This is a genomic window from Thalassospira sp. (assembly GCF_048059015.1).
GTDB lineage: Bacteria > Pseudomonadota > Alphaproteobacteria > Rhodospirillales > Thalassospiraceae > Thalassospira.
Genome location: NZ_JBLLNT010000004.1, coordinates 77,501 through 135,171, shown reverse-complemented (window position 1 = coordinate 135,171; position 57,671 = coordinate 77,501). Strand labels below are relative to the sequence as shown.

Sequence of the window (57,671 nt, the reverse complement as noted above, 5' to 3'; positions counted from 1 at the left end):
TCGCGAAGGCGTTGAGAAAATCGCATCTGACATCGGCCTTAAAACCGAGTTGGAGCAGATCTTCTATTACGCGCCAGTGCCGTTTGATGAATCATGTGTCGATGCGGTGCGCAAGGGTGCGGAACTTGGCGGTTTCTCGGCGCGTGAAATCGTATCAGGTGCCGGGCATGATGCGTGTTATCTTGCGCAAGTGTGCCCGACCGCGATGATCTTCATCCCGTGTGTTGATGGTATTTCGCATAACGAAATCGAAGAAGTGCACAAACACTGGTCGGATGCAGGTGGACAGGTTCTGCTGCATGCGGTTCTGGCCAAGGCCGATGAAACGGTGATGCAGAAATCAGACTGATTTCGACCACCTCAAAAACGTCCTCCCGTGGCTGACCATGCAGCCACCCAGAGTGGGGCGGGTTAATCCCGCCCCGCTTTTTTATGTCCGGTCTTAAGCCGGAACCGGATGGATGACCTTGGTAAAGGGTTCATCCTGTCCTTCGACAATCCAGTGCGCCCAATAGCGGTCCTGTCCGGTTCGATCATCGGGCTCAAGACACAGGAAGTTACGCGCGCCAACGAATTTGACGTCGGTTCCGGGCAGTGCCGCCATGCGTGACTGAATGCCGGGATCGATTTCCTTGTCGTTATCCAGCAAATGACGGAGCGCAAACAGCACCATCTTGTTGGGAGCCGGATGAACAATGGCTGATGAAATCAGCTGATTGATCACGCGCGTGCGGCCCGGATATTCCATGCGGTCATTTTGCAGCAGTCCGAATGCCGCGACATGGACATCGCCCGACAGGATCGTGATCCGCATGCCTTTGGCCTGAAAATCAAACAGACGATGTACCATGCGGGTGCGTTCGCCCTTATGGCTTCGGCTGCTCCAATGATCTTGCAGATCATCTTCCAGTTCCTGCTGCCCCGGCACAACGCCAAGCAAGCTTTCAAGCAGATTGAAGTCGGGATAGACCACCGGGATGCTCGACATGACAAACAGATGTTTGATGCCTGACAGGTTCGAGACCCAGTCATACAGCTGCTTCCAATGCGCGTTTGACAGAACCTGTCGCTGGCTTCGTTCCGATCGCATATCCAGACAGAGGATCGCGGTGCTGCCAACAACATGGCCCATCGAAAAGCCGTGATCCGGTGCCAGATAGACATCGGGCTTCACACCACCTGGTTTGATGTGTTGTTGAAACACACTAAAGGCGTCGGTCGCAATTTTACCAATACCCTGAAACACATCACAGTTCTGCCGGGCAGGCGGGTAAGAACCCCAACCATCGAAAATGTCATGGTCATCCCAGATGGTAATTGACGGGATGCTTGCCATCATCGCCCTGATTTCCGGCTGCGCCCAGCGTTCGGTGTAAAGGGTGAAATAGAACGCTTCGACTTGGTTTTGCATCACTTTGGTAAAGGATGCCTTGTTCGCGGCATCGTTGGATTTGTTGTTCCATGCCTTGATCGATGGCACAACTTCCCAGATTGAATCGGCATAGACCTGATCCCCGCCAAGCAACATCAGATGGATCGGTTTGGCTTGATGGCGATCAGCCATTTCCAGCCACATCTGATTTTTGACCTCAACACCCTTCATGACCTTTTGCGATGAAAAGCCATTGCAGGATGCATAGGACATGTTCGGTGCATCATTTTGGCCGGGCAGGTGGATGTCGTGATAGATACCGTCTTCAACGCTATAGGTCAGCGTGGATGGATCGGCCGCCAAAGGGGCGTCGAAGGTAAAGCAATGCGCAAATTTGTTGCCGTTTTGCCAGAGCAGTCTGTGGGTGGGCTGCGATACGGTTGCGCCGTTGGTAAAGAAGATGCCGCTTGGCTGTGCGCTGTCTGTGACAACCAGTGCACTTAGTTTCCAGCGATTGGTCGCCTTGTCATATCCTTTGAACGACAAAACCGGCCCCATAAGGATTTTCATCGATCCGCCCCATTATTATGTGTTGCTAAATTTGGGTTTTATTTTGCTCGTTGGCGGCAACTTTAAATCGAAAAAGGTCATGGGGAAAGAGGCGGCGTTCCGCGGGCCTGTTTGCCAGAACACCTTTGAACAGAAGGGCAGGCTTGCGTGTTTAGCTGCCGCTTTCAGCCGGGGTATTTGCAAGATGGTTTTGCGTCCATCGTTCAAGGGTTCCGTCTTGATCAAGCTTTTCGATCAGAAGGTTGATGTTTTTGATGTGGCGTACGCAGGAACTGCCACGCGAAAACATCAGATGGACTTCATTGCGCACAATTGGTGGTTCGGCGGGGATGATGGTGCCAAGCAACTTGTCGCGATAGATATTGGCCATGCCATCATACAGCCCCAGCATGACGTAATCAGCTCGCCCATTGAGAAGCACATTAAAAATGTGGTTCCCGGTCGGGGAATACATCATGTCCAGGCGCTGTTCAGCAAACTTGTCGATATGATCGCCATAGCTACCCCCTTGAGGGCGCGCACCGCGATAGCCGATCAGGTCATGCAGGCCAGTCACCTTAAACAGATTGTCGCGATGCTGAAAAATCATCACATCGTCATGGGCGAAGGGGCGTGAATAGATAAAGGTACGGTCGCGCTCGGCGGTGAAATAGGCACCGGCAATTACATCAAGCTCGTTATTGGCGAGCATTTGCAGGGACCGGTTCCAGGGAATATCAAGCTGAAGTTCAAGCTGGATGTCATGCTGTTTGGCATACGCGCGCAGCACATCAATTCCCAGGCCACTATGGCGGCCATTATCTTCGATATAGGTGATGGGTTCCCAGCCATCTGCGCCACCGACGGATATGGTGTGACAGCCAGACAGCGCATGGTCGCGGTCTGTTGTGGTCGGAGCTGTGTCATTGGCGATCGCGGGTTTTGCGATCAATACGCTAAGGCCGCCAGCCACAAAGGCAGCAAAAAGCATCCCGGCGGCGCGTAGCCAAGCTTTGGGGCACGCCATATCAGCCTCTGTCTTGGGAAATCTGTCTGCTATTACAGATTTGTCGACATTAGAAGGCTTGCAACTATTCGAAAGTGGTGGATGTGCGAACTTTCACGAGAAAATTCGTTAGTTCAACCCAACACCTTTCAGGATAATCCGCACAACGTTTTCCTTGGCCTCGGCAAACTGTTCTTCGCTGAGCGGTTTGTCACCGTTGAAAATTTCGATCTGGCGGCCAAAGTCGGCGTAATGCTGGGTGGTGGCAAAGATCATATACATCAGCGAATAGGGCTCGACATTGTCCATCTTGCCCTCGGCGATCCAGCCCTTGATCACGACAACGCGGCTATCAAGCCAGTTCTTGACCGTGGTGGAGATATAATCAGACGAGAATTTCGCACCACGAATGATTTCATGCGCCCAAAGACGCGAACCATAGGGGCGCGCGCGTGACAGATCCATCTTGGCTTCGATATAGCCGCGCAGGATAACCGCCGGGTCGGCACTGTTATCAAACGTCATTGCCGCTTCAAGCCAGTGATCACAGACATCTTCCATGATCCGGCGATAAAGCGCCTCTTTGGTGCTGAAATAGTAATGCACATTGGCCTTGGGCACTTTGGCGATTTCAGCGATCCGGGCGGTTGTTGCACCCTTAAAGCCGTAATCGGCGAAAACCCGTTCGGCGGCAGCTAAAATCTGCCCTTCATTTTCCTGACGGATGGCGGCCTTATGAGCCCCGTTTACTGCGGGTTTCGCGCCAAATTGACTATCCTGTTTCGAGCCGCTTTTTACTGAGGTCATTCACGCTCTCTGATTTGTGTCATTTATCTTGACCGTTTGGTCAGGTTAAAATAACCTCTACCTTAAATATGCAAAAGAAACTTTTTTATGCGCGTCATTCTTGACCATGGTCAAGAGTTGGTTTTGTCCGAAATATCGAACAGCACCGATGAAAGATAAACACAAAATAGACGCCGTAAACAAAAAACAGGGTCGCTTAAATGGTGTTTGACGGTCGAATATTCGAAACAATTCCCCGGTGGTGTTAAAGCTCTAGTGCATGGGCATGTCTCATGCTAACGATTTTTGCGTGCTCGCTAATCGGGCCGTCCCAAACTCGGAATGTGCGACATATTGGTCACTTGGCCAAATCGATCTGACGATACGGGACGATGAATGTTAGATGCCGGAACTGCGGTGCCCGCCACCCGAACCGGTATCAGGGAAGCAATAAAAAAGGTACGGGAGACCTTTTATGACAGCCACCACGAAAATCAGCCGTCCAAACGACCTTTCGGCGTTCTGGATGCCGTTCACGGCAAACCGCCAGTTCAAGCAGACCCCGCGTATGCTGGTTGCTGCTGAAGGCATGATCTATAAAACCGACGACAACCGCGATATTCTGGATGGGACCGCAGGCCTTTGGTGCTGTAACGCCGGTCACAAGCGTCCGAAAATCGTTGAGGCCGTCAAGGCACAGATGGACGAGCTGGATTATGCCCCGGCCTTCCAGATGGGCCACCCCAAGGCGTTCGAGCTTGCCAGCCGTCTCGCACAGCTTATGCCGGGCAACCTTAATCACATTTTCTATACCAACTCCGGTTCTGAATCGGTCGAGACCGCGCTTAAGATCGCGCTCGCCTATCACCGTGCACGCGGCGATGGTCAGCGTACCCGCCTGATTGGCCGCGAGCGCGGTTATCATGGCGTGAACTTTGGCGGTATTTCCGTCGGTGGTATTTCGGGCAACCGTAAAACCTTTGGCCAGATGCTGGGCGGTGTTGACCATATGCGTCACACCTATCTGCCGGAAGAAAACGGTGTTACCCGTGGGATGCCGGAACATGGCGCGTTCCTGGCTGATGATCTTGAGCGCATCTGCGCGCTGCATGATCCGTCAACCATCGCTGCCGTGATTGTCGAGCCGGTTGCTGGTTCGACCGGTGTTCTGATCCCGCCGAAGGGTTATCTGGAACGCCTGCGCGAGATCTGCACCAAGCATGGCATCTTGCTGATCTTTGATGAGGTTATCACCGGTTTTGGTCGCCTTGGCGCACCGTTCGCAGTTGATTACTTTGGCGTTCAGCCGGACCTTGTTACGACCGCAAAGGGCCTGACCAACGGGACCATCCCGATGGGTGCGGTGTTTGCGACCGATGACATTCATGATGCCTTCATGAACGGCCCGGAAAACATGATCGAGCTGTTCCACGGCTATACCTATTCCGGTAGCCCGGTTGCCTGTGCGGCAGCGCTTGCGACCCTTGAGACCTATGAAGAAGAAGGTCTTTACACCAAGGGGCAGGATCTGGGCCAGTATTGGGAAGACGCGGTTCACAGCCTGATTGATCTGCCGCTGGTCAAGGATGTTCGTAACCTTGGTCTGATTGGCGCGATCGAACTTCAGCCAATTGAAGGATTCCCGACCAAGCGTGCATTCAGTGCGTTCCTCAAGGCATTTGAGAAAGGCATTCTGATCCGCACGACGGGTGATATCATTGCGTTGTCGCCGCCGCTGATCATTGAAAAATCACATATTGATCAGCTGTTTGGCACGCTGCGCGAAGTGCTTAAAGAGATCGATTAAGATCAGGATTTCGTTCCCTGCCGGGTTATGCCAGCAGGGAACAACTGGCTTGCTGAACTGACAAAAAAACATACGGTTCTGCAACGCCATGGAGGAAACATCTGTTTCGCGATTTTTCTGATCGCGTCCCGTCTGGGAATGGACCCGAATAAAAACAAACAGGGTTCTTGGGGCGCGAAAGGGCATAAGTCCGTCAGACCACAGAAGTGGCAAGGACATAAAATATCAGATCAAGGAGGTATCTCGGATGTCGATGCTGAGAGGTGGCCTGATTCAAATGAGCCTTAAGGGTTCAACCGATCAGTCCCCCGAAGAAATCCGCAAGGCCATGATCGAGGCGCATCTGCCCTATATCGAAGAGGCGGGCAAAAAAGGTGTGCAGGTCCTGTGTTTTCAGGAAGTATTCACCCAGCCGTATTTCTGTCCCAGCCAGGACAAGAAATGGTACGCCGCGGCGGAAAAAATCCCCGATGGCCCGACAACACAGCTGATGTGTGAACTTGCAGCCAAATACAAGATGGTGATCGTTGTTCCGATCTATGAGGAAGACATCACTGGTGTGTATTACAACACCGCTGCCGTGATCGATGCCGATGGTACCTATCTTGGGAAATACCGCAAAACCCACATCCCCCATGTCGCCGGTTTCTGGGAGAAATTCTTCTTCAAGCCGGGCGCATCGAACTGGCCGGTCTTTGAGACGCAATATTGCAAGCTTGGCGTCTATATCTGTTATGACCGCCACTTCCCCGAAGGCTGGCGCGCACTGGCATTGAACGGTGCGGAATATATCGTCAACCCGTCGGCAACGGTGGCTGGTGTTTCCGAATATATCTGGAAACTTGAACAGCCTGCATCGGCGGTTGCCAATGGGTGCTTCATTGGTGCGATCAATCGGGTCGGCCGCGAACAGCCATGGGATATTGGCGAGTTTTATGGTCAGAGCTATTTCGTCAATCCGCGCGGCGAAATCGAAGCACAGGCATCGCGTGATAATGATGAATTGCTGGTGCATGACATGGACATGTCGATGGTCCGTGAAATCCGCAATAACTGGCAATTCTTCCGCGACCGTCGTCCTTCGACCTATACACGCCTGACGGACGGAAACTGAATTCATGATACCGGCGAGCGGGGTAAACCTGCTCGTCGTTTTGCTTTGACCGACCTAAGCGGGCCATGATCCCGCGATCCCGGCAATGACCGGGCAGGGCCAAACGGCACCTGATCAAATGTTGGCAAGGTTCAGGGCAACGTCCCTGAGGGAGGCTTCCGTAAAGTTCTGCCAGAAATCTCTTTTTCTGGTGATGAGAGACATACGATCAGGGGATACCCCATGACGCTAAAACAAGTCGTCAATAATGTTGCTGAGATGCCCGCATCAAAAAACGCAGTTGTTGACATCAAAAAGCTATCGCTGACGTTTCAAACGGCAGACGGTCCGGTTTACGCGCTTTCTGACGTTGATCTGACGATCAATGAAGGCGATTTTGTTTCCTTTATCGGCCCGTCGGGCTGCGGGAAGACCACGCTTTTGCGCGTGATTGCCGATCTTGAGCGCGCCACAGGCGGCGATATTTCAATCAATGGCGTTTCGCCGCAGCAGGCCCGCGAACAGCGCGCTTATGGCTATGTGTTTCAGGCACCTGCCTTGTTGCCGTGGCGCTCGATTGAACGCAACGTGACCCTGCCGCTGGAGATTATGGAAATCTCCAAGGAAGAACGCATCAAGCGTGCCCATGACGCGCTGAAACTTGTTGAGCTCAACGGGTTTGAAAAGAAATTCCCATGGCAGCTGTCGGGTGGCATGCAGCAGCGTGCGTCGATTGCCCGTGCGCTGTCGTTTGATGCCGATCTGTTGTTGATGGATGAGCCGTTTGGTGCCTTGGACGAGATTGTCCGTGATCACCTCAATGAACAGCTTTTGAAGCTTTGGGCGCGCACCAACAAGACGGTTGCCTTTGTGACCCACTCGATCCCCGAAGCGGTGTATCTGTCGACCAAGATTGTCGTCATGTCACCGCGCCCGGGCCGCATCATTGATGTGATCGAAACCGATTTCCCGAAAGACCGTGGTCTTGATATCCGCGAGACGCCGGAATTCCTTGAAATCGCGCATCGTGTTCGTGAAGGACTGCGTGCGGGGCATAGCAATGACGAGTAATTCTGCCGCCATGACCGGGTCCCTTGCCGGACCGTCGATCTGGTCGCGCATGATGTCGGGGCAAGCTGGCCCGGTCTGCGTGGTTCTGATCGCGCTTTTCGTGGTCTGGTATGTCGGTGCAGTTTTCATGAATGCGCCGATCCAGATTGATAAATATGAACGTGCCGGTCAGACCTGGACCACAGGCCAGCTGATCGAAGACACTTTGGCACAGGAACGCCCGATCCTGCCGGCCCCGCATCAGGTGTTTGAGGAGATGTATAAAACCATCTTCGCCATCAAGATCACCTCAAAGCGGTCGCTGGTATATCATAGCTGGGTGACGCTTTCCTCCACCTTGCTTGGTTTTGGGATCGGCGCGCTGTTGGGCATTGTTCTGGCGGTTGGCATTGTCCATGTCATGACGCTTGAGAAAAGCCTGATGCCATGGGTGATTTCATCGCAAACCATTCCGATCCTTGCCATTGCGCCAATGATCATTGTTGTTCTGGGCGCGATTGGCATCAAGGGTTTGGTGCCAAAGGCAGTCATTTCGACCTATCTTTGCTTCTTCCCGGTCACGATCAGCATGGTCAAAGGTCTACGCTCGCCGCAAACCATCCAGCTTGATCTGATGCGGACCTATAATGCCTCGAAATGGCAGACCTTCTGGCAACTTCGTTTGCCGTCCGCCATGCCCTATCTGTTTGCCAGCCTGAAGGTCGCGATTGCGATCAGTCTGGTGGGCGCGATTGTTGGTGAATTGCCAACCGGTGCGCAGGCAGGCCTTGGTGCGCGTTTGCTGGCCGGGTCCTATTACGGGCAAACCATTCAAATCTGGTCAGCGCTTCTGACCGCGGCCTTTGTCGCGGCCATGATGGTGGTGATTGTTGGCTGGTGTGAGCGCAGGGTTCTTGCCCGGATGGGGGTAAAGCCATGACCGAGATGAAGCTTGATAAATTCTGTCTGGTCGCGGCGATTACGGCCCTTCTGGCTTTGATCTTCCCGCTTGCGGGCATTGATGCCGATACCGGCAAGCAAGTTGCCTTTGTTGGCGATATTCCCGGTCTTGCCATTGCCATGGCGCTTTGCGTGATTTCCGGGGCTGCTTTTACCTGGCTTGGTGTGCGCTCCGTGATCAGTGCAATCGTCATTCTGGCTGTTGCCGTCTTTGGCGCCTGGCAGGCGACCAGCACCCTTTATGATTACGGGGTTGCGGGGTATGCCGGGACCGGATTCTGGTTGTTCATCATTTCGCTTTGGGCATTTGTCTGGCGCGGGATTGATGTGATTGCCAATTACAAAAGCCTTGAGACCGCCAAACAGCAAACCGCAAACATCATTGTGCCGGTCGCCTTTGGTGTGTGGCTTCTGTTTGTCTGGGAAGTGGTCGTATCGGGCTTTGGCGTGCCACAGGTTCTGTTGCCGCCGCCCAGCATGATCGGTGCGCGGTTTGTGACATCAACCGACATCATGGCAGCTGATTTCCATCAGACCTTTATCAAGGCGGTTCTGAGCGGCTATGTGCTGGGCTGTGGATCGGCCTTTATCATGGCGATTGCGGTTGATCGTGTGCCGTTCCTCAAGCGGGGTCTTTTGCCGCTGGGCAATATGGTCTCGGCCCTTCCGATCATTGGTGTCGCGCCGATCATGGTGATGTGGTTTGGCTTTGACTGGCAGTCAAAGGCGGCTGTCATTGTGATCATGACCTTCTTCCCGATGCTGGTGAACACCGTGACCGGGCTTAATGCCGCAGGCAAGCTTGAGAAGGATCTGATGGCGACCTATGCGTCAGGCTATTGGTCGACCCTTTTCCGGTTGCGTTTGCCAGCCGCCATGCCGTTTATTTTCAACGCGCTTAAAATCAATTCCACGCTTGCGCTGATCGGCGCAATCGTTGCCGAGTTCTTCGGCACCCCGATTGTTGGTATGGGCTTCCGCATCTCGACCGAGGTGGGACGCATGAATATCGACATGGTTTGGGCAGAGATCGCTTTGGCGGCCCTTGCGGGTACCGCCTTCTATGGAGCCGTGGCTTATATCGAAAGAAAAGCGACGTCATGGCATCCATCTTTTCGGGTACGTCGCCATTAAAGGCACAATCAAAGACGGCCCACCGGGAGGACTTGACTACAACCTGAGGAGACATCGACGAATGAAGAAATTGTTTGCGACTGCATTAGGGTTGAGTTTCGGTCTGACATCGCTCTCGGCGATGGCAGCAGACGAAGTAACCCTGCAGCTTAAATGGGTCACACAGGCCCAGTTTGCCGGTTACTATGTGGCACTCGATAAAGGTTTCTACGAGGAAGCCGATCTTGATGTGACCATCAATCCGGGTGGTCCGGATATTGCCCCGCCGCAGGTGATTGCCGGTGGTGGTGCAGACGTGATCATTGACTGGATGCCATCAGCCCTTGCATCGCGCGAAAAGGGTGTGCCGCTGGTCAATATCGCACAGCCATTTGCCAAATCGGGCATGATGCTGACCTGTCGTAAGGAAACCGGGATTGAAAGCCCGGAAGACTTCCCGGGTCGTACCCTTGGTGTCTGGTTCTTTGGTAACGAATATCCGTTCCTGAGCTGGATGTCGAAACTGGGCATCCCGACCGATGGTGGTGATGCTGGTGTGACCGTCCTGAAACAGGGCTTTAACGTTGATCCGCTGCTTCAGAAGCAGGCCGATTGCGTATCGACCATGACCTATAACGAATATTGGCAGGTCATTGATGCCGGTCTTTCCGAAGATGAGCTCAAGGTCTTCAAATACGAAGACCAGGGTGTCGCGACCCTTGAAGACGGCCTTTATGTTCTTGAAGACAACCTCAAGGATGAGGCCTTTGTCGACAAGATGGCGCGCTTTGTCGATGCCAGCATGAAGGGTTGGATGTGGGCAAAGGAAAACCCGGAAGAAGCCGCAATGATCGTTCTTGATAACGACCTGACCGGTGCACAGACCGAAAAACATCAGGTCCGCATGATGAGCGAAATCGCCAAGCTGCTGGGTGATGGCCCGGCCCTTGATGAAGCGGCTTACGAGCGCACCGTTGACAGCCTTCTGTCTGGTGGTTCCGATCCGGTGATCACCAAAAAACCGGAAGGTGCATGGACCTCGGCTGTGACCGACAAGGCGTCGATGTAATCCGATCTTGACTGTCTGGCGGTGACTTTGGTCCCGCCAGACAGATTTACCTCCCGAATAAATGCGAATTCAGAAGTCCCGATTTTGGTCGGGGAACGGGTGAAATGCCGGGATGGCCCGCAACTTTTCAGCCCTCAGACAGACAAGGAGCCACCCATGTCCATGGTTATTCGTGGCGGAACGATCGTTACCGCCGATCTGACTTACAAATCCGATATCCTGATCGAAGACGGCAAGATCGCCGCGATTGGCGATAATCTGACCGGGGACAAGGTGATTGACGCCGACGGCTGCTATGTGATGCCCGGCGGGATCGATCCGCACACCCATATGGAAATGCCTTTCATGGGCACCTATTCCGAAGACGATTTTGAAAGCGGCACCAAGGCGGCAGTTGCCGGTGGCACGACCATGGTGGTCGATTTCTGCCTTCCTGCCCCGAACCAGTCGCTGCTTGAAGCGCTTCAGGCCTGGGATAACAAATCCTCCAAAGCCGTTTGTGATTATTCCTTCCACATGGCCATCACCTGGTGGAGCGAGCAGGTCTTTGACGAGATGAAAATCGTTGTCGAGGAAAAAGGCATCAACACCTTCAAGCACTTCATGGCCTATAAGGGTGCTTTGATGGTTGATGATGACGAGATGTTCGCGTCCTTCTCGCGCTGTGCTGATCTGGGCGCGATGCCGCTTGTTCATGCCGAAAATGGCGACGTGGTCGCAACCCTTCAGCAGAAATTGCTGGCCGAGGGCAATAACGGTCCGGAAGCCCATGCATATTCCCGTCCTGTTGATGTTGAGGGTGAAGCATGCAACCGTGCGATCATGATTGCCGATATGGCCAAGGTGCCGCTTTATATCGTTCACGTATCGTGCGAACCGGCCCATGAAGCTATCCGCCGTGCGCGTGCCAATGGCAAGCGCGTCTTTGGCGAACCGCTGATCCAGCACCTGATCCTTGATGACAGCGAATATAAAAACACCGATTGGGACCATGCCGCACGTCGCGTCATGTCCCCGCCGTTCCGCAGCAAAGAACATCAGGATGGCCTTTGGAATGGTCTGGCGTCGGGCAGCCTGCAGGTTGTTGCGACCGACCATTGCGCGTTTACGACCGAACAGAAACGCATGGGCGTTGGCGATTTCACCAAAATCCCGAACGGTACGGGCGGTCTTGAAGACCGCATGCCGCTTCTTTGGACCTATGGTGTTGGCACCGGTCGTCTGACCCCGAACGAATTCGTAGCCGCCACTTCGACCAACATTGCCAAGATCCTCAATATCTATCCGCGCAAGGGTGCGATCCTTGTCGGGGCAGATGCCGACCTTGTTGTCTGGGATCCGAAGGCATCAAAAACCATCACGGCAGAACATCAGCAATCCTCGATCGATTACAACGTGTTCGAAGGTATCGAGGTGACCGGTCTTCCGCGTTACACGATCAGCCGTGGCCGGATTGCTGCCGAAGAAGGTGTGGTTATTGCAAAATGCGGCGACGGCGAATTCATTGCCCGCGAACCTTATCCGGCGGTGAACAAAGCCCTTTCCAAATGGAAAGAAATCACATCCCCGCGCAAGGTTGAACGCAGCGGTATTCCGGCTGGCGTTTGATCGACCCGATATGTACCTGACCTTGAAATGCCGTCCTTCGGGGCGGCATTTCTTGTTTCAGGTGCCGGTTTGCCCGTGAAAGGCGCGGACCGAATTGATGAAGGCACGAAGGGCGGATGGCAGGTAGGTGCGTTTGGGATAGTAAATCCAGAACTGGCCGTAATCGGGCATCCAGTCTTCAAGGATCGGGACAATCTCGCCGCGCTCGATGGCATCATCGGCACTGCCTTGCATCTTCTGGCCAATGCCGATCCCGTTCCTGACCGCATCAAGCATCATCTGCGTTGAGCTTACGGTCAGATTGCCGTTATTTGCCAAAACGAAATGGTTCTCGCCATCAGTGAAGTCCCATGGTGCAAGCTTGCCGCCGGGAAACAGCAGATTGATGCAGTTATGATTGGCCAGATCATTCGGGTTCATGGGCGTGCCATGGCGTTTGAGGTAATCCGGGCTTGCGATCACCATCGGGCGGATCGAAGGGCCAAGGCGAATGGCGGTCATGCCTGGTGCCAGTGTTTCTTCAAACCGGATACCGGCATCAAATCCCCCGGCGACGATATCGACGAAACCATCATTTTCAATGATCTCAAGGCGAACATTGGGATTATCGCGACAAAAACCGGCGATGGCCGGGGCAAGCACCACACGCGCGGCATTGGCCGGAACATTAAGCCGCAATGTGCCGGTCGGGCCGGATCGATAATCATCAAGACTTTGCAACGCACCGCTCATCTCGCGCATGGCCGGACTGACCCGATCATAAAGTGCGCGGCCCGCATCAGTTGGCGCGACACTGCGCGTGGTGCGGTTTAACAACCGGACTTGCAGGCTGTCTTCAAGGTTTTTGATGCGGTGGCTGAGTGCAGAGGGTGTCACGCGCAATTGCTTGGCAGCGGCGCGAAAGCTGCCCAGTTCGATAATGGCGCAGAAGGCCGCCAGATCGCTGATGTTCTCATTCATCATTGATGAAAATATTTCAGTAAATAATTCAGTATTGCGTAGATTGTTTCACCATAGCTCAGGTCATAGGCTGTCGTCATTCAGTTTCGCGGAAGATCCGCACAAAGCATGGAGTTTGGATGATGTTTGGGAAATCAACGATCTGGTTGGGCGCAATGGCGCTGTGCGCCGGGCTATTGGGTGGGGCTTCTGCCCATGCCGATGACGCAAAGCGCATTCTGGTGTTTGGCAATTCAAACAGCTGGGGCTGGAAGGCAAAACTGGAGGCGTTCCCTGTTGAACGGTTTGGCGATGACGAACGGTGGGCCGGCGTCATGGCAACCGCCCTTGGCGAAGACTATACCGTGATTGTTGATGGGCTGAACGGCCGCACGACCGATCTGGATTTCGGTGAGGATCTGGGCGCGTTGGCGGCCGAAGACTTCAATGGTGCCAAGGACCTGCCGGAGGTTCTGGCCAAGAACCTGCCGCTTGATCTGGTCGTCGTGATGCTGGGCACCAATGACGCGCAGGCGCAGTTTGATCGTAATGCCGATCAGGTGGCGCAAGGAGCGATGCATTTGGTGGATATCGTGCGCAACATCAATGGCGGGGTTTTGACCACTTATGGCACGCCAAAGGTGCTGTTGGTGACACCGCCGCCGATGGGTGACATTTCCAAAACCCCGCTTTCAGCCAACATGGCGGGTGGTGTTGAAATCTCCCAACAATTTGCCGATGCATTTAATCGTGCGGCCAAGCTTGCCAATGTGCCGGTCTTTGATGCGGGAAGTGTCATTGGTACCAGCGGTGTCGATGGCATTCATTTCACCGCCGAGGAACACGCCATCCTTGGCAAGGCCGTTGCAAAACAAATCGAGGCAGGTGTGCTGGTCAATTGATCGAGACTACTTCGAACGAAAACAGGGCAGCCATTGGCTGCCCTGTTTTGCTTCGAGATCAAATCCAAACTCAGGCGGGGCTGAACAGTTTCAGCAAGATGATCCCGCCAAGGATCATGCAGATCGCGATCAGGCGTCCGATGCTGGCGGCTTCTCCCAGCATGACGATGCCAAAGATAACCGCACCAACCGCGCCAATGCCGGTCCAGATGGCGTATGCCGTGCCGAGTGGAATGGTGCGCATGGCAAGGGCCAAAAGCCAGAAGCTGCCTGCCATGGTGACAAGGGTAAAGATGGTGGGAACGGGTTTGGTGAAACCTTCGGAATATTTCAGGCCAGATGCCCAGCAAACTTCCAAAACACCGGCAATGATCAATGCAATCCAGGCCATGGTCGGCCTCCTTTTAAAGGGGCCGTCCCCATACGTCCTATAACGATCACCGGTCGTCCGGCAATCGGGCGGCAAGCCGCGATGTGTGATGCGAATTCTAGCCAATGCGATGTCATGCAACAATGTCAAAATGACGTATCTGCGTGCTCTGAGCGCCGATCAGATATGCCTTGGTGGCAAGGCTTCTGATGCGCGGGAATGCCAACTGCGCTATGATGGATCATTATCTGATCTGCCCCCGAATTTCCAAGGTCCGATCCCATGTCTGAAGCACCCCGTGATCCGCAAAAGCCATCTGTGCCGACCCTTGGTCTTGTTCTGGCCGGGGGGGAGGGCAAACGCATGGGCGGGGATAAGCCATTTCGCGAGATCGCCGGAAAACCCCTGATCGAGCTTGCGGTTATGCGGGCCGCACGGCAATGCGATCAGGTGATGATTTCATCAAATGACGATGCCGGTGCATTCGCCAATTTTGGTGTGCCCGTTATCGGTGATTTGCCCGAAGCCGGGCAGGGGCCATTGGGCGGCGTTTTGGGCGGGCTTAATGCCTTGCCAGACGGCATCGATTGGCTTGTCACCTATCCGGTGGATTGCCCGGTGGTGCCGGGCCGCATGGCCATCGAGTTGATTGACGCAGCACTGAAAAAGGGTGCCAAGGCCGCCTATGTCAATCACGCAGGACGCGATCATTATCTGTCTTCGGCTTGGCACCGGAATGCAGCACCTGTGATTGCCAAATTACTGGCAGACGGGAAGCGCCGCGTACGCGGGCCGCTTGATGCGCTAAACGCCGCAGAGCTTTTCTATGACGAACGATCAGATCAGCCGGGCCTGTTTGCCAATGCAAACACGGTTGATGAACTTGCATCAATCAATGCGATCTTAAGCGCGCAACGTGCTTCAGATGCTTAGTAATTTATCTTCTCATTAGCATGGTCTCGTCTGAGAAACTCCGATTGTTAATGCGGTTTTGATATTTAAGCGAAAGGCACTTTTCCAATTTTCTACTTTAGAGAGTATCAAAGTGCTTGAGAAACAGATAATGAATGCTACTGTTTGCCTTAGTGGTTTCTAATAGAGCTTACAGCTGAGGTGATGGTGTGGCAGTTGGCGAGAGCGGACAGAAGATAAAGGGAAGCAATCCAAAGATTGCAATCGAGTGGAGCCAGTTGGTCTCAGGGGTTGCCGAGGTGGCGGTTCGTGGGTTCGCTACTTTTTTTGGCGCAAACGAGGGTGTCAATACAATCGCAGCTGCCGTTTCTACCACCCTAAGTTCATTTAAGGTCGAGGTCGGTGACGCTGAGCGTGCTCGAGCTCTTGTATTTGTTTCTCTAGCTTGGGCAATAGAGCAAATTTCCGCAGATCTGTCTGAGGAAGAGCAGGGACAAGCATTGAAAGAGACACGGAATCTCCTGAAGGGAACCTCTGAAAAGATCGAGAAAGGCGATTACTCAATCAATAGCTCATTCTTTCACAAACCTGTCTCGTTACCGTTATATCAAGAAATAAGAACATCTATTGTTGAGCTTCTCGCACACGTACGAAGAGATATCGAACCCGACCCCACGGTGCTGGGGGCAAAACTGGACGCAGCTTTCAATCAAGGAGTTTATGAAGTTCTCCGCGATAGTGGTGGAAGTTTTGACCCCTTGAAGGATGGGCTCGATAACCCAGCCGCTTCAGCAAATGCTATGGAACGAGAGTGGGAACAGTACAGAGCGCAATTGAGATATGCATTTAATGTCGCTCCGGTATTTGGTCAAAGAGATACTCGTATCTCGTTATCGCAACTCTACGTCCCGTTGCGCGGTTGTTGGACTGAGGTCAGCTCCTCAAACGAGATACTCAACAATATTGTCGACCTTGAGCGATCGACATTAGATTGGATTTCTGAGCGTGACATCAGGCGACCAATAAGACTTATTTATGGTGGACCAGGATCTGGTAAGTCGAGCTTTGGCAGAAGGCTTGCATCAGTACTCGCGGATCATGAGGACATTCGACCAATTTTTGTGCCGCTTGAGCATGTTGACCTCTCTAATGAACTAGTGGATGAGGTATCTCGTCTATTGGTAGCGGAAGCTAAAGTGTTCAGCTCGTCGCCAATCGACTACAGGCAGGCTGACGTTAACCGGCCATTCTGCCTCATCTTTGATGGTCTTGATGAACTAGCAATGCCGGGGTTGGCTGCCGATAACCTTGCCAGAGAGGTATTAGAAGAAGTTGATAAGGTTCTCAAAGCTCTCGGTGTGCCCAATGCATGTGGCGCAATGGCAGTAATAACTGGCAGGGAGCCGATCGTTAAGATCACAAAAGACAGGTTAAAAAAGAAAATTGCTGAGCAAGATGCAGTTGAAGTATTGGGTTTTCTTCCGCTTCAGGGAAATGGAAGCGAGCCTGAGGACCCGCTGTACCAAGATCAACGACCGGTATGGTGGAAGCGTTACGCAATTGCGACTGGACAATCAGAGGAAGTGCCAGAGGCGTTGCAGTCGAGTAACTTAGAGGAACTCAGTGCGGAACCACTATTGTGCTATCTCTTGGCAATGTCGGGTTATACGAATGACAATTGGGAAGATGCTGCGATAAACCCGAACCGTGTTTATGACAAACTATTCCGCGATATCTATCAGCGTCTTTGGGGAGGGGGGGCAGTTGGTGTTCAAGCTGAGCTCGACGAGGATCAATATGATCGTTTAATGGAGGCGATTGCCATAGCTGCATGGTGGTCCGGTGAAAGTCGAGTTGCTTCAGAAAAGGACTTTCTCAACGTACTTACCGTCTTGAATGCCCAGTCCGTGTGGGAAGAGTTTTGTAATGATCAAAAGGAAGATTACAAGAATTTAGCGTTAACATTTTATTTAAGAACATCAGACAACGGCGGAAAGGGGTTTGAGTTTAGTCATCGTAGTTTTGGCGAATATTTGGTCGCACGTGCGTTGTGGCGAGCTGTCGAAGAGATATTATGTGAGTTTAAACCACAGTTCTATAGTGATGCACTGCAAAGGTGGGCTAGGTTAACGAGTTTCTCACCGGTCACAAGAGAGATATTGATTTTCCTGAGGCGGCACGTTCTCTTGGCATGGGAAGGGAAATATGAGGAAGAAAAACAGAAAATATTAGCAGATTTAATGACAATTTCTATTCATGATGGGGTGATGGTGCCTGTATCTGATGGAGATACTTGGAGATCACTTGAAAAGAAGCAGAGAAATTCAGAGATTTCTTTGATGGCATGCTATAGTGCTGCAACACTTGCAGTTCCGGCTGAAGAGCCTTTTGCTCTTATCGATTGGAGAGGAAACCAATTCGCAGCGCGAAGCCTTGTTGAGCGTATGGTGTTTGGAGGAGGGCTTCGGATCGACAGTGGTTTGCAAATGCTGAAAGGCATTGACTTTCTTGGTAAAGATAAGACCGCACCTTGGATGGTCGGTACGTTTATGTATGAAGCTGACCTTTCTTATGCGAACCTTTCTGGAGGAGTACTTGGTGATACAGATTTTTCGGGAGGACTGTTGATCCGAGCAAACTTGTCAAAGACTATTCTTAATTTTTCAAACTTTAACCACTCAGTATTGATGCACGCAGATCTCTCCGGTTCGCAAATAGCATATGCTCAACTCCAAGGAGCCGATCTGTATCGTGCGAATATGGAAAACTGTGACCTAGAGCAAGCAAACCTAACAGATGGTATTTTGCGGTCCGCTAACCTCAAGAACGCGGTGATTCAGGGTGCGGACCTCTCCGAGGCAATCCTTGTGGATGCTAATCTGGAGGGAGCTAACTTGTCCCAAGCAAACCTAAAAATAGCCAACCTAGAGAGCGCTAGACTTGTGGGTGCCAACTTAGACGAAGCCAACCTAAAAGACGCTAATCTAAAAAATTCAAACCTTGAAGGGGCCTCACTACAAGGGGCTGACCTAAGAAATGCCAATCTTGAAGGGGCTAATTTACAAGGAGCTGATCTAGATAATGCCAATCTTGAAGGGGCTAATTTACAGGGAGCTAACCTAGATAATGCCAATCTTGAAAGGGCTTTACTAGGCGCAGAAAGCAGATAACAGAACTTACATGGAAAACTAGCTTCGATAAATTTGAATTAAGGCTATCTGACAGCGCACGCCTGCCAGGGTTGCCAGGGTTTGTATTCTTCAAAGAAGCTGGCAAGGAACTGGTCAACTTTTTCACGGTTGGCCGCGCGGTCTTCGGCATCAAGATCCTTGTCGAATTTCGAGCAATTGTCTTCGACCGCATCGCCAATTGATTTCCAATCGACATCTTCGTTATGGCCCGGAAGGCCGGTGGCAATCGCGCACCAGCCAACGGCTTCGGCCGTGTCGTCAACCGATTTGGCTTCTTCGGCCAAATAGGCTGCTGCGCGCATTTCACCGCGCTGGGCCGCAGCGCGCAGATATTGATACCGGCCGCTATCAGATTTGGTGAAACGGTTGGCCAAAAGGGTGGCCGCACGCGGATCGCCAAGTTCCCATGCCTTTTCCAAAAGCTCTTTGGCCTGATCAGCATTGCCCTGATCCATCGCATCAAGGGCCAGCCACAGCATGGCCTGGGTTTGATCCTTGTCCGCTGCCTGCTGATAAAGACCACGGATCAGATCGCGGGGCGCCTTATCGGCTTCAAGCTTGCGCGCCATGATGATGCTGGCGTCAGGTTGAAGGTTGCCAGCGGCCTTTTTCATCATGTCCCAACCGGCATCTTCATTGGCGGTTACACCAGCCCCGTTGATCGTCTGACAGGACAGAAGATACTGGGCTGTGGTGTCACCATTTTCCGCAAGCGGGGCAAAGATCGAAGCCGACTTTTCAAACTCCCCATGGCGATAGGCCGAGATGCCGTCATCAAGGGCAGAAGCGGCATGCGCGCTTGATGACGTGCCAAATGCAAGGCACGCAGCAACGCCGATTGCTGGCATGGCGACCATGGATTTAAGGGCCGAAATACGGGGCGAATTTGACGGGCGGACGATCATGTTTTTCATATCAACAGGTCTATCATTTTGCTGCGAAGAGGGGGCAAAAAAATGCCGGGACTGATTGGACAATTCGGGGCGAAAGCCCGCTCAGTCCCGGCGAGGTGCGCTCATCGCAGGGAGGAGGTTGTTTCTTCTGTTTGCTCGGACCGGATATTGCTCAGGAACTCACGTACACGATTGCCAAGGTCATCAGATTGACTGCGCAGGCGATCGGTTGCCTCGCGCAGGCCATCAACGGCCTGAAGGTTGTCATCAGCTGCCGTACTAACCTGTGCGATCGTGCCATTCATTTCGCCAGCAGCGGTTGCTGATTGCTCGACATTGCTGGCGATTTCGGCAACGAATTCCTGTTGTTCGCTGACCGCATCGGACATTTCACCAACGGTTTCATGAATGCCGGTAATGCTGTCACGAATGCCTGCGATTGCCTGAACGGCAATGCCGGTTGTCGACTGGATTTCATTGATCCGTTCGGCAATGCGATCAGTCGCAGACCCGGTCTGATTGGCAAGGTTTTTGACTTCTTGCGCCACCACGGCAAAGCCTTTGCCTGCTTCGCCCGCACGGGCGGCCTCAATCGTTGCGTTGAGTGCGAGAAGGTTGGTCTGGGCGGCAATATCCTGAATAAGGCTCAAAATCTCGCCGATTTCCTGCGCGCCGGTTTCAAGTTCATGCATGGTCGCGTTGGTGCGCTGGGCGGCTTCAACCGCGCTGGTGGCAGCGCCAACCGATTTCTGTGCACGGTGGCCGGTATCGCGAACGCGTTCTGAGAGCGACTGGGCCGCATCAGACACGGACGCCATATTGATCGAGATTTCCTCGGACGCGCCGGCAACACCGGTGGCGTTGGTTGAGGCGACCTGGGCACGATCACGGACCTGATTGGATGTGGTCTGGATGTTTTCCGCTTCGCGGGCGACACCCTCGGCCACCTGCATGATCGATGCTTCGAATGCATCCGCCAGATCAAGCATGTCGCGACGGCGTTTGGCTTCGGCATGTTCGCGTTCACGGGCAACTTTTTCCTCGGCCTGCTGGGCGGCAAGGCTGGTTTCGCGGAATTGTCCAAGGATTTCAGCCATGCGGCCAATTTCATCGCGGCCGGTGTCTTTGACCTCGGTCGACAGATCACCATTGGCGACTTTGCGCATGCCATCAATCACATGCAGCAAACGTTTGATCAGGTTGCCACGGACATAGAAGATCAGGATCGCCAGCGAAATCACCAGAACAGCCGCGCCAATGATGGCAATCAGACGCTGATCACGGTCTACCTGCGACAGGGCATCGGTGGCATTGGCATCAACCGCGTCACGCTTGGCATCAACCATAAGCGAGATGGATTTTGACAGGGCCTCGGCCGTGGCAAGGGTCGCATCAAGGGTTTGCTCGGTCTGATACTGGTTGTCCCATTCGGTTTCACGCAGATCAAACACGCTATCCCCGCCGGTGCCATAGGCCAGAAGCGCCTTGGCCAATTCACGAATGCGGTTGCCATCATCATTATCGGGCAGGTCTTCAAGCGCGTCGGTAATGCGAAGCTCAGCCCAGCTCCATTGATTGCGGACTTCGTCCATTGCCTCGCCTTCGGGGACGGCAATGGCAGCAGTCAGCATGCCAAAGGCAAGGTTCACATTCGCGCGGATTTCGGAAATCAGTTTGGAAAAGCCGATGGTTTCTTCAAGCTTGGCGGCGGCATCGGTGTTGCCATTGGCAACGCGCGAAATGCCACGATCAACGTCAATATCAACGACCTCGACCAGCGGGCTTATGAATTCGGACAGATCGCCATAGGCAAAGACCATATCAAGGGTCAGATCACCGCGCTGCTTTTCGATATCAAGGCGCTGGGTGGTCAGTTGATGAAGCTTTTCACGGCGTGCGACAATGTCATCAAGCTGGGCTGTCAGGGTTGCAACTGCATCGACCAGTTCGGGTTCGGTCGCAGCCGTTTCCGTCGTTGCGTCGCCTTCTGCCATGTCACTTGCTTGCGCGCCGTCTTCGGCAGCGTCGAGGTCAGCGTTGGCAGACAGATCAATCATCACCGGTTCGGGATTGGCATCGGCAATCTCGGTCAGGCGGGTGCGCGCATCGGCGATCAACTGATCAAGACGTGCTTCGGTTTCAGCAAGCTCGTCCGCATTACGCGACGCTGCCAGAACCGGGGCCTGTGCAGCCAATCCGACACCGTTCATCGCCAGTTCCATCTGACGGATGATGGAAGGCAGGCTGTCGGTGGTGATGTCAGCGACAAGATCGCGACTATTGCCAAAAGAGACCCAGGATACGGCCGATGAAATGCCGGCCAGAACCAGAATTAAGGCAAAAGAAGCCATGAGCCGACCTTGAATGCCAAGGCCAGCGCGTCGTTTTTTGATGGCGGTATTCACTGTTTCCTCCCTGTCTGGCCCGCTGGTTATCTTATGTTTGGGCAGACATTCCCTTGTGGGACATGCGCATCCGTTTTTCGGATGTCTGGGCTTTTTGTGGGCTTAATGACCTAATGAAACAGACTGCAAATATATCAAATTCGTTCTGAAAATCGGGCGGGACGGCCGGGGATGAAAACATCCCCGGCACCCCCAGTGGGCCTTTACTTGACGCGGCCCTCACGCCATGCAGCGATCAGATCGTCATATTTAACGGTCTCACCCTGCGGCTTCTCGTTGGCGAGTTTCGCCTTCGGTGCGCCCGGCTGGTCGAACCAGTACTGGGCATCACGTTCTTCGTTCAGTTTCGGTGCGCATTCGCCACCAATACCTGCACGTTCCAGACGCTGCAGAACACGGTCCATGGAGTTCGCGAGGTTGTCCATGGCTTCCTGCGGGGTCCGTTCGCCGGTTACAGCTTCGGCAACGTTCTGCCACCAGAGCTGAGCCAGTTTCGGGTAATCCGGAACGTTGGTGCCGGTCGGGGTCCAAGCAACACGTGCCGGGGAACGATAGAACTCAACCAGACCACCGAGTTTCGGTGCTGCTTCAGTCATTTCCGGCGTGTCGAGGTCCGACTGACGGATCGGGGTCAGGCCGGTAAGGGTCTTTTTCAGCGAGACCGACTTGGAGGTCACGAACTGAGCATAGAGCCAAGCGGCTTTGCGACGCTCAAGCGGGGTCGATTTCATGAGGGTCCAGGAACCGGTATCCTGATAACCAAGCTTCATGCCTTCTTCCCAGTACGGGCCGTGCGGCGACGGTGCCATACGCCATTTCGGCGTGCCGTCTTCGTTCACAACCGGAAGACCTTCTTTGGCCATATCCGCGGTAAACGCGGTGTACCAGAAGATCTGCTGAGCAATCTGGCCCTGTGCCGGAACCGGACCAGCTTCGCCAAAGGTCATGCCAGCAGCTTCTGCCGGAGCATAAGCCTTGAGCCAGTCAATGTATTTGGTCAGTGCGTAAACAGCCGCCGGGCCGTTTGCAGCACCACCACGGGTCACGCTCGAACCAGCCGGTGCGCAACCTTCAACACGGATACCCCATTCGTCGACCGGAAGGCCGTTCGGGATGCCCTTGTCGCCAGCGCCAGCCATCGACAGCCACGCATCGGTGAAGCGCCAACCCAGCGACGGGTCTTTTTTACCGTAGTCCATGTGACCATAGACCTGCTTGCCGTCGATTTCTTTCACGTCATTGGTGAAGAATTCTGCGATGTCTTCATATGCCGACCAGTTGACCGGAACACCAAGATCATAGCCGTATTTGTCTTTGAACTGCTTCTGCAGGTCTTCACGCTGGAACCAGTCGTAACGGAACCAGTAAAGGTTCGCGAACTGCTGGTCAGGAAGCTGATAAAGCTTGCCATCCGGACCGGTGGTGAAGGAAAGACCGATGAAGTCTTCCAGATCCAGGGTCGGGGAGGTGACGTCTGCACCTTCGCCAGCCATGAAGTCAGACAGCGGTACAACTGCGTCATAGCGCGAGTGGGTACCGATCAGGTCCGAGTCATTGATGTAAGCGTCATAGATGTTACGGTTCGACTGCATTTGGGTCTGCAGTTTCTCGATGACATCGCCTTCGCCGATCAGGTCGTGGGTCAGGTTGATCCCGGTGATTTCCGAGAATGCCTTTGCCAGAACTTTGGACTCATATTCGTGCGTGGTGATGGTTTCAGACACCACGTTGATGTCCATGCCGCGGAACGGTTCAGCTGCTTTGATGAACCACTCAAGTTCGGCCATCTGGGCATCTTTGTTCAGGCTCGACGGCTGGAATTCGCTGTCGATCCATTTTTTCGCTGCATCGGTGTACTGATCTGCCATTGCCGGGTTCGCCAGCACAGCCAGACCAAGGGCGACTGCTACGGCACTGCCTTTAACAACGCTCGATGCACCTTTGGCTTTAACGATCATGTCGTTTTCTCCCTGGTCGTCTTCCTTTTTGCTCATCCGGTAAACCCGGTCATCAACGGTGGGGGAAGACGGCAACCCACCGTGATGAATGCAGAAGGAACGGCACCGTTGTAGGACACGGTACCGTTCCGAATTCTTAGCCCCAGCGCATCACAATGATGAGCCATGCAAGGGCGATGATGGAGCCAATCCAAAGGGCGACATCGGTAAATGCCAACCAACCCAAGTGGATATAGGCTGCACCAAGCAAGCTGATGAACAAGCGATCACCACGTGTGGTCACCAGCGGCAAGAAGCCGCGCCGTGGAACGGTTGGTGAAACCGCTTGCCAAATTCCCATCCCGATCAACATCAGGATGATGCAGCTGAAAAACGCTGCGGTAATCGGGGTCCAGGCCATCCATGCCATGTTGAAATTCCTCCTGTTTTCCGATTACACGCGACCCATGGCGAAACCTTTGGCGATGTAGTTACGAACGAACCAAATCACCAAGGCACCCGGGACGATTGTCAAAACGCCAGCTGCGGCAAGAACACCCCAATCCAGACCAGACGCCGAAACGGTACGGGTCATGGTTGCTGCGATCGGCTTTGCTTCGACCGAGGTCAAGGTGCGGGCCAGAAGCAGCTCAACCCAGCTGAACATGAAGCAGAAGAAGGCTGTCACACCGATGCCTGAACGGATCAGCGGCAGGAAGATCGTGGCAAAGAAGCGCGGGAACGAATAACCGTCGATATAGGCGGTTTCATCGATTTCCTTTGGAATGCCAGACATAAAGCCTTCAAGGATCCAGACAGCCAGCGGCACGTTAAACAAGCAGTGTGCAAGGGCCACAGCGATATGGGTGTCAAACAGGCCGACACTTGAATAAAGCTGGAAGAACGGCAGCAAGAATACGGCCGGTGGTGCCATACGGTTGGTCAGAAGCCAGAAGAACAGATGCTTGTCGCCAGTGAAGTTGAAGCGCGAGAAGGCATAAGCCGCCGGAAGCGCAACCACGAGCGAGATCACAACGTTGATCCCGACATAAATCATCGAGTTGATATAGCCGGTATACCAAGCCGGATCGGTCAAGATCGTCGCATAGTTGGCCAATGTCGGGTTATCCGGGAACAGGGTCATAGCGCCCAGGATTTCCGTATTGGTCTTGATCGACATGTTGAACAGCCAATAGATCGGCAGCAACAGGAACAGAATGTAAAGAAGAAGTCCGATATGTCGTTTCTGGAACTGCATTTTATTGTTCCCCCTGCTTTCCGGCGTTCATCACGACGGTATAGAAAACCCAGCAAACCAGCAGAATGATCAGGAAGTAGACCAGCGAGAAGGCTGCTGCCGGACCAAGGTCAAACTGACCAACTGCCATCCGTGTGAGGAACTGGCTGAGGAAGGTGGTTGCGTTACCCGGACCACCACCCGTGAGGACGAACGGTTCGGTATAGATCATGAAGCTGTCCATGAAGCGCAGCAGAACACCAATCACGAGAACCGACTGCATTTTCGGAAGCTGAATAAAGCGGAAGATGGCCCAGCGCGACGCACCGTCAATCTTTGCGGCCTGATAGTAGGCATCCGGGATCGAACGAAGACCGGCATAGCACAGCAGAACAATCAGGCTGGTCCAGTGCCAAACGTCCATGACAAGAACGGTCAGCCAGGCATCCATCGGGTTCTGGGCGTAGTTGTAATCAATGCCCATCAGGTTGATGACGTAACCACCCAGACCAATGTCTGCACGGCCAAAGATCTGCCAGATGGTGCCAACCACGTTCCAAGGAATAAGCAGCGGCAGGGCAAGCAGAACCATTGATGCCGATACACCCCAGCCTTTGCGCGGCAGGGTCAGGGCAACAGCAATGCCCAGCGGAATTTCGATGAACAGAACGCTCATGGTGTAGACGATCTGACGGATCAGCGCGTCATGCAGGCGGCTGTCTGCCAGAACCTGTTCAAACCATTCTGTCCCGACAAAGAAGCGGGTCTGCGGATCGAAAATGTCCTGAACCGAATAGTTCACAACCGTCATCAGCGGGATGATCGCGCTGATGGCGACAATAAAGAAGACCGGCAGGACGAGGAACCAGGCCTTGTTGTTGGTAATCTTGTTCATTTCCTCATCCCCCCTTACGCGACCAGCTGACTGTCGGCGTAAAGCTTGGTCCATTCAGGTGCGAAGCGCAGAATACCGGACTGGCCGATTACCTGTTCGTCTTCGCCAAGCTTTACTTTGACTTCAGATGACCCGAAACGGGTGGTTGCGATCTTGTATTGGCCAAGGTCTTCGACCTTGATGATATTGACTTCGACACCGTCGCCCTTGGTGGCGTTTCCGGTTTCAAGCGTCAGGAATTCCGGACGGATGCCCAGTTCGATCTTGCCACTTTGTTTGGAAATCGCTTCAAGGTGACGATCCGAAAGACCAATGCGCTGACCATCAATCCAGGCTGCACCATCATCGATGTTGCAATCCATGATGTTCATGCCAGGACTTCCGATGAAGTAACCGACAAAGGTATGTGCCGGATTTTCAAACAGTTCCTGCGGGGTGCCCAGCTGCACGACCTTGCCGCCATACATGACAACGACCTTGTCTGCAAACGTCAGAGCTTCGACCTGGTCATGGGTGACATACACCATGGTCGGACGCAGTTTGTTGTGAATTTCTTTAAGCTTGCGGCGCAGAACCCATTTGAGATGCGGGTCAATAACGGTCAGCGGTTCGTCAAACAGGATGGCCGAGACATCGTCACGCACCAGACCACGCCCAAGCGAGATCGTCTGTTTTTCATCCGCACCCAGGCCGCGTGCCTTTTGCTTGAGCTTGCCGGTCAGATCGAGCATCCCGGCGATTTCACGCACACGCGCATCAACGCGCTTTTCGTCAACACCGCGGTTGCGCAGCGGGAAAGCTAGGTTGTCATAGACAGTCATGGTGTCATAGATGACCGGGAACTGGAAAACCTGTGCAATGTTGCGCTCTTCCGGTGCCAGATTGGTGACATCCTTGCCATCAAACAGGACCTGACCATGGGACGGGGTCAGAAGGCCGGAAATGATGTTCAGAAGGGTGGTCTTGCCACAGCCCGACGGGCCGAGAAGCGCATAGGCGCCGCCATCTTCCCAAACATGCTCCATCCGACGCAGGGCATAATCTTCGTCCGTTTTCGGATCGGGGAAGTAGGAATGCGCAAGGCTTTTAAGATCAATACGTGCCATTTTGTTTCTCTACCCTCACGCCGCTTTGCCGTTTGAAATTTCGACCGGCGGGGCGGCCACGAGCGCACCGTTCGCATCAAAGGCAAACAGGCGGGTCGGATCGACATAGAAAGAAGTGGCCTCACCCAGACGCGGGTTGTGAACACCTTCTTCCTGGATCACCCAGGACACATCGTTGAAATGCACATGGACAAAGGTTTCAGAACCGGTGATTTCGGCCAGTTCGACCTGACCCTGCATGGCGATCGTGTCATCCCCGGTCGGATCAACCGACAGATGGTTTGCACGAATGCCAAGGGTATAAGTGCCATTGGCCAGATTTGCGAGGTGACCTTTAAGTGGAACTTGATGGCCGCTTTTCATAAAGATCGCGCCTTCGCGCACTTCGGCTTCAACCAGGTTGATCGGCGGGTCCGAGAAGATCAGACCGGTCTCGACCGATGCCGGGTTGTGATAAACCTTGGTGGTCGGGCCAAACTGGGTCACGCGACCTTCATGCATCACCGCACATTTACCACCCAGAAGCAGGGCTTCCATCGGTTCGGTGGTGGCATAGACAACAATGGTGTCACGCTCGGCCAGGATGTTTGGAATTTCTTCGCGCAGCTCTTCACGCAGTTTGTAGTCAAGGTTCACAAGCGGCTCGTCAAGCAGCAGCAATTTGCAATCCTTGACCATGGCGCGCGCCATGGCGGTACGCTGCTGCTGGCCACCCGAAAGTTCCTGGGGCAGGCGATCAAGCAAATGTTCGATATGCATCAGCGCTGCGGTTTCGCGAACGCGCTTTTCGATCTCGGCTTTATCTACACCCTGAAGCTTCAGCGGGGATGCGATATTGTCAAAGACATTCATAGAAGGGTAGTTGATGAACTGCTGATAGACCATCGCGACATTGCGCTTCTGCACAGCCATGCCGGTCACATCAACATTATCAACAAGGATACGGCCGCTGGTGGGCGGTTCAAGCCCGGCCATGATACGCATCAGGGTCGTCTTACCGGCCAGGGTCCGTCCGAGAAGGACGTTGAATGATCCCGGTTCCAGCGTCATCGACACATCGTCGATGTGGGACTCCCCTCCCACAGTCTTGGTTATGTTTTCAAGCGTAAGGGTCATTTTCCAGTATTTCCTTCGCCCGTTTTCACGGTGTTTTTTGATTTCGGTTCGGTTTTGAACCATTGGACAATGGCGTTACGCGTCTCTTCTGATAAATGCAGCCCCAGTTTGGAGCGGCGCCACAAGACGTCTTCTGCCGATTTGGCCCATTCGTGGTCTACCAGATAGCGCAATTCGCACTCATATACGTCATCCCCTAAATGCTGCCCAAGCCCTTTAAGATCAGAGGCCTCGCCAACGAGATTAAGGGTCAGTGTGCCGTAGTTTTGCACGTAACGGTAGATTTGAGCGTCCGGAATCCAAGGAAACTTCTTGTGCATCGCGGTAAGGTAACGCTCGAAATCGGCATCGGGGATGTCACCACCGGGCAGCGGCTTGTTGGCTGTCCAGCGGGTGTCATCGCGCCCAAGCAGGGGGCAAAGCTTGCTCATCGCGGATTCTGCAAGCTTGCGATAGGTCGTGATCTTGCCGCCATAGATATTTAGAAGCGGCGCACCATGATCGCCCTGATCAATCTCAAGAACATAGTCACGGGTGACCTTTGATGCGTCGTCGCTGCCATCGCCATAAAGCGGGCGGACACCGGAATAGGCCCAGACCACATCATCGGTCGTGATTTTCTTCTCGAAATAGGTGTTGGCCAGCTTGCAAAGATATTCGGTTTCTTCTGCGCTGATCGCGACCTTGGACGGGTCACCCTTGTAATCGCGATCGGTCGTACCGATCAGGGTGAAATTCTGTTCGTACGGAATGGCGAAAACGATACGGCCATCCGGGTTCTGGAAGATATAGCAGTAATCATGGTCAAACAGCTTGGGCACAACGATGTGGCTGCCCTGAACCATGCGAATGCCTTGTTTCTTCTTGGCTTCGACCCGGTTTTCCAGAAGCTCCGCACACCAAGGGCCTGCGGCATTGACCAATGACTTGGCGCGAATGGTATGTTCCGCGCCATCTTCGTCGCGGATGGTGACATTCCAGACATCGCCATCACGTTTGGCCGACACACATTCGGTGCGCGTCACGATATCGGCACCGAGATTGCGGGCATCCATCGCATTCAAGACAACAAGACGTGCATCCTGTACCCAGCAATCGGAATAGACGAACGCCTTTTCCATGCCTGCGACCAGCGGCTTGCCCGCCGGATGGGTTTTCAGTTTGATGCCCTCGGACCCCGGAAGCTTTTCACGACCACCAAGATGATCATACAGAAACAGTCCAAGACGGATCATCCATGCCGGACGCAGGCCTTTGACATGGGGCAGCACGAAACGCAGCGGCCAGATGATGTGCGGGGCAGCACGCAACAGAACTTCACGTTCAATCAGCGCCTCGCGGACCAGCCGGAATTCATAATGTTCAAGATATCGCAGGCCACCATGGATCAGCTTCGTGCTGGCAGATGAGGTCGCGCTGGCAAGGTCATTTTTTTCACACAGGAAAACCTTAAGCCCGCGTCCAGCTGCATCACGTGCAATACCGGTACCATTGATACCACCGCCAATAATGGCGATGTCGTATGTGTCTGAAGTGAGCAACCGCTTCCTCCCTGGTGCTCTTATTTGTGACAGTTGTTCTCAACTGCCTTTCTGTTCTTTCACAAACGTTACGAATGACCCAAAATAATTGCAAGCGAAAATTATAGTGTTTTGAAATTTTGATAGTGAACTAAATCTGTCAAAATGTAACAGATTGTTATCATTATATATTTTTCATAACCCTGCCCGAAGGTGGCTCGGTTTAGGCCAATGTTTCGTTTCCAATCAGGGGCTTGGAATGCTCAGAATCGGTTGAAAATGAAAAAACAGTTCTCCCACGCCGCGAAAACCGGGCGGTCCTGGCGGGGTGGGATGTAACAATATCATTTGCAATTGCAAATTATTATCATCATTGATAGGTTGCGCCTGTCGGGTGATTTGTGACCGGAGGTCGCAGTGCCCGAACCCCGCCCAAATGTTATGACCCGTCCGACCAAGCGTCGCGGGACTGCATGCGGGCGCGATGACCAAGTGATGGCGGTAATATCTGAACATGAAGTTCTGGCAGAACACCCTTGCAAAACTGTTTGAAGACCACCGGGGAAAGCTGGTGTCGATGGCAAGCCGTCGCGTCCGGGATCGTGAAACCGCGGTCGAGATTGTGCAGGATGTCTATGCAAGATTGATGCGTGCGGGTGACCGTGGCTCGGACGAAGAAAACACCAAGGTTCTGTATGCTTCGGTCCGCAATGCCGTCATTGACCATCATCGCAGCACGGCGGGGCGGGCCAATGTGATGAATGGCATTCTGCCCGTGCAGCTTTGGCAGAATGAAACATCATCACCGCAAGAGCATGCGCAATCGCGTCAGGCGCTTTCCGCCCTTGATCAGGCGCTTTTGGAACTGACACCCAAGGCGCGCGAGATGTTTATCCTTCATCGCATTGACGGAATTTCGAATATGAAACTGGCCAAAAAATACGGCATTTCCATCAGTGCCGTGGAAAAGCAACTGGCGCGCACCATGCGCCATTGTCAGGAACGCTTGTCTGATTATCGCGATGTCGACTGAATTTATCTACCGGACTGAGGATGTTTCTTCGTCATACGTTATTGGTTATAGAGATGCGTGCATGCCCGAAGGGCTGCGATAACTGCCGCAACCGTGTGGACAAACAATAGATCAATGCAAGCCGACCAAAACCCGACCCAAACGCAAAAGGATGAAGCCGCCCTCTGGCACGTAAGACGTATCGGCGGCTCAATGACGGCTGCGCAAGAGGTCGAATTTGATGTCTGGCTGAATGCCGATATGGGCAACCGGTTGGCCTTTGATCAGATGCGTGTGCTTTGGGGCCAGGTCGAAGAACCGGCCAGCCGTTTGGCGACTGCCCGCAGCAAAAAACAATCAGGGTTTGGCAAGCTCCGCCGTTGGTTTTCACCGGTGCGCACGGTTTCTGCCTTTACCGGAATGGCGGCCTGTGCGGCATTGGCCTTGTTCCTTAATCCTGATGTGATCGAGAATATGCAGGCCGATATTGTCAGCAGCTCGGACATGGTGACCGATATTGAGCTATCAGACGGCTCGCATGTTTATCTTGCCGCCAATAGTGCGATCAAAACGGACTTTGAAGATGGCCGACGCGATGTCGCGCTTTTGCGCGGGCAGGCGTTTTTTGACGTGACCCATCGCAATGGCGATCGGTTCCGCGTAAAGGCGGGGGATGCGACGATTGAAGTTGTCGGTACCCGGTTTAATGTCGATTACCTGACGCAAAATACCCGTGTTGGCGTGGAAGAGGGCGCTGTTCGGGTTTCAACCCAAGCGAATGGCGATGGTGTGTTGTTGGGCCCGGGGCAGGTGGTTGCCCTTGAAGCCGGGCGTTTGACTGTTAGCGACGGCGTGGATATTGCCGCAACACAGAGCTGGATGCATGGCCGGTTGAGTGTGCGCAATATGCGGGTCGATGATTTGGTCGCGCAGCTTGATAATTTCGCAAGCGGACGATTTGTGACCGTCGGGGACATCGGTGACAAGACGATTTCTGGCAGTTTTCCAACGGCAGATATCGACAGATCGCTTGAAACACTGGCCGCCGCAGTGGGGGCAAAACTGGTCAAAACCTCACCTTGGTTGACTGTGATTTATTGAGATTGCGAAAAATTCGCAAAAAATGCACCTCATGACGTGAGGTGTTCTTTTTCCCGTTCGTTTGTCTTTCTAGATGCAGGGGGACCTGCCTGAAGAAAAGACTTAGCAGTGGAGCGGGAAGTTGGATTCCAAGCAGGCAAAATCAAAAAAGAATATCTTTATCTCAGCGCTTTTGATGTCGACATCAATGGGGGTGCCCGCCGGTATGATGATCGGTCAGGCAAATGCGCAAGGACTTTCAAACACACAATCCGAACAAATCGAAATTGCTCAGGCGACCTATGCCTTTGACCTTACGGTCACATCCATCGCTGATGGTGTCAGCCAGATTGGCGACGTTTCCGGCTGGGGCATTGCCTATACGGTGGATCTGCCGGACCTGAATGCGCCGCGCACCATTCGCGGCAATATGTCTGTGCCAGATGCGATTGAACAGCTTATTAGCGGGACAGGTTTGTCCTATCGCGATACCGGCAACCAGTCGCTGATCCTTGTCGATGCCAATGCGCCCGAAAATGCGGATGGTTCGGTAACGGTCGCACCGGTTCTGGTCGAAGCTAACAGCGTTCAGTCCGACCTTCCGGCGGCTTATGCCGGTGGTCAGGTCGCAAGCGGTGGTCGCCTTGGTATGCTTGGCAATACCGACATCATGGACGCCCCGGTCAGCATCACAAGCTACACCGCCGAACGCATCGCCGATCAGCAGGCCGAAACGATTGCCGACGTCTTGCAATATGATCCGTCCGTGCGCGCGCCAAATGCCGAAACCGCCAACCTTGATACCTATCAGATCCGTGGTTTTGGCGTGAACCTGTATAACACCGGCGAGGTTTCCTTTAACGGTGCCTATGGTGTTGCGCCGACCTATCGCGTGTTGTCGGGTTTGGCTGAGCGCATCGAAGTCGTCAAAGGCCCGAACGCGTTGCTCAATGGCATGTCCCCGACCGGTGCTGTTGGCGGGGCGATCAATATCGTGCCCAAACGTGCAGGCGAAGAAGACCTGAACCGTGTCAGCCTTGATTACGGTCGGGGCGAGCAGGGCGGTGGCAACCTTGATTTCAGCCGCCGTTACGGCGCAGACGAAGAGTTTGGTGTGCGCTTTAACGGCGGGTACCACAATGGCGATACCTTCCTTGATCGTCAGACGCGTGAAACATCGCTTGGTGCGCTGGCCCTTGATTACAAAGGTGACAAGTTCCGCGCATCGCTTGATCTGATTGATCAGCGGGAGAACCTTAATGCTCCGGCACGTGAGTTCCGCTTTAACTCGGGCTTTGTCATTCCCGACGCACCGGATGGTTCAACCAACGCCATTCAGGATTGGGAATGGTCCGATGCGGTTGATCAGTCGGGCCTGATCCAGGCCGAATATGACGTGATTGAAGACATCACTGTCTTTGGCAGCTTCGGCGGTGGTCGTACCGAGCTTGACCGCTTGTTCGGGACACCAACCGTTCAGAACGCAGCGGGTGACTATATTGATGACGGTTTGTCATATCGCCGGTTCCAGACTGATCGCTGGTCGGCCAGTACTGGCGTGCGGACCGAGTTTGAAACAGCCTCGATCAAGCATAAGGCGACCTTTGAAGCGACCCGTTATGAAGATGAATTGCGTCAAGGGATCAGCAATGCGGGCTCCAACCCGTCAGCCAATATTTATTCGACACTGGCCGTTGCACCAATTGCGGTAAGTGCACCAAGCAACAAGCCAAAGACTTCGGAAAGCCAGCTTACCGGTTATGCGCTGGCTGATACGATGTCATTCTTTAGCGATCAGGTTCTTGTGACCGTTGGTGCGCGTCATCAGGCGATTTCGGTCGATAACTACAACACAAGCGGTGCGGTAACCAGCAGCTATAATGACGAAGTCATCTCGCCAATGGCGGGCATCGTGGTCAAGCCGCTTGAGACCGTTTCTGTCTATGCCAACTATATCGAAGGCCTGAACAAGGGCGACATCGCACCGTCAACCGCATCGAACTCTGGCGAAGCAATGTCGCCCTATGTCGCCAAGCAGATCGAAACCGGTGTGAAGCTTGATTTCGGTACCATCGGTGGTTCCATCGCGGCCTTCCAGATCACCCAGCCAAGCGGTGCAACGGACTCTGTTACGAACGAGTTCCGCGCAGATAACGAACAGCGCAACCGCGGTATTGAGCTCAATGTCTTTGGTCAGGTGACCCAGGATGTGCGCCTGATGGGTGGTGTGATGTTCCTTGATTCCGAAATCACCAAGGCGGTGAATGCGTCAAGCAAAGGACTTCGCCCGGTCGGTACGCCTGAAATGCAGATCAACCTTGTTGGTGAATGGGATACCCCATTTGTCGATGGCCTGACGCTGAGCGGTACGGTCACGCATACATCCGAGCAATTTGTTGATACCGCAAACACCCAGGACATCCCGGAATGGACCACGCTTGATCTTGGCGCGCGCTACAAAACCGAGCTTTACGGCACACCAATGACCTTCCGTGCCAGCATCCAGAACGTCACGGATGAGAAATACTGGTCGGGTGTCAACCAGTGGCGCTTCGTATCACTCGGCGCACCCCGCACGGCCATGCTGACGGTTACGGCGGACTTCTGATTTTTATCAGGTGGTCCCGTCGTGGGGCCACCTGTTCCAAGCCAAATCAATTGGCATTTAGAACCCAAAGGGTCATGGGACGGAGCGAATGAACCATCAATCTTTACACAAACCGGGTTTCGTTCAGGAAACCGGATTGCCGATCCTGGAGCCACTCCTTGATCCGGTCATTCGGAGCTTGACGGCCGAACAACAGAGCAAGCTGCATGATTGGGTCGGGGCATATGGATCACCGCTGAATGCGGTGTTTCCCCATACCATCGGCATCAATCATGCGAGGCTGGCAGGCGTATTGGATGCGCATGCCGTGAAATCGAAAATTTTTTACGCCGCAAAAGTGAATAAGTCGCATTCACTTGTGGCCGAAGCCGTTCAATGCGGTCTTGGGGTGGATGTCTCAAGCCGTTTTGAGCTTCGCGATGCACTGGATGCAGGCTGTGCAGGTAGCGATATCTGCGCGTCTGGCCCGGCAAAGGACGATGTGTTTCATCGTGAGTTGATCGCGGTGAATGCGCTGATCTCGATCGATTTAGCGGAGGAGCTTGAAGACCTTCTCGCACTTCTGACTGACGAATTATCCGGGACCAAGACCCGCATTCTCCTGCGGTTCCGCCCTACAAGCAACAAGCACAGCCGGTTTGGTATTCCTCATGAACAGCTTCATGCGTGCTTGCAGGTCGTTGCGCAAAACACTGATCGCTTGGCGTTTGAAGGGCTCCATTTCCATCTTGGCGGATATCAGGCTGATAACCGTGTAGAGGCCCTGATCGAGCTTTCCGACTGGATCATGGTTGCTCGTGAATATGGGCTTTGTGTCGAGATGGTCGATATCGGCGGTGGTCTGCCGATCCGTTATCTTGATGCGGATACCTATGCCGACTTCATTGATGCCCAAAAGTCGAGCCATTATCGCAATGGCAAGGTGCCGGGGTCCTATTACCCCTATGGCGGACCGAATGAAGCCGATGATTGGCTGGATCAGTTCCTGTCGGCAACCGGGCCAAGCGGCAAGTCGGTTGCGCAATATCTGAATGACGAGGGCATCACACTGGCGCTTGAGCCGGGCAGGAGCCTTGTTGATCAATCGGCAATTACGGTCTTCCGAATTGCGCGCACCAAACGCCAGCCTGATGGCAGCTTTGTTTTGTTTGTCGAAGGTAGCAGCTTTAGCGCGTGTGAAACCTGGTTCGCATCGGAATTTCTGATTGATCCGATCTTGGTGCCAGCGGCCAATTCAACCCGCGAGCAGGGTGGTCCGGTGCGCGCTTATATCGCGGGCCATAGCTGTCTTGAAGAAGACGTTATCACCAACCGCCTTCTGCCATTCCCATTCCAACCGTTAGCGGGCGACTTGCTCGTTTACGCCAACACGGCCGGCTATCAGATGGACCTTCTGGAAAATGAATTCCATAGGGTGCCAATGCCGCGCCGCGTTTCCATCAGCGCCGATCTGGCGACAGTTCAACCGGACGATCACAAGGGAGCATCCCGATGATAGAGACGAAGGTAAGCAATCTGATTGGAAATACACCGCTTATGGAGGTTCCGGTATCAGCCCCGAATGCGCGGCTGTTGCTTAAAATCGAAAAGAACAATCCCGGCGGCAGCATGAAAGACCGCATGGCGCGCAGCATGGTCATGGCGGCCATCCGCGATGGCAGGCTTTCTGCGGGTGGGACCATTGTTGAATCCTCTTCGGGCAATACCGGCATTGGTTTGGCAATTGTTGCAGCCGAACTTGGTTTTCGCTTCATCGCCGTGGTTGACCATCACGCAGCCCCGGACAAGCTCGCTGTTATGAAGGCAATGGGGACGGAGCTTCGTTTCGTTGAAGGCGATTACGCCGAGGACGAAGTTGCCGTAGTTGAACGCCAACGACTGGCCGCTGAACTTGGCAGCAGCATCCCCGGTGCGATTTTCATGAACCAGTCCGATAACCCGGCCAACCCGGAAGGCTATCGCGGGTTTGTCGACGAACTTCTTGAACAAACCAATGGCAAGGTCGATGCGTTTTGCGGCTGCACGGGGACCGGCGGTTCGCTGACCGGGATTGCCACCGGGCTTAAGCATTACAATCCAAACATCACGACCGTGGGTGTGGAACCAAAAGGATCCATCGTCTTTGGTCAGCCGGGTCATCCTTATTATCAATCAGGGACCGGAACCCCCAAGGGTGATGAAATCGGCAAGGTTCTTGATTTCAGCGTGATTGATATCGGAACCCAGGTCGGTGACGCCGAGGCATTTGAAGCTGCCCGTTTTCTGGCACAAAACACTGGCCTTCTGGTTGGTGGTTCGACCGGTGGCGCAATCTATAAGGCGCTTGAACTTATCCATGCAGGTACGCTTTCAGGCACGGTCGTTTGCACCATTGCCGATGGTGGGGAAAAGTACCTTCACACTGTTTTCAACGAAGCATGGCTGGCCGAGCGGAACTTGCTTGATCCGGCAATTGGTCAGCAAATGGCGCGCTGGATGCCGATCCATCGACCCTATGCCAATACCCAATTTGTCCCGGTCGGAGACGTGGCATGACGGCCGTCTCAAAGACACATCTGCCAATTGTCCTGATTGAAACCGACCGTCTGCGCCGCCACGAGGAACACGTTCCCTCAAACGCGGATCATGTCCGGGGACAGATCATGGCGGCGGGGACATGGACGACGCCAATCGTCGTGGAATGGAAAGATCTGATCGTGATGGACGGGCATCATCGCCTGTCCGTCGCGCGTCAGGCGGGGCTTACTTACGTGCCCTGCATCCTGGCGGATTATCACACCATTCAGGTCGAAAGCCGCCGCCCGGATATCGTCGTCACCCCCGATGAAATCCGCAGGCGGGCACAAAGCGGATTGCTTTATCCGCCCAAAACAACCCGCCATCACATCCCATCAGATTGGGTGGCGTGTTGTTCGGTGCCGCTTTCGGTTCTGGGTGGGTTTATGCCCACCATGCCGATGGCAGAAACCTTTGCCACAAGCACGCCGGGGTATGAGCAATGACGATGCAAGGCAAACCCCAACCCCCGCTTACGGTGACGATCTGTGGTGGTGGCCGAACAGGGCATTTGAATGCTGTCCTGTTCAAACAATTGCCCGGCGTGACGGTCAATCTTCTGACTGCCAACTCCGATGTGTTGACCGCACATGAGGCGGGTGAACCTGTTGTCGCGCACTTGCCGGGCAACAGGCAGATCACCGCGCGCTTAGATCGCGTCAGCACGGACGCGGCGGATGTCATTCCCGATGCGGACGTGATCATCGTGACGCTTCCGGCCCACGCCAGAATGTCGTTGCTGGAGCAAATTGCGCCTTATGTCGCCGTGGATAAGCCCGTTTTTGTCGGTGCAATTCCGGGCTTTTGTGGCTTTGACTGGTTGGCGGAACAGATATTGGGGGAGCTTCCCAATGTCGTGATCTGGGGCATGAAGGATGTGCCCCATACCGCGTTCGAACTTGATCCGGGTCGATCCATCCGTATGGGGGGGCCGAAGGCAACGCTCCATGTCGCCACCCATGATCGCGAAGATGATCTCAGCCGTGATCAGTTGCTGGCACATTTAAACCGGCTTTATGACGCCCCGGTCGAGATGCTCGAAAGCTTCCTTGAAATCACGCTGACGCCGGGCAATCCGATCATGCATAGCTCGGTGATTTACGGGCTGATCGGGCCGTTTGGCCAATGGCATAACCGGCAATTTGGCAAACCGATTTGCTGGTGGTCGGAATGCCCGGAAATCGGGGCCTATTTCCTTGAACGCTGTGACGGCGAAAGTCAGCAGCTTTGCAAGGTGATCGAACGGGAACTTTCGGTCGATCTATCTTCGGTCCGTCCACTTAAGGATGAGATCGTTGATGCCTATGGCGATCAAATCACGGACAGCCACACGATGCTTTCGGTTCTGCGCAGCAATCAGGCTTATGCAGGCATTCTTGCTCCACTGATCCCCGATACTCCGTCATCAGAAAATCTGATCATGGATCCGAAAAGCCGCGCATTCGAAGAAGACGTCGCCTTTGGCCTCGCCCTTCTTGTTGAAATGGGCAGGCGGCTTTCGGTGCCACTTCCCCATATCGAAGAAATTTTTGGCTGGTGCGTCACCTATATGGGCGGGCTTGCCAAATCTTCACTCGACTACTTCCCACACAGCTGGCCGACGGAAGGACACAAGCTATGAACAAGGAACTTCCAATTAAGGCACTGCACACGACAAACGCATCGAACTTCACGATGGGTGATGCACTGGGTGTGGCTCAGCGCAACGCGATCACGCGCATCATTCGCTGCGTCTTTGCCGAAAACATCATTGATCCGGAACGACTTGAATGTTCAAGCACGGACCGCTCGGCCCTTTTGGCGCTTTCGAATGGTGAAACAATCTGGTTTGAAGCCCTTCGCCAAGCTCCTGCCAACACCTTTGTCAATGCAGGTTATGTCAGGATCGAAGGCGTCGATGGCGATTGGCGTGTGATTACAGATGTTGCCGATTTGATTGATGCGCTTTTACCGGAATTTGATTTCGATCCGGCTGATGCAGGGGCTGAAAAGCTTAAGGGCGATATTCAAAACAGTATCGAAAATGACGCATTGGCGCGTCAGCATCGGGCCGGCTGGAATGCGGCGCTGCGCTCGGAAATGGCAGATGCCGGTGTCGATGGTCTGATCGCGCTTTGGCGGAAAACCAAGGACCCGCGCACTGCCGCCATCCTGCTGGATCAATGGGGATCGCTTGAAGGTCATCCGTTTTATCCGACCTGGAAAACCAAACCAAACCTTTCATCTGAAGAGGTTCGCGACCTTTCGCCGGAATTTGCCGCAGAAGTTCCGGTGCGTCTTGCCGCCATTCGCAGTGACATGGCCCATGTTGAACTGATGGCGGGTGTCACCGACGTTCATGCATGGATTGCCCATAAGCTGGGCGATGTCTATGGACAGTGGCGAGGTGCGTTGGAGGCCAAGGGATTGTCGGTCGAGGATTATCTGCCGCTGCCAATTCATAGCTGGCATCTGGAACACCACGTCAAAACCCATTTTGCCGATCTGATTTCGGATGACATCCTGATTGTCGATGGGCCGGACATTCCAACACGGCCCAGCATGTCATTTCGAACCATGCTGCCGGTTGATGCGGCGATTGATCCTTTCATCAAACTGCCGGTCGCGATCTGGCTGACCAGCGAATTGCGCAGCCTTCAGGCGAAATCGATCCATATGGGGCCACGGTCGAGCACCGTGATCAGCCAGATCCTTGCGCGTGAAAACGGTTTCGACAATCTGCTGGAATTCTTCACCGAGGATATCGGCATCCATTACAAACATGCGACGCGTCAGGATGATGCCGAGGGCAAATTGCTGTCGGTCATTTTCCGGTCCACCAATGCGTTGCTGGATCGCCGTGATGGATTGCTGCCAGTCACAGTCGCAGCCCTTTTGACGAAGACCCCGGATGGCAACCGCCCGCTAATCGCCGAAATGGTCGATCAGGCCTGTGCGGCGGATGGGACACTTGATGTCAGTGGCTTCTTTAGGCGTTACGTGCAAACAGTTCTAAAGCCGGTTCTGCAGATTTACATGCTTTATGGCATCGCCCTTGAAGCCCATCAGCAGAACACATCCATCCTTTTTGACGATGACGGCAATCCGGTTCGTATGTTGATCCGCGATTTTGGCGATGGGCGGACCTTCGCCCCGTTGCTCAATGCCCAAGGGTTGGAGCTGAAATCCTATTACTACAAGGGCATCCTGCCGACCGTGTTTGACGATGATATCGAACCGGTTCGATCCTTTGTGATTGATGCCTGCTATGTCTGTCACTTGCACGAAGTGGCGATGTCACTGACATCCCATTATGGGCTGGATGACGATCGCCTGTGGCAGGTCATGCGCGAAGAAACCGAACGCGTATTTGATCAAAGCAAAGCGCGGGTCGGGGATGACGCATTCTGGCAGGAAGAACGCGAAACCTTCCTTGAAGCCGGGTGGTCAACCAGATCGGTTCTTCGCATGCATTTACAGAAATACGCCGATTACCGAGTGCAGCACCAATTGCCCAACCCGATGCGCGGTGAGGCCAATTCATAATGGTCTTGCACTTTCGGGACACGATGCCGGTACGATGGAAAATCCATCTGCTGTTTGTCATTCAGCTGGTGTCGATGGGTGCCATGGAAATGAGCGGGCCGTTCTGGCCCGTTCATCTGCGTTCCATGACCAGTTCGGACGATCTGTTCACATTTGCCAGTGTCGGCGTCTATGTCGGGCCGATGCTGGGCATTATGTTGACCAGCACCTTCTGGGGGCGGATGGGCGATCGCTTTGGGCATAAGTCGATGATGATCCGCGCCCTGTTTGGTTTGGCGGCAACCCAACTGGCACTGGCCTATGCCGGTGATGTTATCTCGATCCTGATCTTGCGGTTTCTGCAAGGGGCATGCGCGGGTTATATCGCGCCTGCACAGGCCTATGGGGTCAGCATCGAAAACCCCACACACCGCGCGAAGCTGTTTGCCTATTTGCAGGTTTCAACCAATGTCGGATCGCTTGGCGGGGCGCTGATTGGTGGTGTGATTCTTGATCTGGCGAGCTTCTTTTGGATCAACTTTTCGGCGGCCATTCTGTGCGCGCTTTGCATGGTGTCGGTTTGGGCAATGCTGCCGTATGTGTCGGCACCCATCGCCAAGCCAGGCGATGCCGGGGCAGGTGCCCAAAAACCGGGCCCAAGCATTCTGCGATCACCGCAGGTCATCTCGCTTCTGACCATCATTGGTGTCTTGTTGTTGGGCCGGATGGTGACGCAATCGCCATTCCCGATCTATGTGCTCAACACCTTTGATGTCGGCAATTGGGTGGTCGGGCTTTGTTATGGCCTGCTTGCCATGGGGTTTGTCGCAACCGCCTCCCTTTGGGCGCGCTATTTCGAAGGACGCCCCGCGCGTGAGGTTCTAAGTGGCATGTGTCTGGTGATTGCCGGATGCGTTGTTGTCACCTTCACCGCCGGTTTGACCGGATCGGTCATTGTGTTTGCCGCGATGTATTTCCTGTGGGGGATGCTTTTAGGCGCAACGACGCCGGTTTTGACCACCCTTGTTTCGCGCAGTGCACCTGATCATCAGCAGGGGCATTTGCTGGGACTGGCGCAAAGCACAGCGCAGCTTTCATCGATTGCCGGAATTGCACTTGGCGGCTGGTTCGCCCAGGTCGCCGGACTTTCAAACATCTATTTTCTGGTCGGATTTGTCTATCTCGTTGGTTTGGTGCTGACCGCGGCAACGCGTGTTGGTGTCTTCCAAAAGGCACGCCCGGCCGAACTACCAGGGGAGTAAATTGAGAATGAGAAAACTGTTTCACCTATTGGCCATGATGATGCTGGGCATTTTTGTCCAGACATCCGCACAGGCCGAAACCATTACGGTCACCGACATTGCCGGGCGCGAGGTTGCGGTCGATGTGCCGATCAAACGCGCAGTCCTTGGCGAAGGGCGTCAGCTTTACATCATCGCGGCCCTTGATCGCGAAAACCCGGCTGAGCGTATTGTCGGTTGGCGCAAGGATCTGATCGAAGCCGATCCCGCCACCTATCAGGCCTATCTTGCGAAATTCCCGGCCTTTGGTGATATCCCCGCCTTCGAAGGGTTGGAGCAAAGCCTGATTGATATTGAAACCACAATCGCGCAGAAACCTGATATCGTTTTCCTTAATCTGGAAACCAAACGTGCGGTCGAAGAAGCGGCTTATATCGAAAAGCTTGGTGCGCTTGATATCCCGGTGATCTATGTCGATTTCCGTAACAGCCCGGAAGTGAATACCGAACCTTCCATTCGTCTGTTTGGCAAACTGTTTGGCAAAGAAGAACGTGCAGAGGAACTGATTGCCTTTCGCGCGGCCGAGATCGCCAAAATCACTGACCGTCTGGCCAATGTGAAACCCGAACGTCCAAAGGTTTTCATCGACCGCGCGGCCGGGTTCTATGAGGATTGCTGCCATTCCTTTGGCAACAGCAATTTCGGTGCGATGGTTGAGCTGGCCGGTGGCGATAACATCGCCAAGGACCTGATCCCCGGCACGTTTGGGCAGATCAATGCCGAACAGGTGATCGTTTCCGACCCGGCACACATCATCGTCACCAGTGCGATGTGGGATGCCTATGTTCCCGGTGGTAAATGGGTTCCGGTCGGGCCAGGGGCCGATGAAAAGCTGATTGATGAGAAGCTGGCATTTTATCCGACCCGCCCGGCTTATCTTGGCATTGATGCGCAAAAGGCCAAGGCGTTCCACGCTGTCTGGCATCAGTTCTATAACAGCCCGTATCAGTTCGTCGCCATTCAGCAGATGGCCAAATGGTTCCATCCCGACCTGTTTGCCGATCTTGATCCGGATGAAACCTTCAAACAGCTTCATGACCGGTTCCTGCCGATTGATTATCAGCCGGGCTATTTCGGTTCGCTTTCGAACTAAACAGGCGGCCATGCGGCTTGACCGCAGCCAAAGGATACTTTGGGCGGGAATGACGATTGTTGTTCCCGCCCTTTGTTTAAGCTCGCAGTTTCTGCCAAAAAGAACAGCCTTCCGGACACGCGGTGCAATCTTCTAGCAAAGCGGGCGATCGCCCCTGTTTGCGATTGCCAAGCAAGAAATATCTCGCGAAGATGTGGCATCCACCACGGAGCAGACTAGATGTGGGATATCCCATCATGTCGCTCCCAATAAAGAATTCCGGAGGCACCAATATGATTTCGCTTAAAGACCCGTCTTTATTCACCCAGCAGGCCTATGTCGGCGGGGAATGGGTTGATGCCCCAGACGGGAAAACAGCCGAAGTAACCAACCCGGCAACCGGCGAGGTGCTTGGCACTGTTCCGGTGTTGGGTCGTGATGCGGTTGCCCATGCCATTGATGTCGCCGAGAAGGCGCAGAAACTTTGGAAAAAGCGCACCGCCAAGGAACGCTCCGTCATCCTGATGAAATGGTACGACCTGATGATGGAAAATCAGGACGACCTAGCAGCGCTTATGACTGCCGAACAGGGCAAGCCGCTTGCCGAAGCCAAGGGTGAGATCGCCTATGGATCATCGTTCCTGCAATGGTTCGCCGAAGAAGGCAAGCGCATCTATGGTGATGTGATCCCGACCTTTGCCGAAGGCCGCCGTGTGATGGTTCTTAAAGAACCAATTGGCGTTTGTGCCGCGATCACGCCGTGGAACTTCCCGACTGCCATGATCACCCGCAAAGCAGCGCCTGCCTTGGCTGTGGGCTGTGCTATGGTGGTCAAGCCGGCGATGGAAACGCCGTATTCCGCCTTTGCCATGGCAATCCTTGCCGAACGTGCCGGTCTTCCCAAAGGTCTTCTGTCGATCGTGACGGGGGATGCACCGGAAATCGGTGCGGAAATGACCCAGAACGCCAAGGTTCGCAAACTGACCTTTACCGGTTCGACCGCGATTGGCCGTCTTTTGATGCGTCAGTGCTCTGACACGGTTAAGAAGCTCAGTCTTGAACTTGGTGGCAACGCACCGTTCATCGTGTGCGAAGATGCCGATATCGATGCGGCTGTTGACGGTGCGATTGCATCGAAATACCGCAATGCCGGTCAGACCTGTGTGTGTGCAAACCGACTGTTTGTTCATGACGCGGTCTATGACGAATTTGCCGAAAAATACGCGGCCAAGGTTTCGAAAATGGCGGTGGGCAACGGTGCGGATGAAGGTGTTGTGATTGGTCCGCTGATCACGGAGAAGGCCGTTGAAAAGGTTGAAAGCCAGATTGCCGATGCCGTTGCCAAGGGCGGTCGCATTCTTACGGGCGGTAAGCGTCACGCAATGGGTGGTTCGTTCTTTGAGCCGACCGTCATTGCCGATGCAACCCGTGAAATGATCGTGTTCCGCGAAGAAACCTTTGGCCCGATGGCGCCGCTGATCCGGTTCAAGACCGATGATGAAGTGCTCGAAATGGCCAATGATTCCGAGTTTGGCTTGGCGTCTTATTTCTATTCACGCGACATCAACCGCATCTGGAAACTGGCCGAAGGCCTTGAAAGCGGGATTGTTGGTGTTAATACCGGCATCATCTCGACCGAGGTGGCACCGTTTGGCGGTGTGAAGCAGTCCGGTGTTGGCCGCGAAGGATCGAAATACGGTGTCGAGGATTACCTCGAAGTCAAATATGTCTGCATGGGCGGTGTTGACGAATAAGTCGCACCAACTCCTAAGAACGACAAAGGGCGCTGCAGATGGCAGCGCCCTTTTTGTTTGGCGGATATCGAGCAAATTCAATTGCGTCAGGCAGCAAAGATGTCTTTCTTGCGTGCACCAGCGGTCTGGTCCTCTTCGTCCTGTTTGCCCGTGATCGATTGTGACGAGCCGCTTGGCAGTTCGGACTGCAGTTCGGTGAAGACATCAAACATGCGCGGGTTAAAGGCCAATTGCGCGCTCATGCGATCGCGACGTTCAGAAGCGGTTTCTTCGCCGTCCTTGGATTTGCCCAGTTCCGCATTGGCAAGTGTATTGCCATTCAGGCGCTGTTCGATTGCTTCGGCAATCGCCTTTTCGATCGCCTGGCGATCATCGGCATCCATCGCGGCAAGTTTTTCTTCATCGAGCCCCATGCTCAGCAAAATCTTGGCACGCATTTCTTCGATTTTGCGTTCTTCGATTTCCTTTACATAGGTAGTAAAGCCATGCTCGCGGATATAGGCCAGCTCGGCATTTTCTTCCTTTTCCTTTTCGGGAAGCGGTTGACTGTTTGATGCGATCGTTTGCCCCATCGAGGCCGCGCCCTTGGCGCTATAGGCGGTGTTGGTCACGCCAAGCAATGTGTCATACAATCCCATAAGAGCCCTCCATGGGAAAAAGATGCCGGTTTAAACTTCAATCTGTTGTTTTCGTTGCAATTCATATGCCGCTATAAAAGGGGCAGTTTATGCCGCGCGATTTTTCCGGTAGAAATTGCTTGTGAAACAGTGCTTTGGAACAAAATCAGCGAAAAATTTTCGAAAACGAATTGTTTTTTGGTGCGATTTTTTTCTAAATAGAGCAATAAAACCAGCGGCGATGTCACAAAGACAGGCCGCAACGCATGACTTCATGCAGGGTCGTACGGCAGGGAAACTGCCGGCTCGGGAGGAAAACAGACATGACCGATACGCGCTATATCCTTGCCATTGATCAGGGAACGACAAGCTCACGTGCGATTGTTTTTGATGAAAACGGTCGATCCGTTTCCGTCGCACAACAGGAATTCCCGCAACATTTCCCCAATAGTGGCTGGGTCGAACATGACCCGGAAGATTTGTGGAGCACTGTTGTTGCCGTCTGCAAAGAGGCCCTTGGCCGTGTGGACATCAAAAAGGTTGCCGCAATCGGCATCACCAACCAGCGTGAAACCACGGTTGTCTGGGATCGCAAGACCGGCAAGGCGATCTATAACGCGATTGTCTGGCAGGACCGCCGTACCGCTTCGCTGTGTCATGACCTGAAAAAGGGTGACGCGAAGCTTGAAGAAGCGGTCAATGCCAAGTCCGGCCTTTTGATTGATCCGTATTTCTCGGCCACCAAGGTTGCCTGGATCCTTGATCATGTTTCTGGCGCACGTGCACGTGCCGAACAGGGTGATCTGGCCTTTGGCACGGTTGACAGTTTCCTTTTATGGCGCCTGACAGGTGGCAAGTCGCACGCAACCGATGCGACCAACGCGGCCCGTACCAACCTGTTCAATATTCGTGACAATGCCTGGGATGATGAGCTGTGCAAAATCTTCCGCGTGCCGCGCAACATGCTGCCGGAAGTCAAAGATTGTGCTGCTGATTTCGGTGTCACCGATGCAGATTTGTTTGGTGCTGAAATTCCGGTTCTGGGCATGGCAGGTGATCAGCAGGCCGCGGCCTTTGGTCAGTGCTGTTTTGAGCCGGGTGATATCAAAAGCACCTATGGCACAGGTTGCTTTGTGATCCTTAATACCGGTGACGAGGCTGTAACGTCCCAGCATCGTCTTCTGACCACGGTTGGCTATCGCCTGAATGGCAAAACAAGCTACGCCATCGAAGGTGCGATCTTTGTTGCTGGTGCGGCTGTTCAGTGGCTGCGTGATGGTCTTGGCATCATCAAGTCGGCGGCTGAAACCGAAGGACTGGCAAAGTCCCTTGATGACAATCATGGTGTTTATCTGGTGCCGGCCTTTACCGGGCTTGGCGCGCCTTACTGGGACCCGGATGCCCGTGGGGCGATCTTTGGCCTGACCCGCGATACCGGTCCGCGCGAGTTCGTCCGCGCTGCCCTTGAAAGTGTTTGTTATCAGACCTTTGATCTGTTCGAAGCCATGGCAGCTGATGGCGTATCGCCCAAGGCCGTTCGTGTGGATGGCGGGATGGTTGCCAATGACTGGATGTGTCAGATGCTTTCAGACGTTCTGGGCATTTCGGTTGAACGTCCGGAAGTGACCGAAACGACCGCCCTTGGTGCGGCCTATCTTGCCGGGCTTCAGGCCGGTATTTACCGCGATCTCGATCATATTGCCGAGAATTGGCACCTGGATGCCAGCTTCAATGCCAAGATCGAGCCGGGCCGTCGCGCGGGCCTTCTGGCCGGTTGGAAAGATGCGGTACGCCGGGTTCAGACCGATCCAAACGCGTAAACGCATGGCAGCCTTGCCCGTGATTTCGGTCGCGGGACTGGTAAGTCGCGAAATAGATTTGTAGTATTTTAGGACAGTACGTTTCGTGCTGTCCTTTATTTTTGCACGATAATTCGGGTTTGGGGCCCGCTTGGTGCAAGTTTCGCTGCAGATGATTTGCCGGGGGATGCATGCTTGATCTGATCGTCGGAAAAGTTGGACCTGTCTTTTTGACGATCCTGTGTGGTTTCCTGCTGACCTATATCAAGATCATCAAGCGCGAAGGCATCCCGTTCCTGGCCAAGCTTGCCATGAATGCCTTCATCCCGGCGATGTTGTTCCAGACCCTTTCGCAATCCGACATCAGTGCACATTTCGATTTGCGCCTGTGGGGCAGCTATTACTCCGGTGTGCTGCTGAATTTCGCATTGGTGTTTGTCATTGCCCGCATGTGGCTGCGCGCCAAAACCGACGAAGCCGCCGTGACCGCCATGGGCGGGGTATTTTCCAACATCGTGCTTCTGGGCATCCCTCTTGTGCAGGCGGTTTATGGCGAGGAGGGACTTGTGCCCCTTTTGATCGTGCTTTCGATCCATCCGCTCAGCCTGCTTGGCATGACGATCATGATCGTCGAAGGCAGCCGTGGTGGAGATGGCCATTGGTTGCCCAAGGTGTTGCGCAGTGTCGCACGTGTTGCCAGAAATCCAATCATCGTTGCGATTGTGCTGGGTGTGCTGGCGTCCCTGTTTGAGGTCCGAATGCCCGAAATGGTTGATGGTACGTTAGAGCGGTTTAGAACTGCCGGGCCGACCATCGCCCTTCTTCTGGTGGGGGCGGGGCTTTATGGCCAGTCAGTACGTGGTAATCTGAGTGCAAGTTTGCTCTGCACGGTGGCCAAAATGTTTGTGCAGCCGATCCTGGTCTTTTCGATCGGGCATTTCATTTTCGATCTGCCGCCGCTTTGGTTGACGATTGTGACGCTTGTCGCAGCACTGCCGTCCGGGGCCAACGTCGCGATCATTGCCGGCAGTTATAACGTCTGCATCGATCGGTCTTCGACCACGATCCTGATCACCACGATCATCAGTATGCTGACCCTGCCGTTACTCGTCCTTTATGCCGGGGCGCAATAGCCGGGTTTTTGATTTGCGGCATCAAGGATGCTGGTCATAAGATCAATCTCGGCCGCAAGTCCGGGCATCAGGGGATGGCGTGTGCCCGAACGGATGCTCGTGATAAAGGCATCCAGCGCGTTGGCTTGCCCCTTGTCTTGTCCGAACCACAGGCGTTGAACCGTCTTGCCATTGATCTCAAGCTTCCGCCAATCTTTCAGCTTCGCATCAAAGCCCGGCGCATCAACTTCCAGAACTTCCTTGGGTTCACGGCGTTTGGTCAACTGATAACTGACCTCACCCACAGAGCAATCTGCAAACCGCATCCGCCAGATGCTGTCGCCACGGAGGCGGTTGATCCATGTGCAGGTCAGTTCGACCAAATCCGCCCCACATAGGCTTAAGATCAGATCAATAAAATGGCTGACTTCGCCAATCGCGCGACCGCCCTGATGGCTGTGGTTTAGCCAGTGTTTGTCGGGCAACGCCGAAAACCGCACGCGATAGCGAAAATGCTTTGGCCCATCAGGTAGGGCAGTGCGCAGCATATTGCTCATATCCGCATAGCGCCGATTATGCCCAATCATGAAAGCTGAACCGCCACTCATGCAGGTCCTCAACTGCTCCAGCCCCGCATGATCAATTGCAATCGGTTTTTCCAGCCACACATGCTTGCCTGCATCCAATGCTGATGCGGCAAGGTCAGCGTGACTGTCATGGCGCGTGGTGATGAGAACCGTGTTAATGCCGTTATCATCAAGAATGTCCTGCGCCGATGAAACGGCATTAGCACGGCCCACCTTACGTGCAACTGCCATCGCCGAAATCCCGTCACTCGAACAGCATGCAATAACTTGGCTATTGGTGCATTTGCGCAATATCGGCAGCAAGCTTCCACCCAAGTAATTCCCGGCACCGATCAGCCCTATCCGAACATCGGCTTCCGGTCGCGAAGCCATCTGTTCTGACTTGCCGAGGTCATCCGAACCAATGTCTGACGCGGTTGAATAGCGCACAAGCGTCGCCAACTCCTCGGGGGCAGAACCCTTGGCAAAGTAATCGGCAATAGCGGCAAAGGCTATTTCAGAAGTAATCAAGGGGCTCGGATCAAGCCTGCCATCGGCCATCAGCGCAAGGGCTGCTTCCATGTTGCGCTTGATCGACCAGCGCACATACCCAATCGGGTAGTCCTGCCCGAGTTCCTCATAATTCGGATCATAGCGACCGGGCCCGTATGACCGGACTTGTTTAAGTGTCAGCTCCTTCTCAAACAGCGCCGGGCGCTCAGCCCTGATCGCGACATCTCCAACGCAGATAATGGTCGCCCGATCCCGGCAGAGTTTGGCCGCATCATTGATCAGGTCATGATCACCCTTGGCCGCGGCACATAGATAGACGGCGTCAAACGAATTGGCTGAAACTTCTGCAGTTGTCGCAAAACCAGCATGGGCTCCATTGCCCGTTGCCGCTTCTCGCCGAAAATCATCTGGCTCAATAACCGTGACGATTGCACCAGATATCCTCGCGATTTCCGCAACCAACTGACCAACCAACCCCGCACCAACAATCGCAACCCGATCTCCAATCGCGGTGCCACCTTGCCGCACGGCGTGCAGGGCCAGTGCATACAATGTCGTGAAGGCAGCCTGCCTATCCGTCACACCGTCGGGAACAGGGCAGGCAAGATTGCGTGATACAGTGTTCCATTCCGCATGATTGGCCTGTCCCATTCCGGCGATTGCAACGCGCTGACCTGCCACAAAGTCCCCGGCCGTTTCGCCCGTGGCCTCAACAATTCCAACCGCGCAATAGCCCATCGGCAATGGCTGCCCCAGTCGGTTGCTTACCCGGGCAGAGGTTGCGCGCGCGCCGTCTGATCGCAGGCTTTTGAGCGTCAATGCAACAAGGTCCGGGCGCTGCCACACCTTTTGCAGAAGGGATGCTGTGGCTTGCTTCGCTTGGGTGAACTCAGTGCCGGGACTGATCAGGGAATATCGGGTGCGGACCAGAATGGCTTGGCGGTCGGGGGTGGGGATCGGGCAATTGGCAAGGGCGATTTTGCGATTGCCTGGAAATCTGAGCAGGGCCTTCATCTCCGTCATGATCCGCCAACATCCATAATGGGTTGAATAATATGGATATCAGTAAATCATAAATTGCCGCGTTTGGTCGACGGGGTAATGTTGATGATGATTGACGCCAGTCCCGCACACGGTTAGCAAGACGGCAGACTTCAATTTGGAACCATGATCATGCAACAAGCTGTCCCGACGCGGCACTGGCGCGATAATGTGCTGACCCTTGCCGCCATCCTGTTTGGCATTTCCGCCCCGCTGTTTTTCTTTGGGCGAACTGCATTAGGGATTGGGTTGGGGCTGTCACTGATCGCAGCGTTGTTTGCCGGAAATCACGGTGAAGCGTGGCGCCGAATGCGGGCGGATATCGCAAGTCCGATTGGTTTGCTGGTTGTGGCTGCGTTGACTGTGTTTCTGATTTCTGCGGCAAGCTCTGTTGTGCCATCCAAGTCACTTGGGACCTGGAGCGGACGGTTCGCGATGATGGCCGGGATTTGGTATCTGATGCGGCTGATCGCGCCACATGCGCGACTGGCCTGGGATGCCTGCATTTATGCGACTTGGGCGCTTGTCGCATATTGCATGCTGGCGATCATCATCCATCCGGAAATACTGTCGCTCAAGGCGTTGATGGAGCCGGATTTCCACTTTGATATCACGCGCCGTCTCAAGCCGGTTGGCAGCTTCTTGATCTTTGGCGCGATGATGCTTGTGTTTGACGCCATTGATCGCAAGGATTTTAAGCGATTTATCTCGTTGGCGGCGGCCATCGCAATTCTTCCCATTCTCGAAGAATCTCATGGCCGCGCGAACGTCGCTGCAATGCTGGCAGCTTCATGTGCCGTCGGCTTCTGCGGGATATTGATGATCCGCTCGCGTTTGCTTCAGATCGGTATTTTGGCTGGCATCTTCGCAGCCGTGGTGATCGCGCTTAACTGGTTGAGCGGCGTGACCGGTAATATGGCTGATCTGCGCGGGTTTGAACCATATCTTCCGATGTGGTTGATTGATGTGCACCGTCAAATGATCTGGCAGTTCGTGTATAGCCACGTGTTCGATCATCCACTAATCGGTTATGGCATTAATGCAGCTCCCTGGGTGCCTGGTGCCAATGATCTTGCGGGTAGTTCGACGCAATCTGTACTGCCTGGACACCCGCATAGCTGGTTCATGGAAATCTGGCTTGAAGCCGGATTGTTGGGGCTTGTTACCGTCGTTCCGCTGGTGATTGTTTGTGCGTTCACTGCCATCAAGGACGTTCTTGGCAAAGGGATGCGTGCTTGTGCCCTTCCTTTGATGATGTTGGCAGCCTATTGGTTTGCGGGGCTGTTTAACTATTCCTTCTGGACGTCATGGTGGTTCGGCGTCTTTATGCTGGCGCTGACCCTTGCATTCCTTCGTCGCGAGCAACTGCTTGACGGGGCAGAGGCAAAATCCAAACGCCGCAAACTCCTGATCGTTTGCGCCGAAGATTGGTCGTTTGTTTCTCACCGTATCGGGCTGGGCCGTGCGGCATTGGTGCGTGGCGATGAGGTTGTTGTTGCCTGCAATGTCGGGGCTGCAACCGAGGGGCTGCGCAATGAAGGTTTCCGCGTTGTCGACGTACCAATCGCGCGTGGGGGCTTGAGCCCGATCAAGTCGCTTAAGACCGTCAAGGCACTTGGCTGTTTGATCCGTCGCGAAAATCCCGATGTGATCGTCAATGTCGCGATCCAGTGTGTTGTCCTGTCGGCCTTTGCCGGTCTTCTGGTTGGCGCGAAACGTTCGGTCAATATGGTGACCGGGCTTGGCTTCCTGTTTGTTTCAGGGGGGACCAAGGTCAAACTGGTGCGGAGCATCGTCTCATTAATCTTGCGGTTTTATGCCCGTTGCCCGTCGGTCAATGTGATCGTGCAAAATCACGATGATCATGCTCTGATGACCAAGCTTGGGTTTAAGGAACATCGCCTTGCGCTGATCCGTGGATCGGGTGTTGATATCTCGGCCTTCTCGCCAAAAGAAAAAGCCATGTCAGAGCCCAAATCCGCCATCTTCGTTGCCCGCATGCTATGGTCAAAGGGCTTGGCTGAGCTGATCGAAGCAGCGCGCCTTTTGAAGTCACGTGGTCGCACCTATCGCATTATTCTGGTAGGCGATGCCGATCCGGCCAATCCCGATAGCGCGTCTGAAGCTGATCTTCGGATTTGGCAGGATGAAGGATTGGTGGAATGGCTTGGCAAGCGATCCGATGTTGCCAAGCTTCTCTCGGAATCTGATCTGGCTGTCCTGCCATCCTGGCGCGAAGGATTGCCCAAGGCATTGCTGGAGGCCGCCGCATCCGGTCTTGCCATGGTGGCAACCGATGTTCCGGGATGCCGGGAAATTGTCATTCCCAATGAAAACGGTCTTCTGGTGCCGCTACGTGATGGTGCAGCCCTTGCCGATGCGATTGAAACACTGATGGAAGATGACGCAAGGCGCACTGCCTACGGCAAGGCGGCCCGTTCATTGGTCGAGCGCGAGCTGTGTGATTCGGTCATTATTGCCAAAACCCTTGATGTTATCGGCGCGGAACCGGCCAAAAGGTCCCCCAATCACGTTCCGATCGGGGCAGGGGCGAGGTAGCACGCCTCCGTCAACCTCTTGAGAATGCATGATTAAGGGACCTGTTTTCGGGTCCCTTTCTTTTTGTCGAAAAACCCCATTGCAATGGCATTCTTTATTTTGTATACAATATACATGAATTGCATAGAGCCCTTCACCCGGAAGGGACTTTGAACAGCTAAGAGTGCGGCAAATCGCCCACTTTATCAGGAGGTAACTTTCCCATGCAGGTAAACTGGACTGGCGTCTTCCCCGCCGTTGCAACCCAGATGAACGAAGATGGTTCTATTGATTTCGATATGACCGCTGAACAGATCGAAGCTCTGATCGAAGCCGGTGTTGACGGTCTGGTCATGCTGGGCTCGGTTGGTGAAAACACCGCCCTTGATCCGGAAGAAAAGATCGCCGTCCTCAAACTTGCTGTCGAAGTCACCAAGGGCCGCATCCCGGTTCTATCCGGTGTTGCTGAAAGCTCGACCCGTTCGGCAATCCGCTATGTTCAGGAATGTGAAAAGCTGGGCGCTGATGGTCTTATGCTTCTGCCGGGCATGGTTTACACTGCCGATCCGCGCGAGAATATCGAACATTTCCGCACCGTTGCCGCTGCAACCAAGCTTCCGATCATGATCTACAACAACCCGGGTGCCTATCGCATCGACATCAAGCCTGAAGAATTCAATCAGCTGGCCGATGTTGATAACCTGGTCGCGATCAAGGAAAGCTCGGGCGATCCCCGCCGTATTACTGACATCTACAATGCCTGTGGCGACCGCTTCGTTCTGTTCTGTGGCATGGATGACCTTGTCATGGAGACGCAGGTTCTGGGTGCCGTTGGCTGGATTTCCGGTTTCACCGATGCCTTCCCGAAAGAATCCGTTGCGCTTTGGAAGCTTCTGTCTGAAGGCAAATACAAAGAAGCGCTTGAGATTTATCGCTGGTTCACCCCGGTCCTGCACATGGATGTCCACGCCAAACTGGTCCAGTACATCAAGCTGGCCCAGGAAATGACCGGCGTTGGTAAGCCGCACGTTCGTGCGCCGCGTCTGGCGCTTGTTGGTGAAGAACTTGAAACCATCAAGGCGACCATTCAAAAAGCCATCGATACCCGCCCGTCGCTCTAGGCCCGGAGTGTCCTGCAATTATGGGTCCCTCCCTTAAACCATGATTGCAATGGCAGTGTATTTGATGGAACAGTGAGCTCCCCTGTATATGGCAGGGGAGTTTGCTGCCATCTGACAAGCAGTTCGCAAGAACCGATAAAAGCACACCCCATCAGGCGAGGCCCCAAATGCCCCAAACGACCACGAAACCCGACCCAACCCCATCGAACGCCCAAAAGGCCGTCGTTATCGGTGCCGGGATTGTCGGGGTGAATGTCGCACTCGCCCTTCAGGACAAGGGATATGATGTCACCATCCTTGATCGCGGCGAACCGGGCATGGGCGCATCCTTTGGCAATGCTGGCGGGCTTGCGGTAACCGAATGTGCCCCGATCGCCATGCCGGGCACTTTGATGAATGTGCCGGGCTGGCTGATGGATCCGCTTGGTCCGCTTTCTGTGCGGTGGGGCTATCTGCCCAAAATGCTGCCCTGGTTGCTGCGCTTTGTCGCGGCTAGCTCCAAAAGCCGGGTTGAGCAAATCGCAACCGAACTGGCCGCCATTCTGAACCGTGCGTGGGATGATTATGATCACGTGATTGCAACGGCGGGCCTTGGTGATGCAGTTTCGAAAAAAGAAGGTGCTATGGCGGTTTACCGCTCTGAAGCATCTCGGCGTGACGACGATTATAATATCGATCTGCGCCGCCGAAATGGTGTGTCGCTTCGCGATCTGACCCGTGATGAAGTCCGCGATCTCGAACCCGATCTGGCCGATATATTTTCCTGTGGCGTGATGGAAGAAGATTGGGGCAGGGTGATGGATCCCTATAAGATCGTCATGGGCATCTATAAATGCTTCCTGGATCGCGGTGGGAAATTCCAAACCGCCGAGGTCACTGACTTTGTCTATCGCGATGGAAAACCGCGGGCTGCAATGACCACATCTGGCGATCAGATCACCTTTGATCAGGTGGTTGTTGCCTGTGGTGCCTGGTCAAAAACGCTGGCCAAGCGGCTCGGCTCCAATGCGCTTCTCGATACTGAACGCGGCTATAACACCACCGTTCCCTATCATGATGCCAAGCTGTCGCGCATGGTGATCTGCGCGGATGACAGCTTTGTTCTGACCCCGCTTGAAATGGGCATTCGCGTCGGTGGGGCGGTCGAGCTTGGCGGTCTGACCGCAGCTCCGAATTACAAACGCGCCAAGGCTCTGTTTGCCAAGGGGCGCGAAGTCCTGCCCAAACTGAAATCCGAAGGCGGCACGGAATGGATGGGCTTCCGTCCCTCTATGCCCAATTCAAAGCCGGTCATTTCCAAAAGCCCGGTGCATCAGAATGTCTTCTTTGCCTTTGGTCACGGTCACCTTGGTTTGACTATGGCTGCGACCACTGGTCGTCTGATTTCCGATCTCGTCACCGGATCGGAAACACCGATCAATATGACGCCCTATCGTATCAATCGCTTCTAAGGCCCCATCCATGGCGAAAAACAGCTTCTTTTGTGTAGACGGTCATACTTGTGGAAACCCGGTGCGTCTGGTTGCAGGCGGCGGTCCCAAGCTTGAAGGTGCCAACATGCTTGAAAAGCGTGCGCATTTCCTTCGCGAATATGACTGGATCCGAACCGGCCTGATGTTTGAGCCGCGCGGCCATGACATCATGTCGGGATCTATCCTGTATGATCCGACTTCTGATGATTTTGATGTTGCAGTTCTGTTCATTGAAACATCGGGCTGCCTGCCGATGTGCGGTCACGGCACGATCGGCACCGTTACCATGGCAATCGAAGAAGGTCTGGTAAAACCCAAGACGCCCGGGCGCCTGCGTCTGGAAACGCCAGCTGGTCTTGTGATTGCCGAATATCATCAGGTCGGCGATTACGTTAAATCGGTCAAGCTCACCAATGTGCCGTCGTTCCTTTACAAAACCGATATCGAGGTCGATTGCCCGGATCTTGGCCCGATCAAGGTCGATGTTGCTTATGGCGGTAATTTCTATGCGATTGTCGAACCGCAGGAAAACTATCGCGACATGGCCGATTTCACCGTCGGTGATTTGCAACGCATCAGTCCGGAACTGCGCCGTCGTCTGAACGCGGAAAATGACTTCGTCCATCCGCTTCATCCCGATATCAAGGGCCTGTCACATATCCAGTGGACTGGTAAACCGACCCAGTCTGATAGCACGCACCGCAATGCCGTGTTCTATGGCGATAAGGGTATTGATCGCTCCCCATGTGGGACTGGATCGTCGGCACGTCTGGCGCAACTGGTTGCCAAAGGTCAGTGGGACCCGGCCGATGAACTAGTCCATGAAAGCATCATCGGATCGCAATTCCGCGTCACCGTGGTCGAGAAAACCAAGGTCGGCGAGTTTGATGCGGTGGTACCGGGGATTGAAGGCTGGGCGCGCAAGCATGGCTATAACACGATCTTTATCGATGATCGTGATCCCTATGCGCATGGCTTCATCGTCAAATAAACCGGGTTTTGGTCCCGGTTCACTGTTGAATTTTGCGAAAGGGGGCTTTATGCCCCCTTTGTCGTATATCGCCACCGGATCACAAATTATACAGTATGCAATTGTATTGCGAGTTGGCAGATGCACGTTTATGAATAAGAGAAGATAACGGTTTCACCGGCATACAATCTGAAATCCGGTTCACCCGAATGCCATGTATCGGGGGCCACAATAAAAGAGCTGAAATGACCGCATCACCGCGATTTACCCGCCGCACCATCACCGATCAGGTGACCGAAGACCTTCGGGCCCGGATCCTGTCAGGCGACTTTCCCGCAGGCTTCCAATTGCGACAGGACGCAATCGCTGGTGAATATAATGTCTCGCGCATTCCGGTCCGCGAAGCTTTGCAGCGCTTGGACGCCGAAGGACTGGTGTCCTTCCAGCCCCATAAGGGCGCGATTGTCTCCCAGCTGTCCCTGGATGAAATCGAAGAACTGTTTGAAGTCCGCAAACTTCTTGAATGCGAGCTTCTCCGTCATGCGGTGCCGCGCTTGACACCCGCTGACCTTAAATCGGTCGAAGATATCCTCAAGGTCTATGACGAAGCGTTCCGGTCTGGCGATGTGTCGAAATGGGGCGAGCTTAATCGCGAATTCCATGATCGGCTTTATCGCGCATCGAACCGTCCCAAGACGCTCGAAATCATTCGCATGATTGGCAATAACACCGTGCGTTTCACGCAGGCGCAGTTGGCCCTTTCGGGTGCCACCGATCGTGCTGAACGCGAACATCATCAGATTTTCGAAGCCTGCAAAGCTGGCAATACCGAAGAAGCAGTCGAACTTTTGGCCGATCACATCCAAAGCTCTGCCGATAGCCTGATGGATTGCCTGCGCAAAGCGCGCGAATAGAAAGTGCGTGTCAGCTAACAGATATAAAGGGATGCAAGTGGCATCCCTTTTTTGTTTGATCTTAGCTAAACCGGCTTAGCCAACAATAAAGCCGCGCCCGACTTCGTCGCCTTCCTCATACCAGAAGCTGGCCGTGCCACTATAATGTGCCTGACCCTTGACCGATGCGATGATGGCCGGGTGGGGGCCGCAGGTCGTGACATCTTCAACTGATCCCTCAAAGCCCGATCCAATCACGCTTTCAAACGGGCGGACCTGGCCTTTGGCAATCAGTCCCTTGGCATG

The 57,671-nt window shown here is 54.0% G+C and carries 46 protein-coding genes (2 of these 46 running past the window's edge); 29 read left to right on the top strand and 17 right to left on the bottom strand.

Annotated features, from left to right (window positions below):
- Window positions 1-349, top strand: partial view of a Zn-dependent hydrolase gene (locus tag ACMZ66_RS07170; protein WP_416935836.1) — the end only. Its footprint begins 929 nt before the window's first position; 349 of the gene's 1,278 nt are visible here — the last part of the coding sequence; its start codon lies off the left edge, out of view; the stop codon is at window positions 347-349.
- 93 nt (window positions 350-442) lie between these two features.
- On the opposite strand, the gene ACMZ66_RS07165 is transcribed toward ACMZ66_RS07170, so the two are convergent.
- The 3 genes from ACMZ66_RS07165 to ACMZ66_RS07155 form a co-directional block, all read right to left on the bottom strand.
- Window positions 443-1,942 (bottom strand): alkaline phosphatase D family protein, encoded by a 1,500-nt coding sequence (locus tag ACMZ66_RS07165; RefSeq protein WP_416935834.1) that lies wholly within the window; start codon window positions 1,940-1,942, stop codon window positions 443-445.
- 151 nt (window positions 1,943-2,093) lie between these two features.
- On the bottom strand, window positions 2,094-2,948 hold the full coding sequence (locus tag ACMZ66_RS07160; protein ID WP_416935832.1) for a substrate-binding periplasmic protein: 855 nt from the start codon (window positions 2,946-2,948) through the stop codon (window positions 2,094-2,096).
- A 108-nt stretch (window positions 2,949-3,056) separates the two neighbouring features.
- Complete coding sequence (locus ACMZ66_RS07155) at window positions 3,057-3,734, bottom strand: TetR/AcrR family transcriptional regulator (RefSeq protein ID WP_416935830.1); 678 nt, start codon at window positions 3,732-3,734, stop codon at window positions 3,057-3,059.
- A 454-nt stretch (window positions 3,735-4,188) separates the two neighbouring features.
- On the opposite strand from ACMZ66_RS07155, the gene ACMZ66_RS07150 reads away from it, so the two are divergent.
- From ACMZ66_RS07150 to hydA, 7 genes are all read left to right on the top strand, one after another.
- Window positions 4,189-5,520: an aspartate aminotransferase family protein gene (locus ACMZ66_RS07150; protein ID WP_416935828.1), complete on the top strand. Its 1,332-nt coding sequence runs from the start codon at window positions 4,189-4,191 to the stop codon at window positions 5,518-5,520.
- A 247-nt stretch (window positions 5,521-5,767) separates the two neighbouring features.
- A complete protein-coding gene (locus tag ACMZ66_RS07145) occupies window positions 5,768-6,634 on the top strand; it encodes a nitrilase-related carbon-nitrogen hydrolase (RefSeq protein ID WP_416935826.1) in 867 nt (288 codons plus the stop codon).
- Window positions 6,635-6,892: 258 nt separating this feature from the next.
- A complete protein-coding gene (locus tag ACMZ66_RS07140) occupies window positions 6,893-7,684 on the top strand; it encodes an ABC transporter ATP-binding protein (RefSeq protein ID WP_416936214.1) in 792 nt (263 codons plus the stop codon).
- Window positions 7,674-8,603 (top strand): ABC transporter permease, encoded by a 930-nt coding sequence (locus ACMZ66_RS07135; protein ID WP_416935824.1) that lies wholly within the window; start codon window positions 7,674-7,676, stop codon window positions 8,601-8,603. Before ACMZ66_RS07140 ends, ACMZ66_RS07135 begins: the two co-directional genes overlap by 11 nt.
- Entirely contained in the window at window positions 8,600-9,757 is a 1,158-nt protein-coding gene (locus tag ACMZ66_RS07130) for an ABC transporter permease (RefSeq protein WP_416935822.1), read from the top strand. The genes ACMZ66_RS07135 and ACMZ66_RS07130 overlap by 4 nt, the downstream gene beginning before the upstream one ends.
- A 61-nt stretch (window positions 9,758-9,818) precedes the next feature.
- Window positions 9,819-10,805 (top strand): ABC transporter substrate-binding protein, encoded by a 987-nt coding sequence (locus tag ACMZ66_RS07125; RefSeq protein WP_416935820.1) that lies wholly within the window; start codon window positions 9,819-9,821, stop codon window positions 10,803-10,805.
- Between the two features lie 156 nt (window positions 10,806-10,961).
- Window positions 10,962-12,413 carry a dihydropyrimidinase gene (gene hydA / locus ACMZ66_RS07120; RefSeq protein ID WP_416935818.1) on the top strand — a complete coding sequence of 484 codons (1,452 nt, stop codon included), beginning with the start codon at window positions 10,962-10,964 and terminating at the stop codon, window positions 12,411-12,413.
- Window positions 12,414-12,470: 57 nt separating this feature from the next.
- Here hydA and ACMZ66_RS07115 read toward each other — a convergent pair whose 3' ends face one another.
- Window positions 12,471-13,376: a LysR family transcriptional regulator gene (locus ACMZ66_RS07115; RefSeq protein WP_416935816.1), complete on the bottom strand. Its 906-nt coding sequence runs from the start codon at window positions 13,374-13,376 to the stop codon at window positions 12,471-12,473.
- 116 nt (window positions 13,377-13,492) lie between these two features.
- Here ACMZ66_RS07115 and ACMZ66_RS07110 point away from each other — a divergent pair, with 116 nt between their 5' ends.
- Entirely contained in the window at window positions 13,493-14,254 is a 762-nt protein-coding gene (locus ACMZ66_RS07110; RefSeq protein WP_416935814.1) for an SGNH/GDSL hydrolase family protein, read from the top strand.
- A gap of 70 nt (window positions 14,255-14,324) precedes the next feature.
- Here the strand turns inward: ACMZ66_RS07110 and sugE are convergent, their stop codons facing one another.
- Window positions 14,325-14,645 (bottom strand): quaternary ammonium compound efflux SMR transporter SugE, encoded by a 321-nt coding sequence (gene sugE / locus ACMZ66_RS07105; protein WP_102785273.1) that lies wholly within the window; start codon window positions 14,643-14,645, stop codon window positions 14,325-14,327.
- Between the two features lie 261 nt (window positions 14,646-14,906).
- Between sugE and ACMZ66_RS07100 the strand changes: the two genes are divergently transcribed.
- Together ACMZ66_RS07100 and ACMZ66_RS07095 are read left to right on the top strand one after the other, a co-directional pair.
- On the top strand, window positions 14,907-15,557 hold the full coding sequence (locus ACMZ66_RS07100) for an NTP transferase domain-containing protein (protein ID WP_416935812.1): 651 nt from the start codon (window positions 14,907-14,909) through the stop codon (window positions 15,555-15,557).
- A 188-nt stretch (window positions 15,558-15,745) separates the two neighbouring features.
- On the top strand, window positions 15,746-18,706 hold the full coding sequence (locus ACMZ66_RS07095) for a pentapeptide repeat-containing protein (RefSeq protein WP_416935810.1): 2,961 nt from the start codon (window positions 15,746-15,748) through the stop codon (window positions 18,704-18,706).
- A gap of 44 nt (window positions 18,707-18,750) precedes the next feature.
- Here ACMZ66_RS07095 and ACMZ66_RS07090 read toward each other — a convergent pair whose 3' ends face one another.
- The 9 genes from ACMZ66_RS07090 to glpD form a co-directional block, all read right to left on the bottom strand.
- Window positions 18,751-19,641, bottom strand: a complete 891-nt coding sequence (locus ACMZ66_RS07090) for a sel1 repeat family protein (protein WP_416935808.1) — start codon at window positions 19,639-19,641, stop codon at window positions 18,751-18,753.
- Between the two features lie 101 nt (window positions 19,642-19,742).
- Window positions 19,743-21,971, bottom strand: a complete 2,229-nt coding sequence (locus tag ACMZ66_RS07085) for a methyl-accepting chemotaxis protein (RefSeq protein ID WP_416935806.1) — start codon at window positions 21,969-21,971, stop codon at window positions 19,743-19,745.
- 257 nt (window positions 21,972-22,228) lie between these two features.
- Entirely contained in the window at window positions 22,229-23,983 is a 1,755-nt protein-coding gene (locus tag ACMZ66_RS07080) for an ABC transporter substrate-binding protein (RefSeq protein ID WP_416936212.1), read from the bottom strand.
- Between the two features lie 136 nt (window positions 23,984-24,119).
- Window positions 24,120-24,392 carry a DUF2160 domain-containing protein gene (locus ACMZ66_RS07075; protein WP_416935804.1) on the bottom strand — a complete coding sequence of 91 codons (273 nt, stop codon included), beginning with the start codon at window positions 24,390-24,392 and terminating at the stop codon, window positions 24,120-24,122.
- 24 nt (window positions 24,393-24,416) lie between these two features.
- Window positions 24,417-25,220, bottom strand: a complete 804-nt coding sequence (locus ACMZ66_RS07070; protein ID WP_416935802.1) for a carbohydrate ABC transporter permease — start codon at window positions 25,218-25,220, stop codon at window positions 24,417-24,419.
- 1 nt (window position 25,221) lies between these two features.
- Complete coding sequence (locus ACMZ66_RS07065; RefSeq protein ID WP_416935800.1) at window positions 25,222-26,094, bottom strand: carbohydrate ABC transporter permease; 873 nt, start codon at window positions 26,092-26,094, stop codon at window positions 25,222-25,224.
- A 14-nt stretch (window positions 26,095-26,108) separates the two neighbouring features.
- Window positions 26,109-27,200, bottom strand: a complete 1,092-nt coding sequence (locus ACMZ66_RS07060; protein WP_416935798.1) for an ABC transporter ATP-binding protein — start codon at window positions 27,198-27,200, stop codon at window positions 26,109-26,111.
- A gap of 15 nt (window positions 27,201-27,215) precedes the next feature.
- Window positions 27,216-28,316, bottom strand: coding sequence for an ABC transporter ATP-binding protein (locus ACMZ66_RS07055; protein WP_416935796.1), 1,101 nt, complete (start codon window positions 28,314-28,316; stop codon window positions 27,216-27,218).
- Window positions 28,313-29,857: a glycerol-3-phosphate dehydrogenase gene (gene glpD, locus ACMZ66_RS07050; protein ID WP_416935794.1), complete on the bottom strand. Its 1,545-nt coding sequence runs from the start codon at window positions 29,855-29,857 to the stop codon at window positions 28,313-28,315. Before glpD ends, ACMZ66_RS07055 begins: the two co-directional genes overlap by 4 nt.
- A gap of 493 nt (window positions 29,858-30,350) precedes the next feature.
- Between glpD and ACMZ66_RS07045 the strand changes: the two genes are divergently transcribed.
- The 11 genes from ACMZ66_RS07045 (at window position 30,351) to ACMZ66_RS06995 (ending at window position 44,723) form a co-directional block, all read left to right on the top strand.
- Window positions 30,351-30,869 carry an RNA polymerase sigma factor gene (locus tag ACMZ66_RS07045; RefSeq protein ID WP_416935792.1) on the top strand — a complete coding sequence of 173 codons (519 nt, stop codon included), beginning with the start codon at window positions 30,351-30,353 and terminating at the stop codon, window positions 30,867-30,869.
- 114 nt (window positions 30,870-30,983) lie between these two features.
- Window positions 30,984-31,949 (top strand): FecR family protein, encoded by a 966-nt coding sequence (locus tag ACMZ66_RS07040; RefSeq protein WP_416935790.1) that lies wholly within the window; start codon window positions 30,984-30,986, stop codon window positions 31,947-31,949.
- A 121-nt stretch (window positions 31,950-32,070) separates the two neighbouring features.
- Window positions 32,071-34,536, top strand: a complete 2,466-nt coding sequence (locus ACMZ66_RS07035; RefSeq protein WP_416935789.1) for a TonB-dependent siderophore receptor — start codon at window positions 32,071-32,073, stop codon at window positions 34,534-34,536.
- Window positions 34,537-34,624: 88 nt separating this feature from the next.
- Window positions 34,625-36,031: a Y4yA family PLP-dependent enzyme gene (locus ACMZ66_RS07030; RefSeq protein WP_416935787.1), complete on the top strand. Its 1,407-nt coding sequence runs from the start codon at window positions 34,625-34,627 to the stop codon at window positions 36,029-36,031.
- Complete coding sequence (locus ACMZ66_RS07025; RefSeq protein ID WP_416935785.1) at window positions 36,028-37,071, top strand: PLP-dependent cysteine synthase family protein; 1,044 nt, start codon at window positions 36,028-36,030, stop codon at window positions 37,069-37,071. Before ACMZ66_RS07030 ends, ACMZ66_RS07025 begins: the two co-directional genes overlap by 4 nt.
- Window positions 37,068-37,538, top strand: a complete 471-nt coding sequence (locus tag ACMZ66_RS07020; protein ID WP_416935783.1) for a hypothetical protein — start codon at window positions 37,068-37,070, stop codon at window positions 37,536-37,538. Before ACMZ66_RS07025 ends, ACMZ66_RS07020 begins: the two co-directional genes overlap by 4 nt.
- Complete coding sequence (locus ACMZ66_RS07015; protein ID WP_416935781.1) at window positions 37,535-38,713, top strand: NAD/NADP octopine/nopaline dehydrogenase family protein; 1,179 nt, start codon at window positions 37,535-37,537, stop codon at window positions 38,711-38,713. The genes ACMZ66_RS07020 and ACMZ66_RS07015 overlap by 4 nt, the downstream gene beginning before the upstream one ends.
- Window positions 38,710-40,617: an IucA/IucC family protein gene (locus ACMZ66_RS07010; protein ID WP_416935779.1), complete on the top strand. Its 1,908-nt coding sequence runs from the start codon at window positions 38,710-38,712 to the stop codon at window positions 40,615-40,617. Before ACMZ66_RS07015 ends, ACMZ66_RS07010 begins: the two co-directional genes overlap by 4 nt.
- A 23-nt stretch (window positions 40,618-40,640) precedes the next feature.
- Entirely contained in the window at window positions 40,641-41,858 is a 1,218-nt protein-coding gene (locus ACMZ66_RS07005; protein ID WP_416935777.1) for an MFS transporter, read from the top strand.
- 7 nt (window positions 41,859-41,865) lie between these two features.
- On the top strand, window positions 41,866-42,990 hold the full coding sequence (locus ACMZ66_RS07000; protein ID WP_416935775.1) for an ABC transporter substrate-binding protein: 1,125 nt from the start codon (window positions 41,866-41,868) through the stop codon (window positions 42,988-42,990).
- Between the two features lie 272 nt (window positions 42,991-43,262).
- A complete protein-coding gene (locus ACMZ66_RS06995) occupies window positions 43,263-44,723 on the top strand; it encodes an NAD-dependent succinate-semialdehyde dehydrogenase (protein ID WP_416936210.1) in 1,461 nt (486 codons plus the stop codon).
- Between the two features lie 86 nt (window positions 44,724-44,809).
- Here the strand turns inward: ACMZ66_RS06995 and ACMZ66_RS06990 are convergent, their stop codons facing one another.
- Entirely contained in the window at window positions 44,810-45,361 is a 552-nt protein-coding gene (locus tag ACMZ66_RS06990) for a hypothetical protein (protein WP_416935773.1), read from the bottom strand.
- 302 nt (window positions 45,362-45,663) lie between these two features.
- Here ACMZ66_RS06990 and glpK point away from each other — a divergent pair, with 302 nt between their 5' ends.
- Both glpK and ACMZ66_RS06980 read left to right on the top strand, forming a co-directional pair.
- Window positions 45,664-47,160, top strand: coding sequence for a glycerol kinase GlpK (glpK, locus tag ACMZ66_RS06985; protein ID WP_416935771.1), 1,497 nt, complete (start codon window positions 45,664-45,666; stop codon window positions 47,158-47,160).
- Between the two features lie 170 nt (window positions 47,161-47,330).
- Window positions 47,331-48,272 carry an AEC family transporter gene (locus ACMZ66_RS06980; RefSeq protein ID WP_416935769.1) on the top strand — a complete coding sequence of 314 codons (942 nt, stop codon included), beginning with the start codon at window positions 47,331-47,333 and terminating at the stop codon, window positions 48,270-48,272.
- Here the strand turns inward: ACMZ66_RS06980 and ACMZ66_RS06975 are convergent.
- Window positions 48,254-50,353 (bottom strand): bi-domain-containing oxidoreductase, encoded by a 2,100-nt coding sequence (locus ACMZ66_RS06975; RefSeq protein ID WP_416935767.1) that lies wholly within the window; start codon window positions 50,351-50,353, stop codon window positions 48,254-48,256. The two genes, ACMZ66_RS06980 and ACMZ66_RS06975, sit on opposite strands and share 19 nt — an antisense overlap.
- Window positions 50,354-50,503: 150 nt before the next feature.
- Here ACMZ66_RS06975 and ACMZ66_RS06970 point away from each other — a divergent pair, with 150 nt between their 5' ends.
- The 5 genes from ACMZ66_RS06970 to ACMZ66_RS06950 all read left to right on the top strand — a co-directional run bounded on the left by ACMZ66_RS06970 (window position 50,504) and on the right by ACMZ66_RS06950 (window position 57,386).
- A complete protein-coding gene (locus tag ACMZ66_RS06970; protein WP_416935765.1) occupies window positions 50,504-52,930 on the top strand; it encodes a glycosyltransferase in 2,427 nt (808 codons plus the stop codon).
- A 203-nt stretch (window positions 52,931-53,133) separates the two neighbouring features.
- A complete protein-coding gene (locus ACMZ66_RS06965; RefSeq protein WP_416935763.1) occupies window positions 53,134-54,030 on the top strand; it encodes a dihydrodipicolinate synthase family protein in 897 nt (298 codons plus the stop codon).
- A gap of 167 nt (window positions 54,031-54,197) precedes the next feature.
- Complete coding sequence (locus ACMZ66_RS06960; protein ID WP_416935761.1) at window positions 54,198-55,481, top strand: NAD(P)/FAD-dependent oxidoreductase; 1,284 nt, start codon at window positions 54,198-54,200, stop codon at window positions 55,479-55,481.
- Window positions 55,482-55,491: 10 nt separating this feature from the next.
- Window positions 55,492-56,493, top strand: coding sequence for a 4-hydroxyproline epimerase (locus ACMZ66_RS06955; RefSeq protein WP_416935759.1), 1,002 nt, complete (start codon window positions 55,492-55,494; stop codon window positions 56,491-56,493).
- A gap of 224 nt (window positions 56,494-56,717) precedes the next feature.
- Complete coding sequence (locus tag ACMZ66_RS06950; RefSeq protein WP_416935757.1) at window positions 56,718-57,386, top strand: GntR family transcriptional regulator; 669 nt, start codon at window positions 56,718-56,720, stop codon at window positions 57,384-57,386.
- Window positions 57,387-57,461: 75 nt separating this feature from the next.
- On the opposite strand, the gene ACMZ66_RS06945 is transcribed toward ACMZ66_RS06950, so the two are convergent.
- On the bottom strand, window positions 57,462-57,671 hold the 3' portion of the coding sequence (locus ACMZ66_RS06945; protein ID WP_416935755.1) for a proline racemase family protein. Its footprint extends 861 nt past the window's final position; 210 of the gene's 1,071 nt are visible here — the last part of the coding sequence; the start codon falls outside the window, past its right edge; the stop codon is at window positions 57,462-57,464.

Excerpts from the sequence above, each read along its gene's own strand:
- ACMZ66_RS07155 (WP_416935830.1), bottom strand. The coding sequence starts at position 3,734 with ATGACCTCAGTAAAAAGCGGCTCGAAACAGGATAGTCAATTTGGCGCG.
- ACMZ66_RS07145 (WP_416935826.1), top strand. The coding sequence starts at position 5,768 with ATGTCGATGCTGAGAGGTGGCCTGATTCAAATGAGCCTTAAGGGTTCA.
- ACMZ66_RS07015 (WP_416935781.1), top strand. The coding sequence starts at position 37,535 with ATGACGATGCAAGGCAAACCCCAACCCCCGCTTACGGTGACGATCTGT.
- ACMZ66_RS07070 (WP_416935802.1), bottom strand. The coding sequence starts at position 25,220 with ATGCAGTTCCAGAAACGACATATCGGACTTCTTCTTTACATTCTGTTC.
- ACMZ66_RS07100 (WP_416935812.1), top strand. The coding sequence starts at position 14,907 with ATGTCTGAAGCACCCCGTGATCCGCAAAAGCCATCTGTGCCGACCCTT.
- ACMZ66_RS07005 (WP_416935777.1), top strand. The coding sequence starts at position 40,641 with ATGCCGGTACGATGGAAAATCCATCTGCTGTTTGTCATTCAGCTGGTG.
- ACMZ66_RS07110 (WP_416935814.1), top strand. The coding sequence starts at position 13,493 with ATGATGTTTGGGAAATCAACGATCTGGTTGGGCGCAATGGCGCTGTGC.
- ACMZ66_RS07040 (WP_416935790.1), top strand. The coding sequence starts at position 30,984 with ATGCAAGCCGACCAAAACCCGACCCAAACGCAAAAGGATGAAGCCGCC.
- ACMZ66_RS07080 (WP_416936212.1), bottom strand. The coding sequence starts at position 23,983 with ATGATCGTTAAAGCCAAAGGTGCATCGAGCGTTGTTAAAGGCAGTGCC.
- ACMZ66_RS07010 (WP_416935779.1), top strand. The coding sequence starts at position 38,710 with ATGAACAAGGAACTTCCAATTAAGGCACTGCACACGACAAACGCATCG.
- ACMZ66_RS07030 (WP_416935787.1), top strand. The coding sequence starts at position 34,625 with ATGAACCATCAATCTTTACACAAACCGGGTTTCGTTCAGGAAACCGGA.
- ACMZ66_RS06980 (WP_416935769.1), top strand. The coding sequence starts at position 47,331 with ATGCTTGATCTGATCGTCGGAAAAGTTGGACCTGTCTTTTTGACGATC.
- ACMZ66_RS07045 (WP_416935792.1), top strand. The coding sequence starts at position 30,351 with ATGAAGTTCTGGCAGAACACCCTTGCAAAACTGTTTGAAGACCACCGG.
- ACMZ66_RS07160 (WP_416935832.1), bottom strand. The coding sequence starts at position 2,948 with ATGGCGTGCCCCAAAGCTTGGCTACGCGCCGCCGGGATGCTTTTTGCT.
- ACMZ66_RS07165 (WP_416935834.1), bottom strand. The coding sequence starts at position 1,942 with ATGAAAATCCTTATGGGGCCGGTTTTGTCGTTCAAAGGATATGACAAG.
- glpK (WP_416935771.1), top strand. The coding sequence starts at position 45,664 with ATGACCGATACGCGCTATATCCTTGCCATTGATCAGGGAACGACAAGC.
- ACMZ66_RS07075 (WP_416935804.1), bottom strand. The coding sequence starts at position 24,392 with ATGGCATGGATGGCCTGGACCCCGATTACCGCAGCGTTTTTCAGCTGC.
- ACMZ66_RS07130 (WP_416935822.1), top strand. The coding sequence starts at position 8,600 with ATGACCGAGATGAAGCTTGATAAATTCTGTCTGGTCGCGGCGATTACG.
- ACMZ66_RS07055 (WP_416935796.1), bottom strand. The coding sequence starts at position 28,316 with ATGACCCTTACGCTTGAAAACATAACCAAGACTGTGGGAGGGGAGTCC.
- ACMZ66_RS07060 (WP_416935798.1), bottom strand. The coding sequence starts at position 27,200 with ATGGCACGTATTGATCTTAAAAGCCTTGCGCATTCCTACTTCCCCGAT.
- ACMZ66_RS06975 (WP_416935767.1), bottom strand. The coding sequence starts at position 50,353 with ATGACGGAGATGAAGGCCCTGCTCAGATTTCCAGGCAATCGCAAAATC.
- ACMZ66_RS06995 (WP_416936210.1), top strand. The coding sequence starts at position 43,263 with ATGATTTCGCTTAAAGACCCGTCTTTATTCACCCAGCAGGCCTATGTC.
- ACMZ66_RS06965 (WP_416935763.1), top strand. The coding sequence starts at position 53,134 with ATGCAGGTAAACTGGACTGGCGTCTTCCCCGCCGTTGCAACCCAGATG.
- ACMZ66_RS07085 (WP_416935806.1), bottom strand. The coding sequence starts at position 21,971 with ATGGCTTCTTTTGCCTTAATTCTGGTTCTGGCCGGCATTTCATCGGCC.
- ACMZ66_RS07025 (WP_416935785.1), top strand. The coding sequence starts at position 36,028 with ATGATAGAGACGAAGGTAAGCAATCTGATTGGAAATACACCGCTTATG.
- ACMZ66_RS07065 (WP_416935800.1), bottom strand. The coding sequence starts at position 26,094 with ATGAACAAGATTACCAACAACAAGGCCTGGTTCCTCGTCCTGCCGGTC.
- sugE (WP_102785273.1), bottom strand. The coding sequence starts at position 14,645 with ATGGCCTGGATTGCATTGATCATTGCCGGTGTTTTGGAAGTTTGCTGG.
- ACMZ66_RS07020 (WP_416935783.1), top strand. The coding sequence starts at position 37,068 with ATGACGGCCGTCTCAAAGACACATCTGCCAATTGTCCTGATTGAAACC.
- ACMZ66_RS07000 (WP_416935775.1), top strand. The coding sequence starts at position 41,866 with ATGAGAAAACTGTTTCACCTATTGGCCATGATGATGCTGGGCATTTTT.
- ACMZ66_RS07090 (WP_416935808.1), bottom strand. The coding sequence starts at position 19,641 with ATGAAAAACATGATCGTCCGCCCGTCAAATTCGCCCCGTATTTCGGCC.
- ACMZ66_RS06960 (WP_416935761.1), top strand. The coding sequence starts at position 54,198 with ATGCCCCAAACGACCACGAAACCCGACCCAACCCCATCGAACGCCCAA.
- ACMZ66_RS06970 (WP_416935765.1), top strand. The coding sequence starts at position 50,504 with ATGCAACAAGCTGTCCCGACGCGGCACTGGCGCGATAATGTGCTGACC.
- ACMZ66_RS06950 (WP_416935757.1), top strand. The coding sequence starts at position 56,718 with ATGACCGCATCACCGCGATTTACCCGCCGCACCATCACCGATCAGGTG.
- hydA (WP_416935818.1), top strand. The coding sequence starts at position 10,962 with ATGTCCATGGTTATTCGTGGCGGAACGATCGTTACCGCCGATCTGACT.
- ACMZ66_RS07125 (WP_416935820.1), top strand. The coding sequence starts at position 9,819 with ATGAAGAAATTGTTTGCGACTGCATTAGGGTTGAGTTTCGGTCTGACA.
- ACMZ66_RS07115 (WP_416935816.1), bottom strand. The coding sequence starts at position 13,376 with ATGATGAATGAGAACATCAGCGATCTGGCGGCCTTCTGCGCCATTATC.
- ACMZ66_RS07135 (WP_416935824.1), top strand. The coding sequence starts at position 7,674 with ATGACGAGTAATTCTGCCGCCATGACCGGGTCCCTTGCCGGACCGTCG.
- ACMZ66_RS06955 (WP_416935759.1), top strand. The coding sequence starts at position 55,492 with ATGGCGAAAAACAGCTTCTTTTGTGTAGACGGTCATACTTGTGGAAAC.
- ACMZ66_RS07150 (WP_416935828.1), top strand. The coding sequence starts at position 4,189 with ATGACAGCCACCACGAAAATCAGCCGTCCAAACGACCTTTCGGCGTTC.
- ACMZ66_RS06990 (WP_416935773.1), bottom strand. The coding sequence starts at position 45,361 with ATGGGATTGTATGACACATTGCTTGGCGTGACCAACACCGCCTATAGC.
- ACMZ66_RS07140 (WP_416936214.1), top strand. The coding sequence starts at position 6,893 with ATGCCCGCATCAAAAAACGCAGTTGTTGACATCAAAAAGCTATCGCTG.